The organism is Microbacterium sp. MYb62, assembly GCF_002979475.1.
Taxonomy (GTDB): Bacteria; Actinomycetota; Actinomycetes; order Actinomycetales; family Microbacteriaceae; genus Microbacterium.
Genome location: NZ_PCOY01000025.1, coordinates 1 through 56,577 on the forward strand (window position 1 = coordinate 1; position 56,577 = coordinate 56,577).

The window sequence follows — 56,577 nt, forward strand, 5'->3', positions numbered from 1 at the left end:
CGAAGGGGACGAGGGGACGAAGGGACGAGGATGTGGGAGGGGGCTGGCACAATGACGGTGTGAGTGAGAACCTGACGATCGACGCCGCCGCGACCAGATGGTCGTCCCCCGACCGCGATGGGAAGCCGCTGCTGGTGCTGCTGCACGGCTACGGGGCGGACGAGCACGACCTGTTCGGACTCATCCCCTATCTCCCCGAAGGCGTCGCCGTGGCATCCGTCGCCGCGCCCCTGGCACCGCCGTGGCCGATGCCCGGTCGCTCCTGGTACCCGATCGAGGGGCTCGAGGGACGCAGCCCCGAGGCCGTGACCGTCGCCGCAGGGGCGTTCCTGCGCTGGCTCGACATCGCCGCGGGCGACGCCCCCTCGATCGCACTTCTCGGCTTCTCGCAGGGCGCGGCCGTGTCACTGCAGGCTCTGCGACTCGCCCCCGACCGCATCGACGCGGTCGTCGCCCTGAGCGGCTACGCGGCACCCGGCGAGCTCCCCGACGACGAGGTTCTGGCCGAACGGCGCCCACCCGTCTTCTGGGGCCGCGGAACGCACGACGACGTCATCCCACCCGCTTTGATCGACCACACCGCGCAGTGGCTGCCCGGACATTCCGAGCTCTCCGGGAGGGTGTACACCGGCCTCACGCACAGCATCTCCGAAGAGGAGCTGACAGACGTGCACCGATTCCTGTCGAAGTGGATCGACGGGATCGCCGCGAGCTGATCAGCGCTCGGGGGGTTCCTCATCCGCACCAGGGGTTCCGTCGCGGTCTTCGCCGTCGGCCTCGCCCGCAGTGTCGGCCTCGCCCGCGATGTCATCCTCGTCCTCGTGCGCACCCTCGTGCTCACCTCGTGCGCGCCGGCCACCGCCCCCGGTGAAGGCGACGGAGAAGGCGACGCCGATCGCCACCCCGAGCCCGATACCGAGCGCCCAGTTCTGCAGAGCGGCGCCCAGCGAGGCGCCGACCGCCATCCCGAGGGCGAGGCCGATGCCCAGCCCCATGCGGGCCCGCGACTCCTGAGGGCTCGGGTTCTGATCTGCCATGCCTCCACGCTACGGACTCGTCGGCGCCACAGCATCCCCCACGCGACGGATGCTCAGGCGCGGATCAGGAAGGTCGCCTCGATCCCCCAGCCGAGCGGCTGCACCTGCTCGGTCGTCCAGCCTGCAGCGGCTGCCAGCTCTCCCAGCGCATCACTGGAGCGGATGGGCGCGCCGGTCATGGCGAACCCGAGGATCTGATGTTCCTCGGCCCCCGGGCTGAGCGCGTCCGGCCTGCTCGATTCCAGGAGGATCACGCGTGCCGCGTGCGGCGCGAGCTCGTCGAGGAGAGCGACGGCCTCGGCATCCGTCCGGTGCGCGAGAGCGAGCGCGAGCACGGCGACGTCGACCAGCCGGCCGGTCCACCCGGCGGACGGATCCTGCCCCACCGCCTCGACCACGGCGTCGCGCACCCGCCCGTGCTCGTGCAGGGCGACACCGATGCCGCCGTGCCCACCGTCCTCGAAGGCACCGAGGACCGCGGGGGCGCCGGGGCCGACGACGAGCAGGCTGGAGACCTCCTGCCACATCGGGTCGGCCACGAAGCCGTCGAGCAGGTAGGCCAATCGCCCCGCGTCCTCCACGAGTTCTTCGACGTGGGTGGCATCCGCCTGCGCCTGCATCGCGAGCGTCGCCCCGTGCGCGCGCTCCCAGGGAGAGACGCCGTCCCGCAGGGCATGGTCGAGATCACGCAGCGCCAGCACGGCCTCCGCCTCGAGTCCGTCGAACTCCTCGCGATGATGCTCCTCGAGGAGATCCTCGCCGAAGCGGCCGAGAGCGAGCGCGTCGGCATCCCCGACGACCACCTCTGCGGACGTGAGGATGCCGCGCAGCGCTTCGAGCGCCCTCGCGGCCACCCCGAGTCGTGCCGCGAGCTCCGGCAGCGCCAGGGGGCCGTCGGCGAGGGCGTCCACCATGCCGAGCCGGACGGCGGCTCGCACGACGAGCCATGGTACCGGCGACGCAGGCTCCACCACGGGCGGCAGCTCCGGCGTCGACGCGTCGTCGCCGTGGGCGGTCTCCGCGTGCCAGTAGCCGGTGACGTTGATGCGGTCCTTCGCGAATCCCCGCTCGCGTTGCAGGTACCGCCGCACCGGCAGCAGGGCGCGGCTCTCCGCCGCCGCCCACACATAGCCCTCGCCGTCTTCCGGAAGCGCGAGCGCCCGCACGGCCGCCTCCACGGCGGCGGCATCGGCACCGGCAGCCTGCACCCAGGCCGCCGTGTCGCCCTCCCGCAGGTGCAGCTCCTGCTGCGCGGCGTCGTCTTCGACCAGCAGCAGCACGTGCGCGGGAGCGTCGACCGGACGCTCGTCGAGGAACCGTCCGACCGCCGGCAGACCCGTCTCGTCGGCGATCAATGCGATCCAGTCGAGCTCGTCCGGCAGGCGCAGCGACGACTTCGGCCCGACGAAGCACAGCTCATCCCCGGGGGCGGCGGACTGCGCCCACGACGCCGCGGGCCCATCGCCGTGCAGCACGAAGTCGAGCGCCATCTCCCCGGCACCGACATCCACCCAGCGCGGCGTGTAGTCGCGGGCGACCCGGTTCTCCGCGGCGGTCCATTCGATGCCGTGCGGCAGTTGGATCGGCAGTGCCGACTCCAGATCGCCGTCCGCGGCGAAGATCAGCTTGATGTGGTCGTCGAAGCCCGGCGCCGCGAAGGCGCGATGCGTGTGCCCGTCGACGACGGTCTCCCCCAGTCCTTCTCCGCCGACGACGATGCGCCGCATGCGAGGAGTGATCTCCTCGATGCGGCGCACGGTCACACGGCGCACGACCAGCGGATGCGAGGTGAATGCGCGCTGTGCCATCTCAGCCGAACAGCTCCTCGATGATGTCGAGCAGGGCGAGGGCCTCGTCGTAGTCGCCGCGGGCGACCCAGTACGGCAGCACGTACGCGGCGTCGTTCTGGAACGCCGGGAGTGCGGCGAGGACGGGGTTCTCCGACAGCGTGTCGACGTCGCCGATGTCGGTGTTGAAGCCGGTGATGAACACGGTCGGCTGGGTGATGACCTGCCCCACCTGCTCGGTCGACAGCTCGAACGAGTCGCCGCCGGGCGTGTAGGGCTCGTAGTCGCCCTGGGCGAAGATCGGCGCCGCTTCGATGCCGACGGCGTCGAACACCACGGGAAGGCCCATGTCCTCCCGGGCGACATAGACCCTGCCGTCGGGGAGGATCGACAGGAACGCGGACGGTGCGGTCGGCACCGTGATGTTCGCGGCCACCTCGTCCACGCGGTCCTCGTAGGCGGCGAGCGCCTCGTCGTAGACCTCGCCCTTGCCGAAGACGTCGTCGGCGAGGAACGAGTACTGGTCCTGCCAGGTCGCCTTCTCGCCGCTGACGAGGACGGTCGGGGCGATGTCGCTGAGGTCGTCGTAGGCGTCGGTGGCCAGGAAGAGCGGGAAGCCGACGCCTCCGCCGACGATCAGGTCGGGCTCCAACGCGAGGATCGCCTCGAGGTCGAAGCCGTCGCCGCTCCAGGTGATGAACTCGGTGCCCTGCTTCTCGGCGTCCTCGGCCCAGAAGTCGGAGAACGACGCCTCGTAGCCGAAGTCCTCGGAGGTGAGCGCCGCGACCGGCACGTCGAGGTCGTAGAGGTACCCGGCGAGGGCGTAGTTCAGCACCACGACCTTCTGCGGGTCGGCCGGGATGGTGACGTCCCCCTGACCGGTGGCGACGACACGCGTGGTCGCCTCCTCGGACGCGCCGGCTCCCGATTCGGGGGCCGGTTCGGAGGCGCAGGACGCCAAGGCGAACAGGGCGACCACGGGAAGGGCGGCAAGGACACGGACGGATCTGGACATGGAGACCTCGGGATCGACGGATGCGGGCTGACCCGACGGGCACGCGGCGGACGGCGCAGCTCGGGTAAGGTAAGGCTATTCTCACTAACCGGTCGAATCGTGACGCATGCGACATCGACACGGACGGATACGACATGTCTCGGAGGGGAACAGCGTGCGATCCACCGCTCTCGCCGGCACCGTCCCGGAGAACTCGATCCGCTTCCTCGGACACGACACCCACGAGCACGATGAACCGCATGTCGTCTACGTGGTGACCGGCTCGGCCGTGCTGACGGTCGACGGGGTCGACATCCCGCTCCGTCGACATGAAGCCGTGTGGATGCAGCCGCACGTCCCGCACGCCGTCCGCGTCCGCGAAGGGGGGACGGTGCTCGGTCCCATCCTCGAGGACTCCGCGACGCCCTCGACGCGGGTTCGCGTGCTCGGCGTGGTGCCCGCCCTCGTCGACGTCATGACCACCGCCCTCGTGGCAGCCCCCAGCACCGACGAGCAGATCCTGCCGTTCCGCCGCGCGATCGCCCGGGTGCTGCTGACCGTGTCACGCCCGTACTTCCCCGTCGTGTACCCCGAGCACCCTGCCGCCCGCCGCCTCGCGAAAGACGCCCTGCGGCTGCCGGTCCCGCTCGACGAGCTGGCCACCCGCCACCGGATGAGCGCGCGCCAGGTGCAGCGCATCTTCGTCACCGAGACCGGCTGGTCGTTCTCGCGCTGGCGCGGCCGTGCACGCATGAACGCGGCCGTCGCGCACCTGATCGGCGGCGGCGACCTGACCGCGGCGGCGCGGCTCTCCGGCTTCGGCACCAGGGCCGGGCTCGTGAAGGCGCTCAGCCGGGAGACGGGAATCGCCGCCGATCGGCTCACCGCCGACCCCCGCGCCGCCCTCATCGACGACTGACCCGCAGGGTGCGGACGGATGCCGACGCACGGATCGACGGCCGGAAGCTGTTAGCGTTTCGGCGTTCAGAGGAGCCCCATGACCACCGCCACGCGCATCGAACCGGCCACCGGCGTCCGCGTTCGTCGGCACCGCACCCGGCGTCGCGTGCTCGGGCTCGGCGTCTCGCTGCTGCTCGTCGCCGCGCTGTGCGTGCTCAGCGTGGCCGTGGGCTCGGCCGCATTGTCTCTCGATGTGGTCTGGCAGGCCTTCGTGGCGCCGGACGGATCGGCGAGCCAGGTCACCGTCACCAGCGCGCGCGTGGACCGGACGGTGCTCGGGCTGCTCGTGGGCGCCGCACTCGGCGTCTCGGGAGCACTCATCCAGGCCCTCACCCGCAACCCGCTCGCCGATCCCGGCATCCTCGGAGTGAACGCCGGAGCCGGTTTCGCCGTGACCCTCGCGGTGGCCTTCCTCGGGATCACCCGCATCGACCAGTACCTGCCGTTCGCGTTCGTCGGGGCCATCGCCGCATCCGCCGTGGTCTACCTCGCCGCCGGTGCCGGTCGCGGCGCCGGGTCACCGGTGCGCCTGACCCTGGTCGGCGTGGCCTTCGCGGCCGTGCTCACCGGGTTCTCGCACACGCTCGCCCTGATCGACACGGAGACCTTCGACCGGATGCGGTTCTGGGGCGCAGGCACGCTCGCCGACCGCCCGGCCGGGACGATCGACGCGATCCTCGTGCCGATCGGCATCGGACTCCTGATCGCCGCCTTCTGCGTACGCCCGCTCAACGCCCTCGCTCTCGGCGAGGACACCGCCAGGGCAGTGGGCGTGCGGCTCGGCACGGCCAGGGTGGGGATCATCCTCGCCGTCGCCCTGCTGTGCGGAGCCGCGACGGCCGCCGTCGGCCCCCTGGTCTTCGTCGGACTGGTCGTCCCGCATGCCGTGCGCTGGATCACCGGCCCCGACTGGGTCTGGATCACGCTGTACTCCGCGGTGCTGGCACCGGCGCTGGTGCTCGGCGCCGACATCCTCGGCCGCATCGTGGCGATCCCCGCCGAGCTGCAGGTCGGAGTGATGCTGCCGCTGATCGGCGCGCCCGTGCTCATCGCCCTGGTGCGCGGCCGGAAGGCGAAGGCCCTGTGAGCGCGGCGCTCGTCCTCCGCGCAGGACCGCTCTCGGTGCGCACCACACGGCGGATGCTCCTGGTGTGCGCCGCGCTGGTGGCCGTCGCACTCGGACTGGCCGTATGGGCGATGACGCTCGGCAGTTACGGACTGAGCGCCGGAGAGGTGATCGGCGCGTTCCTCGGAACCACGGAGGGACCGGCGCGCAAGGTCGTGATCGAGTGGCGGGCTCCGCGCGTGGTCGCCGCGCTGCTGTTCGGCGCGGCGCTCGGCGTCTCGGGCAGCATCTTCCAGTCCCTCACCCGCAACCCTCTGGGGAGCCCGGACGTGATCGGGTTCAGCACCGGCTCGTACACCGGCGTGATCCTGATGATGCTGACCGGCGCGACCGGGTACGCGGCCTACGCCACGGGGGCGCTGATCGGCGGCGTGCTGACCGCCGTCGTGGTCTACGTGCTCGCGTTCCGCCGCGGGATGCAGGGCTTCCGTCTCATCATCGTCGGCATCGCGATGGGGGCGCTGCTGGGTTCGCTGAACACGTGGTTCAGCACCAGGGCCGACGTCGACCTCGCCCTGCGCGCGGCCGTCTGGGGGGCGGGCTCCCTCGCGGCCGTGGACGGGACCACGCTCGGCATCGCGGCGATAGCGATCGCCGCCGTGCTGCTGTGCGCGCCGGCGGCCCAGCGGCGGATGCGACGGCTCGAGCTCGGCGACGACGCCGCAGCCATGCTCGGCATCCCGTTGGAGCGCACCCGCGGGATGCTCATGCTGCTCGGGGTCGCCGCGATCGCCGCCGTGACGGCCGCCGCCGGGCCGATCGCCTTCGTCGCCCTCGCCGCCCCGCAGATCGGCCAGCGCCTGACCGGGCGGGGAACGTCGGTCGACCTGGTCGGCGCCGCACTGACCGGTTCGGTGCTGCTGCTCGTCGCCGATGTGATCGCGCAGCACGCGATCCCCGATGTGACGCTGCCGACCGGCGCCGTGACGATCTGCATCGGCGGCGTCTACCTGCTCGTGCTGCTCATGCGCGAGAGCCGGCGCTTCACCGGAGGAGGACGACGATGACACGACTGGCGGCGGAGGACCTGCGCGTCGGCTACGGCGGCAGGGGCGTGCTCGACGGCCTCGACGTGCGCATCCCCGATGGGGAGCTGACTGTGATCGTGGGCCCGAACGCCTGCGGCAAGTCGACCCTGCTGCGCGCGTTCGCCCGACTGCTCCCGGCGACCGGAGGGCGGGTGCTCCTGGACGGCGGAGACATCACACGACTGTCGACCAAGGAGGTCGCTCGGCGGATGGGCCTGCTGCCGCAGAGCCCGCTCGCGCCCGAGGGCATCACGGTCGCCGACCTCGTCGGACGCGGCCGCTACCCGCACCAGAGCGTGCTGTCGAGCTGGTCCGTCGAAGACGAGCGCGCGGTCGCCGAGGCCATGTCGGCGACGAACGTCACCGCTCTCGCCGAGAGGAACGTCGACGAGCTCTCGGGCGGCCAGCGGCAGCGCGCATGGATCGCGATGGCGTTGGCGCAGGAGACACCGATCCTGCTGCTGGACGAGCCGACCACGTTCCTCGACATCGGGCACCAGATCGAGGTGCTCGAACTCGTCACGCGCCTGCACCGCGAGGGGCGCACGGTCGTCGTGGTGCTGCACGACATCAACCAGGCCGCCCGTTACGCGTCGCACCTGATCGCGATGAAGGACGGCCGCATCGTCGCGGAAGGTCCTCCCCGTGACATCGTCGACGCCGCGCTGCTCACGGACCTGTTCGATCTCGAGGCCCGGGTGATCTCCGACCCGGACACGGGAGCTCCCGTGGTGCTGCCCGGACGCTGAGGGCAGAGCGACACGCCCGGGAGTTGCGGAACGCCGACACGCCCGGGTATCGTCGGGGAGTCCTGTCCGCCGTGTCTGGAAGTCCTTTGATCTGATCCGTCGCCTCCGCGCTCCCTCTTCCGCGCGCTGACCCGACGATCGCCGACTCCACGGCTGACCTCTCCCTCCCGTGACGCTCCCGCGTCCGGTCGAGACGCGGCAGAGGTCCGGTGTCAGTGCACCCTCGCACTCGACAGGAGACACCCATGTCACACCCCTCCCCTCTTCACGCGTCGGTCGTCCTCGACCGGCTCACGTTCGCCTGGCCCGACGGTTCGGTCGCGCTCGACGGCGTCTCCGGCGCCTTCGGCTCCGGCCGCACGGGCCTGGTCGGCCGCAACGGCGCCGGCAAATCCACGCTGCTGCGCCTGATGGCCGGCGCACTCGAGCCGACGTCGGGATTCGTCACCGCATCGGGCGAAGTCGCGTACCTGCCGCAGCAGCTGACGCTCGACGTCGATCGCCGGGTCTCCGAGCTGCTGGGCGTGTCCGCGGCGCTCGACGCGGTGCGTGCCATCACCGCCGGCGACGTCGATCCCGCGCACTTCGAGGCGGTGGGCGACGACTGGGACATCGAGGCGCGTGCCGAGGCCTCGCTGGCCGAAGCGGGTCTCGATCCCTCGTTCCTCGACCGCCGCGTCGGCGAGCTGTCCGGCGGGGAGGGCGTGCTCGTCGCGATCGCCGGCATCCGCCTGCGCCGCGCGCCGATCACGCTCCTCGACGAGCCGACCAACAACCTCGACCGTGAGGCCAGGGCGAAGCTCGCGGCGATGGTCCGCGCCTGGAAGGGCACGCTCATCGTCGTCAGCCACGACCTGTCGCTGCTCGAGCTGATGGACGACACCGCCGAGCTGTACGCCCAGAACCTGAGCGTGTTCGGCGGCCCGTATTCGCACTGGCGCGCCTGGTTGGATGCCGAGCAGGATGCGGCGAAGCAGGCCGAGGTCACCGCCGCGCAGGCGCTCCGTAAGGAGAAGCGCCAGCGGATCGAGGCGGAGGTGAAACTCGCGCACCGCGCCCGTACGGCCAAGAAGGCCGAGATCGAGAAGCGTGTGCCGAAGATCGTCGCGCACGGCAGGAAGATGGCCGCCGAGGTGTCGGCGGGCGGGCTCCGCACCGAGGTCGGCGCCAAGGAGGAGGCCGCGCACGCCGCGCGGGAGGAGGCGGGGCGACGCGTGCGCTCCGACGCCTCGATGAAGATCGAGCTGCCCGATCCGCAGGTCTCCCGCAGCCGCCGGATCGCGACGATTCGCGACGAGGAGCGGTCCTGGGTGATCCAGGGTCCGGAGCGCGTCGCCCTGATCGGTCGGAACGGCGCCGGGAAGACGACTCTGCTCGAGCGGTTGGTCACCGGGGGCGTGCACCACGCCGGAGAGGAGGCACCTCCCGCGCCGATCGCGCCGGACGGAGCCGAATCCGGCCCCGAGGTCCGGAGTCGTACACGACCGACGCTGCGCGCCGAGGCCCACACCGACCAGATCGGCTACCTGCCCCAGCGGGTCGACGGCCTGGACGAGCAGCGGTCGGTGTTCGAGAACATCGCCGCCGCCGCGCCGCACGTGCCGGAGAAGGAGCTGCGCAACCGGCTCGCGCGCTTCCTGATCCGCGGGGCGACGGCGGATCGTCCGGTCGCGGCGCTGTCCGGCGGTGAGCGCTTCCGCGTCGCGCTGGCGAAGCTGCTGCTCGCCGACCCCGCACCTCACCTCGTGGTACTGGACGAGCCGACGAACAACCTCGACCTCGACACGGTCGACCAGCTCGTGGAAGCTCTGCGGGCCTACCGCGGTGCGGTGCTGATCGTGAGCCACGACGACGCGTTCCTGCGCCGCCTCGATCTCGACCTCACGCTGGAGATCGACGACGAGGGGCTGCTGCAGGAGACGTCGCTCGATCAATGACGCGGTTCGTCCGACCACGTCGGGCGCCGGGGATCGACCACTCCGGCGTCCGACGCCGTCACACCAATCCGGCCTCGTACGCGAGGATCACGGCCTGCACCCGGTCGCGGAGGTCGAGCTTCAGCAGGATGCGCCCCACGTGCGTCTTCACGGTCGACTCCGAGACGAACAGGCTCTCGCCGATCTCGGTGTTGTTGTAGCCCTTCGCGATCGCGAGGAGCACCTCCCGCTCCCGCCCGGTGAGCGCGCTCAGCCGCGGATCGGCCGCCTCGGCCTGGCGGGGAAGCCGGGTCGCGAAGAGGTCGAGCATCGAGCGGGTGACCCGCGGCGAGACGAGGGCATCGCCGGCGGCGATCGCTCGGATCGCGGCGGTCAGCTGATCCGGGGGCGTGTTCTTCAACAGGAATCCGCTCGCCCCGGCACGGAGGCTCCCGAACGCGTACTCGTCGAGGTCGAACGTCGTGAGCACCAGGACGCGACTCGCCGGCGTCCCGCGGACGATGCGCCTGGTCGCCTCGATGCCGTCCATCTCGGGCATCCGGATGTCCATCAGGATCACGTCCGGCTGCAGTTCTCCCGCCAGATGCACGGCCTCGGCGCCGGACACGGCCTCTCCCACCACCTGCAGGTCGTCCTCGGCATCGAGCACCATGCGCATGCCGCGACGGATCAGCTCGTGGTCGTCGACGATGAGCACCCGGATGCGTGGCTCGGTCATCATTTCTCCTCCTCCTGCTCGGGGATCTCCACACGCACGCGCCAGCCGCCGTCGGGGGATGGACCCGCCTCGGCGGTTCCCCCGGCGAGCCGCGCCCGCTCTCGGACGCCGAGGAGTCCCCGGCCCGATCCCACCGATGCCGCCGGTGGTCCCTGCCGTCCGTCGTCGGTGACCTCGATCACGAGGACGTCCCTTCGGAAGTCGAGGGTCACGAGCACCTCGTGCGGGTCCTTCGCGTAGCGCAGCGCGTTCGTCAGGGCTTCCTGCACGATGCGGTGGATCGTGTTCTGCAGGGCGGGCGACGAGGGCTCCGCACCCTCGACGTGCACCGTGACCGGCAGGCCGGCGGTGCGGAAGGTCTCCACCAGCGCCGTGAGCTCGCTCAGCCCGGGATTGGGTCGCAGCGGAGTCTGCTCGTCCGCGTCGTCGCGGTCGTCTCCGAGGGCGCCGAGCAGTTGCCTCATCTCGACGAGCGACTGCCGTCCGACCTCGCCGATCTCCTGGATCGCACTCCGCGAGCGTTGCGGGTCCTTCTCCGCGAGGGCATTCGCCCCATCGGCGAGCGACACCATCACCGAGACGCTGTGCGCGACGACATCGTGGATCTCCCGGGTGATCCTGGCACGCTCCGCGAGGGTCGCGATGCGCGCCTGCTGATCGCGTTCGCGCGAGAGCTGGTCGGCGCGGTCCAGGATCGCTCCGATGTAGCGGCGCCGGTCACCCACGGTGACCCCGAGCACCGCCGCGATCAGCATGACGACGAGGAACAGCAGACTCACCGCCACCGAGAACGAGCCGCCGAGGTCGCCGCGCCGCAGTCCGTCCAGCAACGGGAACACGAGGACGCCGCCGAGGACGGTGATCCCGAAGGCGATCCAGCCACTGCGGTTCGAGCGATAGACGAACAGCGCGTACAGCGCCAGGGCGATCCCGATCGGCTCGCCGAGGGTGTCGGTGACGATCGTGACCGCCGCGACGGTCACGAAAACAGTGAAGGTGAGCCACGGCCGATGCCGACGCCAGAGCAGCGCGGCCGCGGAGATCGTGCCGAGGACCAGTGGGATGAGGATCGGGGCGATCGGTGTCCAGCTGCCCGATGACAGCGGTATGAGCAGCGCCCAGAGCGTGATGACGAGGAGATAGGCACCGGCGATCAGCGAATCGACGAGCCACGGGTGACTGCCCCAGAACCGCCGCACCACCCCGGGCGGCCGGGGCAGGTCCACCGCGCGCATCTCGTCCGCGGCGGCGGGTGCTGACTCTGGCATGGGACGACTCTACGCACCGCACCTCTCCGCCGGCCTCAGCCGGCCGTGGCGACGAGCGATCCGGTGACGGTGCGGACCGTGGCGGTGCGGGTGGAAGCCGTCGGACGGGCGTTCGTGCGCGCCGGGCGGCGGCGCTGGGCGAACGCCGTCTCCATGCCGAGGATCGCGAGCCACCCCATCCCGATCGTGGTGGCGACCAGTTCGAGGATGCTCCCGATGTCGGTGCGGAACTGCAGGAGCGAGAGGATCCCGCCCGCCGCGGCGATCACGGCGGTCGAGATGCCGGCGCCGAGGGAGAGGATCCGCAGCATCGCCCGATCCTCGACGAACGACACCTGGAGCATCGCGAACGCCGCCAGGGCGAAGGCGAGCACGGCGACCGTCGTGTGGATGAGGTCCTGCCAGGTGAAGGTGGGCCCGACCGGCAGCGGGCATCCGGTCGTGCAGGGGACCTGCGAGGCGACCAGGAACAGCGACGACGCGATCGCCACCGAGAGCGACGGCGACCCGATGCTCAGCCACGGCACCGTCGCGCGCAGTCCGCGCGCAGCCCACGCGACCGAGAAGCCCCCGGCGACGAGAAGGAGCAGCGCGAGCTCGAACCATCCCGCGGTCGGTTCACCTGCGGCTCCCAGACCGCTCACGTAGAGGACCCTGTCGATGCTCAGTCGCGCGATCCAGATGATCGTGAGCGCGATCCCGACGAGGATGCTCCCACCGATCGCGGCGAGGGTGCGGAGGGCGGTTCTGACGGGGGCGGCGGCGGTGATCTCGGCGGGCATACTCAGACGGTATGAGCGGACGCATCGCCGTCGCGTCGGCCCGAAGTGCCCACTCTGCAGCGGCGTCGTACCTCGGTACGACGCCGTTGCCGGGCTCTTCGCGCGTCCGTTTCCGCCCCGATGTCGCAGCCCTCGACGATGATGGAGGGATGAGCGACGTGCTCGACCGCTTCACCCCCGCGACGCAGGACTGGTTCCGGGGTGCGTTCCCCGCGCCCACCCCCGCGCAGGCAGGCGCCTGGGATGCGATCTCCGCGGGCAAGCACGCGCTCGTCGTCGCCCCGACGGGCTCCGGGAAGACGCTGTCGGCCTTCCTCTGGGCGATCGACAGCGTGTTCCGCGAGCGCATGATCGAGGCGGCCCCGCCCGCGAAGGGCGAGCCCCGCACGCGCATCCTCTACATCTCCCCGCTGAAGGCACTCGGCGTCGACGTCGAACGCAACCTGCGCTCCCCGCTGATCGGCATCGGACAGTCGGCCCGGCGGCTCGGAGTGCCCGCGCCCACGGTGACGGTCGGTGTGCGTTCGGGCGACACGACGTCGAGCGATCGGCGCAAGCTCGTGTCCGATCCGCCCGACATCCTCATCACGACTCCCGAGTCGCTGTACCTCATGCTCACGAGCCGCGCGGGCGAGACCCTGCGCGGCGTGCACACCGTCATCATCGACGAGGTGCACGCGGTCGCGGCGACCAAGCGCGGCGCGCATCTCGCCGTGAGCCTGGAGCGCCTCGACGCCCTGCGCCGACTCGACGGCATCGAGACCCCCGCGCAGCGCATCGGCCTCTCGGCCACGGTCCGGCCCATCGATGAGGTCGCTCGCTTCCTGGGCGGCTCGGCGCCGGTCGAGATCGTCGCGCCTCCGGCATCCAAGACCTTCGAGCTGGGCGTGGTCGTGCCGATGGACGACATGACCAATCCGCCGCCGCCTCCCGGTGTGCCGGGCGACGCGGCCGATGCCGAGTACACCGAGGTCACGGGCTCCGTCTGGCCCCATGTCGAAGAAGCGATCGTCGACCGCATCCTGCAGAACAACTCGACCATCGTGTTCGCCAACTCACGCCGCCTCGCGGAGCGGCTCACCGGCCGCTTGAACGAGATCTACTCCGAGCGGATCGGCGTCGAGCTGCCGGCGGCCACGGTGCCAGCAGCCATGATGGCGCAGGCCGGAGCCACCGCCGGCGCCGACCCCGTGCTCGCGAAGGCGCATCACGGCTCGGTCTCCAAAGAGCAGCGCGCCCAGGTCGAAGAGGAGCTCAAGTCGGGCGTCCTGCGTTGCGTCGTCGCGACGAGCAGCCTCGAGCTCGGCATCGACATGGGCGCGGTCGACCTCGTCATCCAGGTCGAGGCGCCGCCGTCCGCGGCATCCGGTCTGCAGCGCGTCGGCCGCGCGGGGCACCAGGTGGGCGAGATCAGTCGCGCCGCGCTCTTCCCCAAGCATCGCGGCGACGTGCTGCACACCGCGATCGTCACCGAGCGGATGCTGGCGGGCAAGATCGAGGCCATCCAGGTGCCGCGCAATCCGCTCGACATCCTCGCCCAGCAGACCGTCGCGGCGAGTGCACTCGGCGCCATCGGCGTCGAGGAGTGGTTCGAGACCGTTCGCCGATCGGCGCCGTTCCAAGCCCTTCCGCGCTCGGCCTACGAGGCGACCCTCGACCTACTGGCCGGACGATTCCCCTCCGACGAGTTCGCCGAACTGCGTCCGCGACTCGTGTGGGATCGCGACGCGGGCACGCTGACCGGGCGTCCGGGGGCGCAGCGCATCGCGGTGACCAGCGGCGGCACGATCCCCGATCGGGGTCTGTTCGGCGTCTTCGTCGCGGGTGAGACGACCGGCGCGCGAGTGGGCGAGCTCGACGAGGAGATGGTCTACGAGTCGCGGGTGGGCGACGTCTTCACGCTCGGTACCACGAGCTGGCGGATCGCCGAGATCACCCACGACCGCGTCAACGTGATCCCCGCCTACGGGCAGCCGGGCAAGGTGCCGTTCTGGCACGGCGACGGCATCGGTCGACCCTTCGAACTCGGCGAGGCGCTGGGCGCATTCTCCCGTGAGGTGTCGGCGGCCACGCCCGAGAAGGCGGCGCAGCGGCTCATCGATGCCGGGCTCGACGAGCAGGCACGGGCGAACCTCATGGCGCACCTGACCGAGCAGCGCGAGGCGACCGGCACGCTCCCCACCGACCGCACGCTCACCGTCGAGCGCGGCCGCGACGAGGTCGGAGACTGGCGGGTGATCTTGCATTCCCCGTACGGCATGAAGGTGCATGCTCCGTGGGCGCTGGCCATCAACGCCCGGGTGCGCGAGCGCCTCGGCGTCGAGGGATCCGCGGTCGCGAGCGACGACGGCATCATCGTGCGCATCCCCGATGCCGAGGCCGAGCCTCCGGGTGCCGAGCTGTTCGTGTTCGAACCCGATGAGCTGGAGCACGTGGTCACCGAGGAGGTGGGCGGCTCCGCGCTGTTCGCCTCCCGGTTCCGCGAATGCGCGGCACGGGCGCTGCTCATGCCCCGCATGAACCCGAACAAGCGCACCCCGCTGTGGCAGCAGCGGCAGCGCTCCGCGCAGCTGCTCGAGGTCGCGAGGCGCCACCCGACGTTCCCGGTGATCCTGGAGACGCTGCGCGAGGTGCTGCAGGACGTCTACGACCTCCCCTCGCTGCGCACGCTCGCGACCTCGATCGCCGACCGCCACATCCGGCTGGTCGAGACCGAGCCCGGCCAGCCGTCGCCGTATGCCCGCGACCTGCTGTTCGGCTATGTGGGCGCGTTCATGTATGAGGGCGACTCCCCGCTCGCCGAGCGCCGCGCGGCCGCGCTGTCGGTCGACCCGGCGCTGCTGGGCGAGCTGCTGGGCACGGTCGAGCTGCGCGAACTGCTCGACCCCGACGTGATCGCCCAGTTCGAGCGCGAGGCCCAGCGTCTCGACCCCGACCGCCGAGCGCGGGGGCTCGAGGGCGTCGCCGATCTGCTGCGGATGCTCGGCCCCCTCGACGCCGATGAGGTCGCGCTGCGCCTCGACCCCGAGTCGATCGGCGACTCCTCGGCCACCGCCCTGCTCGACGACCTGGTCACTGCGCGCCGGGCGATCCCCGTCACGATCGCCGGCGCGAGCCGTGTCGCCGCGATCGAGGATGCCGGGCGGCTGCGCGATGCCCTGGGGGCGGCACTGCCGACCGGCATCCCCGTCGCCTTCCTCGAACCCGTCGCCGACCCGCTCGGCGACCTCGTCGCCCGCCACGCTCGCACGCACGGTCCCTTCACGACGGATGCCGTCGCCACCCGGTTCGGTCTCGGCGCCGCGGTCGCCCGACATACGCTGCAACGGCTCGAGACCGCGGGACGGATCACGAGCGGCTACTTCCTGCCCGAGGCCGCCGGGAGCGGCGACGCCGTCGAATGGTGCGACACCGAGGTGCTGCGCCGGCTCCGGATGCGTTCGCTCGCGGCGATCCGCGGATCCGTCGAGCCCGTCGCCCCCGAGGCCTACGCGCGATTCCTGCCCGATTGGCAGCACATCGGTCGACCACTGGAAGGCGTCGACGGCGTTCTCACCGTGATCGAGCAGTTCGCCGGCGTACCGATCCCCGCGAGTGCGTGGGAGTCGCTGATCCTGCCATCGCGGGTGCGCGACTACTCCCCCGCGATGCTCGACGAGCTGACGGCCGCCGGCGAGGTCATCTGGTCAGGGCACGGCACCCTTCCGGGGCGCGACGGATGGGTGTCGCTGCATCCGGCCGAGCTCGCACCCTTCACCCTCCCCGAACGCGGCACCGAGATCGCCTCGGACTCCCTCGAGTCGCGCATCCTCATCGCCCTCGACGTCGGCGGTGCCTACTTCGCCGCACAGCTCAAGGACATGGCGGCGGCCGAGAACGAGCAGTCCGTGCTCGAGGCGCTGTGGTCGCTGACCTGGTCGGGCTATGTCACCAACGACACCTTCGCGCCGATCCGCTCTCTCCTGGCGGGCGGCTCCCAGGCGCACAAGGTCAAGCGCCGCGCTCCCCGTGCCCGCACCTACCGCGGCGTGTCCTTCACCGGATCCGCGGCTCCTCGACCGCCGTCGATCGGCGGTCGCTGGTCGCTGCTGCCGGCGCTCGAGACCGATCCCGCCCGCCGCGCGACCGTCACCGCCGGGCTCCTGCTCGACCGCTACGGGGTCGTCACCCGTGGCGCCGTGCAGGCGGAGGGGGTTCCCGGCGGGTTCGCCCAGACCTACCGGGTGCTCGCGGGCTTCGAAGAGGCCGGCCACTGCCGCCGCGGCTACGTGATCGAGAAACTCGGGGCTGCGCAGTTCGCCGCCTCGGGCACGGTCGACCGGCTGCGCACCTACGCCGGTCTCGCCGATCCTCCGCCGCGCAAGGCGGTGACCCTCGCCGCCACCGATCCCGCGAACCCGTACGGCGCCGCACTCGGGTGGCCTAAGCTCGACGGCGTCTCCCATCGCCCCGGGCGCAAAGCGGGCGGTCTGGTCGTGCTGGTCGACGGAGTCCTCGTGCTCTCGCTCGAACGGGGCGGCCGCACGGTGTTGTCGTTCAGCGACGACGGCGACGTGCTGCGGGCCGCAGCGTCCGACCTCGCCGACACCGCACGCGCCCGTCGCCTCGACACCCTGACCGTCGAGAAGATCAACGGCGAGGGCGTCTACGGCACCGAGCTGGCCCTCGCCCTGCAGGAAGCGGGCTTCGTGGCGACCCCACGGGGCTACACCCTCCGCAAGGCGGTCTGACGATGCGCCTACGCTGGAAGCCATGATCCGAGAGTTCGCCACCGGCATCCGCACGCTGCTGCGCGGGTTCGGGCTGTGGCGCACCCGCCCCGGTCTCATGGTCCTGGGACTGATCCCGGCCGTCATCGCCCTCCTCGTGCTCGCCGCAGCCGTCGTCCCCCTGGTCATCGGCATGCCGTCGGTGTCGGCCTGGCTGACCCCGTTCGCCGAGGGATGGATCGAACCCTGGAAGGGGCTCCTGCGCGCCGCGGTGGGATTCGTGGTCGTGGCCGCCGCGCTCGCGCTCGCGAGCGTGGTCTTCAGCGCCCTCACCCTGACGATCGGCGACCCGTTCTACCAGCGCATCTGGCATGCGGTCGAGGTCGACCTCGGCCACGCCCCTCCCGCCGACGGGGGCAGCTTCTGGACCACGCTCGGCGAGGGATTGCGGCTGGTCCTGCTCGGCATCCTGATCGCGATCCTCGTGCTCCTGATCGGACTCGTCCCGGCCGTGGGCGGATTCCTCGGCCCGATCGCCGGTGTCGTGCTCACCGGTCGGCTGCTCGCCCGCGAACTCACGGGGCGCGCCTTCGATGCACGCGACCTCAGCCCGGCCGACCGTGCCGCCCTCTTCTCGGGGAGCCGCGCGCGCGTGCTCGGCTTCGGGGTCGCGACCCAGCTGTGCTTCCTGATTCCCGGTGGAGCGGTCGCGATCATGCCGGCGGCGGTCGCCGGCAGCACGATGCTCGCGCGCGACATGCTCGCGCGCACCGCATCGACGACCGTCACGGCCAGGCCGACGGACTCCGGTCCGCAGGTCTCCCCGCCGGTATCCGCGACGCCGCCTCCGCCGCCCCCCGCATCGCACCAGGCCTCCTGATGCCCGAGGGCGACACCGTCTTCCGCACGGCACGGCGCCTCGACGAGGCCCTGGCCGGTGCCGACGTCACGCGCTTCGACCTCCGCGTCCCCCGCTTCGCGACGCTCGATCTGACCGGCCAGCGCGTGCTGGGGGTGCTCCCCCGTGGCAAGCATCTGCTCATCCGGATCGGCGACAGCACACTGCATTCGCATCTGCGCATGGACGGTGCCTGGTTCGTGTACCGATCCGGAGAGAAGTGGCGACACCCTGCTTTCAAGGTGCGCGCGATCGTCGGCACGGCGCAGCGCGAAGCCGTCGGCGTCGACATCGCCGACATCGAGGTCGTGCCCACCCGTGACGAAGACCAGCTCGTCGGGTATCTGGGTCCGGATCCGCTCGCCGACGACTGGGACGCGATCGAGGCCGTCCGACGGCTCGAGGCTGATACGCGCAGCATCCATGTCGCGCTCCTCGATCAGCGCAACGTCGCAGGGTTCGGCAACGAGTACGCCGCAGAACTCCTGTTCCTGCGCGGAATCCTGCCGACCACGCCGACACCCGACGTCGATGCCGCCGCCCTCATCGAACTCGGAGTCCGCACGATCCGCGCCAACCGCGACCGCCGCAATCGCACCTTCACGGGCATCGATCGCGCGGGTCAGGGCACCTGGGTGTACGGTCGTGCCGGACGCCCGTGTCGGCGCTGCGGCACTCTCATCCGACGTGGCGAGCAAGGTGCCGATCCGACCCGCGAACGCGTCACTTTCTGGTGCCCGTCCTGTCAACGCTGACCACATCCATCCGAGGGAATGAATCCGACGCTGTCGTGGTTGTTGATATATCCGGAGAACTCCGGAGCACGGGAGGAATCGTGGGTAAGAACTACGTCGACATCGAGAACGACCAGGGCGCGACGCTGCGGTACCGCAAGCACGCGAACGGCCGGGGTCTCGTCGCGCATGGCGCGAAGGTGCACCCGAAGGCGCACATCGAGGCGGGTGCCTATATCGAACCGGGAGCGCGCGTCGGCGCCGGGGCGACCATCGCCCGCGGTGCCTGGATCGACGAGGACGCCGTGATCGGCGAGGGCGCATTCGTCGACGCGCACGCGCACGTCGGCCACGGCGCAGCGATCGGCGACCACGCCTACGTGGGCGTCCGCACCGACATCGGCGCCGGAGCGCGCATCGTTCGCGGCGCCAGGATCGGCGACGACGAGACGGTCGCCGCCGGGCTCACCATCGCGACGGATCAGAAGGGCCTGTGGCTCGCGGCCTGACCGCCCGCCGCACCCGACTGCCGAGCTACAGCAGTCGGCGCTCCGACGCCCAGGCGGTGAGTTCATGCCGCGACGACAGCTGCAGCTTCCGCAGCACGGATGACACGTGCGTCTCGACCGTCTTGATCGAGATGAACAGCTCGGACGCGACCTCCTTGTAGGCGTAGCCGCGGGCGATGAGGCGCATCACCTCCTGCTCGCGCGCCGAGAGCCGATCGAGCTCGTCGGTGGCGGTCGCGGTCTCTCCGGCGACGGCACCGAATGCATCCAGCACGAAACCGGCGAGCCGCGGCGAGAACACCGCGTCCCCGTCGGCCACCGCGTGCACCGCCCTGCTCACCTCGATGCCGGACGACCCCTTGGTGATGTACCCCCGCGCGCCGGCGCGGATCACCCGCACGACATCGGCCGCGGCATCCGACACGCTCAACGCGAGGAATCGCGCCGGCGTCGGCACCGAGCCGCGGATCACGGCTTCTCCCCCGGTCGCGTCGTCGCCGGGGCCGCCCGGCAGGTGCACGTCGAGCAGCACCACATCGGGCTGCGTCTCGCCGATCACGGCGATCGCGGACGGCACGTCGGCGGCCTCCCCCACCACGTCCACGCTCGCATCGAGATCGGCGCGCAGGCCGGAGCGGAAGATCGAGTGGTCGTCGACGATCACGACGCGGATGCTGTCAGCCACGGTTCTCCTCCCTGGTGGGCGCGGGTCGCGCGGACGGCCGGTCCTGGTGCGCGCCCGACGTGATGCTCAGATGGACCTCGGTGCCGTTCTCGTCGCTGCGGACGCCGCCAGAGCCGCCGGCGCGGCGCATCCGGCCGATGATCGACTCCCGCACCCCGAGGCGGTCGCTCGGCACGTCGTCGAGGGAGAACCCGGTACCGCGGTCGCGGATGAACACGTCGACGCCTGTCGCGCTGCCCTCGATGTACACCGAGATCTCGCCCCCCGCGTGCCGAGCCGCGTTCAGGATCGCTTCCCTGGCCGCCGCCGCGAGCTCGCCGCTCGCGCGCTCGGCGGAGAGGCCGGCCGAGACCACGTCGATGCGCACCGGGTAGTCGAGCTCGAGCGCCCCCGCATAGTCACGCAGATCCGTCGGCAGGTCGCTGTCGGCCGGGGCGTCGCCGTCGTACAGCCACGCCCGCAGCTCGCGCTCCTGTGCCCTGGCGAGCCGCGCGGCCTCGCTGGAGGCACCGGCCCTGTTCTGGATCAGGGCGAGCGTCTGCAGCACGGAATCGTGCAGATGCGCGGCCATCTGGCTGCGCTGCTCCTCCCGGATGCGGCGCACCCGCTCGCCGGAGAGCTCGCGCCAGCGGGGGATCAGGGTCGACGACACCACGGCCGCGAGCCCCGCCAACGGGAGGAGCACGAGCGCCACCCCCGACCGGGCGACGGGCCAGGAGAGCAGCACGGTGAACAGCAGCGCCAGCAGCAGGATCGAGACGACCCGCACGGTCATCGTATGCCGGGGCCCGCGCGCGGTGTCGGTCCGGTCGATGAGGGTGGCCCACAGCCCGGCGCCGGTCGCGAACGCCGCCGCGCCGCCCACCACGACGGCGGCGAGATCGGGCGGGATCGACCCGCTCAGCCAGTCGCTGCCCCCACGCCAGACCAGGACGACGAGCATTCCGACGGCCGCGGGAGCGAGCAGCAGCCACGCGACCGGTACCCGCCTCGTCGGCGCGCTCTCGCCCTCGGCCCACGGCGTGAAGACCCAGCACCAGGCGTAGAGGAGGATGCCGGCGCCCCCGCACAGGGTGAGCGCGATGAACAGCGTCCGCACCAGCCCCACGCGCACGCCGAGGTGAAGGGCGAGACCTGCGCTCACGCCGGCCACCAGGCAGTCGCGGTCGCGGGTCAACGGCGGGCGCGGCGGGGCAGCGACGCGCGGAGGTCGCGCAGAAGCGTGCGCCGAAGAGGACATGACGCCCATCCAATCATCCGCGTGCCCGCTCCGGGTCCTCCCCGGCGCAGAATCAGGGGTCGCTCAGGGGTTCCCCCCATGGCAGGGAGCCGACCGCTGCCGCCAGGATCGAAGCATGACGATTCCGACTGCGCCGCCGCCCCCCGCCGACCACGCCACTCCGGCCGCCGGCACACCGGGCACCGGCATCCCCCGCGGGGCCGAGCGCTTCCTCCTCTGGGTCGCCGGACTCGGCATCGCCCGGTCCGAGGGCTGGTTGGGCGGTGTCTCGGCGGGCATCGCCGCCCGCCTGCGCATCGATCCCCTGATCGTCCGGGGCGTCCTCGTGGTCGCGGCCCTCTTCGGCCTGCCGGTCATCTTCCTCTACGCGGCGGCCTGGGCACTGCTGCCGGATGTCGACGGACGGGTCCACGTCCGCGATCTGCTCCGTCGCGACTACCAGCCGGTGCAGTGGGGCATCCTCGCGATGGCCGTCATCGGCCTGTTCCCGACCGCGCCGCTCGCCGGCCGTCTCTTCGGACTCGGCTACGACGGATGGTCGGCCCTGTCCCTCATGAGCTGGATCATCGGCCTCGTCCTCGTCGCCGTCCTGCTCGTCCTGATCGTGCGTGCTGCGAGCCGCACCCCGGGTGCTTCCGCGCCGGATCTGCCGATGGCTTCCGCAGATCAGGCGGCCCCGGCCGCGTCCGTCTCCCTCGGTGGTTCGGGTACCGCCGGGGGGACGGACGCCACACTCTCGGACAGCGCAGACGCTGCAGCGGATGCCGACACCGTGGTCGCGGACACCGTGGCCGCGGCGGATGCCGCGGCATCCGACGCGCCGCCCCTCGACCCGGTGGCGACGGCGGCGATGCCGCCGGCACCACCGGTCCCCCTTCCTCCCGGTTCGCAGGACCCTGCCGCCCTCGAGGCCTGGCGCGCCCAGCACGCCGCGTGGAAGGAACAGGACCAGGCGTGGCGACGTCAGCAGCAGGACATCGAGCGCGCTGCCCGCGATCAGCTGCGCCGTGAGCGCCAGGCCGAGGCCGCCGTGTTCGCGGCCGAGGCGGCGGAGCGCCGACGCATCCGTCGGCAGTCGAACCCGCGCGCGGGCTTCGCGTTCGCGGCGACCATCATCGGCCTCGCGACCATCACGGGCGCGGCTGTCGGTCTCGTCGCGGGTGGCGAAGTGGTCGGCACAGCCCTCGGGCTGCTCGCCGCAGCCCTCATCCTGGCGCTCGGCATGGTCGTCGCCGGAGCGTTCCGTCGACGCAGCGGCTTCCTGGCATTCGTCACCGTGCTCACACTCGTCGGCGGGCTCGTCGTCGGCGGGTTCTCCACACTGCAGGGCTTCTCGCTCGGCTGGGCGTCGGTCACCAACTACCGTGCGGAGCACATCCGCCAGCCGTTCGGCGAGCTCAACGTGTCGTTGAATCAGCACGACGACGCGCCCCGACCGATCGTGATCGAGAAGGGTTCCGGCACGACCTTCATCCATGTGGATCCGGGAGTGCAGCTGCAGCTGCGCGCGACCGTCGACACGGCGAACATCACCTGGACCCGCGTCGACGCCGAGTACTACAACATCATCGATTCCGGCACCTGGGCGGGCACGCAGCGCGACGGGGAGTCGGTCGTCGTCGAGAGCATCTCCGCGGAGAACGTCTCGACGACCACCATCCAGCCCGTCACCATCGATCAGGACAGCGGCGAGATCTCCATCACCGTCGTCGAGCCGAAGAAGGAAGACCAGTGATGAGCACTCCCACGGCCACCGAACCGACCACCGCGCCGCGCACCCGCTGGGCGGCCATCATCTGGGGACTGCTGTTCGCGGCCATCGCGGCCCTGGCGCTCGGCCAGCTCGCCGACGCCACCCGTCGTGAGACGATCGCCGACGCGCTGCTGACCACGACGCCGACGACGATCACCGCGATCATCCTGCTCACCGCCGGGGTGCTGCTGCTCGTCGGCGGGGCCGCCGGACTCATCCGCCGTGCACAGCGCAAGCTGGCTGCCGCGTCGGATGACGGACGAGAGGTGCCGGGCCCACTCGCCGAGTAGCCTTGTCCGCATGGCGAATCAGGGAAGACGGCCCGCGAAGGGCGCGAGCAGGGGAACGCCGGTGCGCCGGAACAAGGCCGCCCCTGCCGAGCGGTTCCCGCCGCAGAAGCCCAAGAAGAAGACCGCGAAGGTCGTCTTCGACGCCCCGCAGCCCGAGCCGGAGGCCCCGCGCACCTTCCGTCTGGGCGCGGTGCCCGGTGCGACTCCGGGCAAGTGGATCGATGCGTGGAAGCGGCGGATGCCGGGTGTGCCGCTGGAGCTCGTGCCGGTCGAGGCCGCCACCCAGCGCACCGCGCTCGACGAGGTGGATGCGGCTCTGGTGCGACTGCCGCTCGCGGACGAGTCACTGCACATCATCCCCCTGTACGACGAGGTCCCTGTCATCGTCGCCGCGTCGGACTCGCACCTGATGGCGGCCGAAGAGCTCACCTTCGCGGACCTCGAAGGCGAGGTCGTGATCGGCCTGACCGACGACGTGCTCGGACGGCTCGAGCTTCCCGGCACCCTCCCCGCGGCCTTCGCCGCGCTGCCGACCGATCAGGCGGTCGCGACGGCCGCGACCGGCGTCGGCATCATGATCGTCCCGATGTCCCTCGCCCGCCTGCACCACCGCAAGGATGTCGATCACCGTGTCCTCGTGGACGGACCGGTCTCGACCGTCGCCCTGGTCTGGCCGCGCGATCGGACGACGACCGATGTCGAGACGTTCGTGGGCATCGTCCGCGGCCGCACGGCCAACTCCTCGCGGTGACCGGCGACGTTCGCCGCGCTCGTTAGAATCTCCTGATGGCCTCGCTTCTCTACGTCTGCGTGCGGCCCGAGATCGGGGCGGCGGATGCCGAGCACGCCTCGTTCCGGCGGGCGCTCGGCGTCGACGTGGTCGATCGGCTCGATCTGCTGCAGACGCCCCTGCACATCGACCGCGTGCGGGGATACCGCGGCGTCGTCGTCGGGGGTTCGCCGTTCAACGTCTCCGACACGGTGAAGTCCTCGGAGCAGCTGCGGGTCGAAGCCGACCTCCGCTCGCTGGCCGAGGCGGCGATCGCCTCCGAGATCGCCGTGTTCTTCACCTGCTTCAGCATCGGCGTCGTGACGCGCATGCTCGGCGGCGAGGTCGTGACCGACACCCCGGAGCCCGCGAGCGCCACCGTCATCGACACGACCGAAGCCGGTGCGACCGACCCCGTGTTCGGCCCCAGCGGCTCCGCCCTGACGGTGTTCACGGCCCACAAGGAGAGTGCGGCGAGCACCCCTCCCGGGGCCGTGCTGCTGGCCACGAACGAGATCTGCCCGGTGCAGGCCTACCGCGTGGGCACGCATCTGTACGCGGCGCAGTTCCACCCCGAGCCCACTCCGCGCGACTTCGCCGACCGGATGACGTTCTATCGCACCACCGGCTACTTCGACCCGGACGAGTTCGATGCGGTGCAGCAGCAGGTGCTCGCGGCATCCGTCACCGAGGGCGCAGCGCTCCTCCGCCGGTTCGCGGAGACCTTCGCCTGAGCCGGCGGGACGGCATCCGGCGGTTCTGATCCAGCGGGTCTGCGTCAGCTCGACGCCGAGTCCCGCAGCAGAGCCACCCGCTCGCGCAGGTATGCCTCCAGCGGCATGTAGCCACCCGCGGTGCTCCACCGCACGGACGGCACCCCGCCGACCAGGGCGAGCGGACCGGACGAGCCACCGGCATCCACCGCGTCCACGTCGATCGCACTCCACCCCACGTGCACGACCGCGCCCTCGTCGAAGCCGCCACGCAGTGCCTCGGCCCGTCGCTCCGCCCGCTCCCTCGCCGACTCTGCGGTGTACCCGCGCCGCCCGGGATCCGCCGCGCGCAGCACCTCGGCCGTGGCCAGCGCGTGCGTCTCCGTCAGCAGCAGCACGCCCAGATGCCAGGCCTCGCCCACCCGTACGATCCGGCGACCGCGCCACCGGGAGTTCCGCTCCTCGCCGAGCCCCTCCTTCGCGACGCCGGCGAGATCCTGCACGGCACGTGTCAAGAGCGCGGATGCGGTGGTCACAGCTCCCCCTGCACGGCCTCGCCGGCGCGCGCGGGCCCGACGACCTCGGCGCGATCCCCGCGAAGGGTCATGCCGATCAACGGATACAGGAGCACCGACAGCATCCCGGCGCCGACCAGGGCGGCCGCCGTGCCCGTGTCGAGCATGTCCTGATCCACCCCGATCGCGGTGACCGCGACGATGATCGGCAAGCCGGTCGCAGCGAGCAGGCCCAACGCCGCACGATCGCGGATGCTCGCTCCCGCCGGCGCGGACAGCTGCGCAGCGGACCCGCGGATCACGAGCAGCGCGATCAGGAAGATGGGGACGAGGACCAGCGCCCCCGACGAGGTGAGCAGCGCCTGGAGGTCGAACGTGACACCGGTGTACAGGAAGAAGATCGGCACCAGGAAGCCGAACGCGATCGCCTCGATCTTGCTCTCGACCTGTTCCGCGGACTCCTTCGGCGCACGCGTCATGATGATGCGCCACACCGCTCCCGCCACGAACGCGCCGAGCAGCATGTCGAGGTCGAGCATCACGCTGAGTCCGACCAGGGCCGCGATGAGCAGGATCACGAAGCGCACCCCGAACTGGTCGGAGGTGTGCAGCGTGGCGAGCACGATGCGGTGCAGGCGGCCGTGCGGCACGCGGTGCGCCAGCAGGACCGCGAGGCCGGCCAGCACGACGAACGTCAACAGGATCGCAGTGGCGAGCGGGGTCGTGCGGGTGCTGAGGAAGATCGAGATCGCGATGAGGGGAAGGAACTCGCCGACCGCTCCGACGGCGCTGATCGCCCGACCGAAAGGCGTGTCCAGCTCGCGGGCGTCACGCAGGATCGGCATCAGCGTGCCCAGTGCGGTCGAGCTGAGCGCGATCCCGATCACGACCATCCCCTCGCCGGGGGCGAAGAAGAAGCCCAGCCCGATGCCCAGCACGACGCTGAGGAGCCACCCGAGGGAGGCGCGGGCGAGCGGCTTGCCCGCCACCGTCTTGAAGTCGATCTCGGTGCCGGCGACGAAGAACAGCAGCGCCAGGCCGAAGTCGCTGAGCTTCTCGAGCAGCTCGCCCGGCTCGACCCAGCCGAGCACCGCGGGACCCACCAGGATGCCGAGCACGAGCTCGAACACCACGATCGGCACCCGCACCACCGGGCGCACGCCGCGCGCCAGCAGAGGTGCGGCGACAGCCAGCAGGGGGATCAGCACCAGACCGAGGTCGCTCGCTTCCATGCTCTCAGGGTAGGTGAGACCGCACTTCCGCGGCCGGAGGGAAGCGGGTGATCTTCCGCGATTCGCCCGCTCGGCGCATCCACGGCAGAATCGATGCACACCCTCGAGGAGCTCCCATGTCTCAGCCCGATACCGCCCGCCTGCTCATCGCCTGCGACGATCAGCCCGGCATCGTCGCCGCCGTGGCCGGCGTGCTCGCGCAGCACGGAGCGAACATCATCTCGCTCGACCAGCACTCGACGGACTCCGAGGGCGGACGGTTCTTCCAGCGCACCGTGATCCACCTCGACGGGCTCTCGGCCGCGCGGCCCGCGCTCGAAGCCGACATCGCGGCCGTCGCCGAGCGCTTCGGCATGGAGTGGTCGCTGCACGACGTCGCCCGCCGCAAGCGCGTCGCGATCTTCGTGTCGAAGTACGACCACTGCCTGATGGAGCTGCTGTGGCGCACGCAGCGCGGTCAGCTCGACATCGACATCACGATGGTCGTCTCCAACCACCCCGATCTGGCAGAGGCCGTCCGCTCGTTCGGCGTGCCGTTCGTGCACATCCCCTCCGGCGACAAGACGGCCATGGAGCAGCGGCAGCTCGAACTGCTGCACGGCAACGTCGATCTGGTCGTGCTCGCCCGGTACATGCAGATCCTCACCGACGACTTCATCACCCGCCTCGAAGCCCCGGTGATCAACATCCATCACTCGTTCCTGCCCGCGTTCATCGGTGCGAACCCGTATGCGCGCGCCAAGGACCGCGGCGTCAAGCTGATCGGCGCGACCGCGCACTACGCGACGGCCGACCTCGACGAGGGTCCGATCATCGAGCAGGACGTCACGCGCGTGACCCACTCCGAGTCCGCGGCCGAGCTGCAGAGCCGCGGCGCCGACGTCGAGCGTCTGGTCCTCGCCCGCGCTGTGCAGTGGCACGCCGAGGATCGCGTGATCGTGCACGGCAAGTCCACCGTCATCCTGTAGCGAGCCCGTCCGACTCCCGCCCATCCTTCCGGCTCCTGTCCCCATTCCGAGCTGCGCAGCAGGAGGTGCGACCGGATCACGGCAGAGCGAGCGTCAGGGAGCGGCCGGAACCCCCGCGACCAGCTCGGCGAACACCTCGGCGGCGGTGTCGTACTGCACGAGCGGGGCGGCCTGACCCATCCACAGCGACTGCAGTGCGCCGAGGTTCTGCTCCCCGGCTGCCGTGCGGAAGCGTCCGGTGAGCCAGTTCTGCATCGGGAACGGGGCGATCGTGCCGCTCGCCTCGATCGCCCGCACCGCCCGGTTGCGCGCACCGCGGGCCAGCCGTCCGCTCATCGCGCGCGTGAGCACGGTCTCGTCGGCGGCGGTCGAGCGGATCGCGTCGCGGTGCGCAGCAGTCGCCGCCGACTCCTCGGTCGCGAGGAATGCCGTGCCGACCTGCACGCCTGCGGCCCCCAGCGCGAATGCGGCGGCCACTCCGCGCCGGTCGGCGATCCCCCCTGCCGCGATCACCGGCACGTCGACGGCGTCCACGACCTGCGGAACCAGGGCGAACGTCCCGACGAGCGATTCCTCGGACGGACGCAGGAACGACACCCGATGCCCTGCCGCCTCCGCCCCCGAGGCGACCACGGCGTCCACACCGCCCTCGGCGAGCGCGACAGCCTCCGCCACGGTGGTCGCCGTGCCGACGATCCGGATGCCGCGGCGGTGCGCCTCATCGACCACGGCGGCCGACGGCACGCCGAACACCACGCTGAGCACGGCGGGCTCGATCTCCCAGATCGCGTCGAGCTGCTCCTCGAGCGAGGGGCCGTACCGTTCGGGCCGGGCGGGCACGTCGACACCCACCGCCTCATAGAACGGCTGCAGCGCCTGGGCGAACACGAAATGCTGCGGGTTCGGCTCGACCTCGTCCCCCGTCGGGAGCCAGATGTTCACGGCGTACGGGCGATCGGTCAGGGCACGCAGTTCGGCGCCGGTCGCACGGATGCGGTCGCCGTCATAGCCGTACAGGCCGAACGAGCCGAGCCCGCCCGCATCGCTCACCGCGGCGGTGAGCGTCGGGGAGGAGAGCCCGCCGAACGGGCCGAGGATGATCGGATGCTCGATCCCGAGCAGGGCGCGAAGGTCACTCATGCTTCGACGTTACGCCCGCGGCGGAGGCACCCTCCCCTTTTCGAATCGCGCACATGGTTGCATTCGAGCCGCCGATGCAGCGATCCGCGCGATTCGAAGCCGGGGCGAGGCCCAGACCCCGGTGCTACCCTCGCTGCAGGAGGGAGTGCGCACATGAGCGAGTGGTTCGGGCAGATGCTGAGCTTCGTCGCGACCGCGCTCGGCCTCGTGTCGATGCCGGATGCCGCGGCTCTCGGCCTCGCGATCGCGCTGCTCGCCGTGACCGCGCTCACTCTCGCCATCGTGCTGAGCGTGCGCCCCGGGGCCACGGCCGATGCCCCGCATCCGCTGCGCGCCATCGACGTCGGCACCCTCCTCACGCAGAGCGATCCTGATGCCCCAGGGCACCCGCGCCCTCGGGCGCCGGGAGTCGCGACCGCCGCGTAGTCCGTTCACCCGACGGGATCACGCGGCCTTCGCCGACCCTTCCCGACGCCACGAACGGACACTTCCATGGACCCCTTTGCCTTCCCCCCACTCGCCGCCCTCCTCGATGCCGCCTACGGCGCCCTGACCGGGCTCTCCGACCTCCTCACCCCCCTCGCCGGCGCCTCGGCCGCCGCCCTCGCCGTGGTGCTGGTCACACTGCTCGTGCGAGCGCTGCTGATCCCCGTCGGCATCTCGCAGGCCAAGGCCGAACAGACACGGGCGCGCCTCGCGCCGAAGCTGCGCGAGCTGCAGCGTCGACACAAGAAGAATCCCGAGCGCCTGCAGAAGGAGACGATGGCGCTGTACAAAGCCGAGAACACGTCGCCCTTCGCCGGGATGCTCCCGGTGCTGGCGCAGGCGCCCGTCGTCGGCATCCTGTACACGCTGTTCCTCCGTCCGGAGATCGCCGGACATCCGAACGGGCTGCTCGCGCATGATCTGTTCGGCGCCCCGTTGGGCACGAGCCTGGTGTCGGCGCTCTTCGGCGGTACGGCGACTCCTGCCACGTTCCTGGTGTTCGGGGTGCTGCTCGCCGTGATGATCGCGGTCGCCGAGGTCACCCGTCGGGTGTTCCGTCCGACCCCGGTCGAGGGCGACGACTCTCCGCTGAACTCCCCCACCATGCTGCGCGTCGTCTCGGCGATGCACTACCTGACCGCGGTGTTCGCCGCGTTCGTGCCCCTCGCCGCCGCGCTGTACCTCACGGTCACGGTGGTGTGGACGCTCGTGCAGCGCGTCATCCTGCGCCGACGGTTCCCGCTGCCGTCCCCGGCAGTCAGTCGGGCAGCGGTATCGGCGCGGTGAAGGGGCCGGAGGGGCCGCCGTCGCGGCGGTCCTTCCGCACGCCGAGCGTGGTTCCGACACTGGCCGCGATCACGAGGGCGATGGCCAGCAGACGCAGCGGCGTCGCATCCTGACCGAGGATGAGCCACCCGGCGAGGGTCGCGAACGCGGGCTCCAGGCTCAGGAGCACGCCGAACACCCGCTGCGGCAGGCGGCGCAGCGCCGCGAGCTCGAAGCTGTAGGGGATCACGGACGACAGCACCGCGGTGATCGCAGCGAGCAGCAGCAGCTGCGGATCCATCGCCACCGTCGATGCTGCCGGGATGCCGACGGGGATGAGCAGCACGGCCGCGACGAGGAGTCCCATCGCCAGACCGCTGCTGCCGGGGATGAGGGCGCCGACGCGGGCGCTCATCCGGATGTACATGACCCAGAAGCCGGCCGCGATGAGGATGAACACCACCCCGAGCGGGTCGAGCGGCTCGGCCCCGATCAGCCCGTCGATGCCGAGGACGACCATCCCGAGCAGGGCCACGCCGACCCAGGCGAAGTCCGCGGCCTTCCGGGTGAGCACCGCGGCGAGCACGAGCGGCCCGAGGAACTCGATCGCGACAGCGGGCCCCAGCGGGATGCGATCGATCGCGGCGTAGAAGAAGCCGTTCATCGCGGCCAGCGACACCCCGAACAGCACGGCCGCGAGCCACTGCGGGCGCGTCCATTTCGCCGGCCGCGGTCGCACGATGACGACGAGCAGGATCGCGGCGATCGCGACACGCAGCGAGGTCACCCCCCACGGCCCCAGCACCGGGAACAGCTGCGCCGCGACCGCCGCGCCGAACGGAAGCGAGAGGCAGGAGCCGATGACGAGCGCGACCCCCACGAGGGGACTGGACGCGGCGGGCTTCTGCACCAGACAAGCTTAGGCGGCCCGCATCCCCCGCCCGTCGTGACCCCTCATCCCCGACGAGACCCACCGGGGATGCGCTGCTGCGTGTGGGTGTCGGCGACGAGGATGGGTCTCGAGGACGATTCGGGGCGGCGGCCCGGGCGGCGCCGCGGTCGAGTCAGAGGGCTTTGCCGCCCGTGACCGCGATCACCGACCCGGAGGTGTACGACGACTCCGTCGATGCCAGGTACACGTAGGCCCCGGCGAGCTCCGCCGGCTGGCCGGCGCGCTGCAGCGGCGTGTCGGCGCCGAAGGTGGCCAGGCGCTCGGCGTCCCAGCCGGTCGCGGGGATGAGCGGCGTCCAGATCGGGCCGGGCGCGACGGCGTTAACGCGGATGCCCCGGGGTCCGGCCTCCTCGGCGAGCGCCTTGACGAACGCCACCTGGGCGGCCTTGGTCATGGCGTAGTCGATCAGCCCCGGCGAGGGGTTGTAGGCCTGGATGGACGCCGTCACGATGATGCTGGCCCCGGGCTCGAGGTCGGGGTAGGCCGCGCGGGCGGAGAACAGCAGGCCGGCCAGGTTCGTGTCGAACACCCGACGCATCCGCTCGGTCTCCAGGTTCTCGAAGCCGTCGATGTCGTGCTGGTAGCCCGCGTTCAGCACGAGCACATCGAGACCGCCGAGTTCGCTCCGCGTCTTCGCGACGATGTCCGTCGCGAAGGCCTCGTCGCGAAGGTCGCCGGCGAACCCCACTCCCGTGCGTCCGGTCTCGCGGACCAGGGCGAGCGTGTCCTCCGCGTCATCCTGCTCCTCGGGCATGTGCGCGATCGCGACGTCGGCGCCCTCGCGCGCGAACGCGATCGCCACGGCTCGGCCGATCCCGGAGTCGCCGCCCGTGATGAGCGCACGACGCCCTTCCAGGCGGCCGTGGCCGACGTAGGTCCGCTCGCCGTGGTCCGGTTCCGGGCGGGTGTCCTCGGTCAGCCCCGGCTGATCCTGGTGCTGTGCGGGGAACCCCTCTTCGCGGTGCGCGTGCCGGGGGTCGGTGGTGTCGTCGGTCATGGCCGATCCTCCTCATCTCGTCGGACTCGTCGTCGAGTGACCTCCACACTCCCCGATCGCCTCGTCTTTCCGTCAGGGGGTTGACACGCCGAGTCCGCCATCCGGGCCCACGCCGAGACCCCCACGCGACGACGAGACTCCCACGAGACGACGAGACCCACGGGCGGATGCGTGTCCGCCCGTGGGTCTCGATGATGACGATGTCCCGATGATGACGATGGGGTCTCGCGGAGAACCCCGCGCGTCAGAGCGGAGGGGTGACCGGGACCTCTCCGGCGCCGGGCTCGTCGCCCGCCTCGGCCGGCTCGGGAACGAGGTAGAGGCCGCTCGGAGCGTTCGCCGTGAACGCCAGCGCCTCGATCCAGGCGCGATTGATGGAGGGCTGACGGCTGCCGAAGTATTTGAACACGAGGGAGCTGCCGGGCTGGATCCACACGGTGGTGCGCCCGCCGCCCACGCTCGCGTCTTCACGCCAGCTGAACGGGAAGGGCTCTCCGCGCCGCAGCTTCGCGGTGATGACGAGCTGCAGGTGGGTGAGGGCGCGGTCCTCGATCTCGGTCTTCACGCCGCCTTCGTAGACGAACTTTCCCATTGGTGGTGCTCCTTGGTCGCTGCCTGGCCGAGACGACGGCTTCGCCCCATTCTCGCGCACTCTGCCGGCGGATACCGCCTCGACCGTGCGGCGATGCCCGATGCCGACTCGGCGTGCCGAAGTCAACCCCCTCGGCGGGACATCGGCCGGAGCCTAGCCTCGGAGTCACTCGAACTCGAGAAGGGCAGTGCCATGAACGACCGACACATCGACGACCGTCCCGACGAGGGCTACACGCCGACGACCACGCATGCCCAATGGGGCGCGGGCAACCCCCGACTGCGCATCACGAGGGACGACGAACGCACCGAGTTCGCGTTGGAGGACGACGTGGTGCGGATCGGCTCGGCGGAAGGCAACGAGCTGCGCCTCGCCGACACCGACCCCGTCCACGCCACGATCACGCACGACGACCGTGACGAGTACGTGCTGACGCTGCACGGCGAGGGCGAGACGAACGCGAGCCTCGGAGTGGATGCGACCCACGCCGACGAGAACTCCGAGACTCTGCGCACGGGCGCGCACTTCACGGCAGGCCCGTGGACTCTGGTGTTCGCCCGCGACGAGTTCGCCGACCACGGACGACCGTACGGAGGCCGCGCGGGTGGCGAGTACTCCGATCAGCCGTTGCAGCCCCCGCGGCCGGACTACGACGAGGGGGAAGAGCGATGACCACCACCCGCGACCTCATGACGCCGAGTCCGCGCTGCATCGGGGTGAACGATTCCCTGCGCATCGCCGCCTCCGTCATGGCCGACCTGGATGTCGGTGCCCTGCCGATCTGCGGCGAGGACAGCAAGCTGAAGGGGATGCTCACCGACCGGGACATCGTCGTCGGCGCGATCGCCCTGGGGATGGACCCGGAGACGACGCCGGCGGCCGCGCTCGCGAAGGGCAAGCCCGTCACCGTGGATGCCGACGACGACATCCGCGTCGCCCTCGACCGGATGCAGGAGAACCAGGTGCGACGCCTGCCCGTGATCGCCGATCACCGCCTCGTCGGCATCGTCAGTCAAGCCGACATCGCCCGCTCGCTCTCCGCGGCGACGACCGGCAAGACGGTGGAGAGCATCTCCCGGTGACCGTGGACGACGAGACCCTCGATGCCGATCGATCCCGCGACGCCGATGCGACGACCGGCGCCGATGCACGCCGCCACATCGCACGATTGAGCGAACTCGCCACCGAACGGCACCTGCGGGTCGGAGTGGCGGAGTCCCTCACCTCCGGCTTGCTCGCGAACACGGTCGGCGCCGGCGACGATGCCTCGGAGTGGTTCGCCGGGGGCGTCGTCGCATACCTGACCGATGTGAAGGAGCGCGTGCTCGGCATGATCCCCGGCACCGATCCCTGTTCCGCGGCCTGCGCCGAGCAGCTCGCCGCCGGAGCGCGCCGCCTGTTCGACGCCGACCTCGCCGTGTCGACCACGGGAGTCGGCGGACCCGACCCTCAGGGCGGTCATCCCGCGGGGACCGTCTATCTGGGCTGGGCCACGGCCGACGACGTCGGCCATCGTCGGCTCGCGCTGGTCGGCGGTCCCGAGGAGGTCCTGGTCGCCGCGGTCGAGGCCGCCGTGCGCCTGCTCGCCTTCCATGCCGAGAGCCGACGCACGGTCGGTCCTCGACGGGGACGGGGTGGCGAGGGATAGGGAGGCAGGTGCGTCCCGCCATACGACCCGGGATGCGACCCGGGGATGCAACCCGTCAGTGGCCGGGGACCAGCCCGATCCGCAGCGGCGCGCCAGGAGAGGCCGCCTCCACGAGCGCCGCGTCGATCTCGAACAGTCCGCGCACCGCACCGACCGCATCCGCGAACGGGTAGGCGCGCCCCCGACCGGCGAGGAACGCCACCGCTTCGGCAAGCTCGTCCCCCGTGTAGTTGTGGATGCCGGTGACCGTGACCAGGCGACGCACGATGCTCTCGGCGTCGAAGGGCACGGGATCGGCGGGGAACACGCTGCCGACGAGGACGACGGTCCCGCCCACGGCGACGCCGGCGAGAGCGTCGTTCACCGCATGTCCCGAAGCCTCGATCACGACGTCGGGTTCGCGGTCGAAGCTCGTCGCGCCGAAACGCGCCGCGAGCGCGCGACGGTCGGCGTCGGGGTCGAGCACCTCGACCGTCGCACCGAACTCGGCGGCGATGGCTGCGGCGGACAGCCCGACCAGCCCCGCGCCGTGGATCCGCACGGCGGCCCCGTCGAGGTCGCGATCCTTCGCGGCCCTGGCCACTGCGGCCCAGGCTGTCGCCGTGGCGCACGAGGCGGGGGCGAGCACGGACGCGGGCAGTGCCTCGGGAACGCGCACGATGGCCGTCCCCTCCCGCAGCTGCACGTGACTGGCGAACGCACCGGTGAGATCTCCGTGTGCGCCCACCCGGTCATGGCCGTACTTGCCGAGATCGCGGCACTTCTGCGGCATCCCCTGCAGGCAGCGGTCACAGCTCGCGCACGAGATCGTCACCGACCACACCACCCGGTCGCCGATGCGCAGCGGGGTGCCGTCGACCGTGTGCGCACCGGCGTCACCGGTGGCGATCACCCGGCCGACGCTCTCGTGTCCGAGCACGAGCGGGGTCGGTGCGGCGCGTCGGCCACGCACGGTGTGCACGTCGGAGCCGCAGATGGTCGACATCTCGACGGCCACGAGCACGTCGCCGTCGGCGAGCGCGACCCCCGGCACGGCGATCGTCTCGTGTGCGTGCCCTTCGCCGACCCAGACCATCGCGGTCGCCGCCGGTCGCAGCGCGACGTCTCTCCGGTGTCCGGGGGGACGGATCAGCAGCGTACCCATGTCGAGCTGTCTCAGGAGGTCGCGACGAGCGGAAGCAGCTCGCGCTGGGCGAGCACACCCCGCAGCGCGGTCACATCGCTCAGCACGGCGTCCGCCCCTGCGGCGCTCAGCGCGGGACGATCATGCGCACCGGTGAGCACGCCGGCGACGAAACCGGCTCCGGCACGACGACCGGACTCGACATCGCTGACGGTGTCTCCGGCGACCGCGACCGCCCGGACGGAGGAGGTCCGCGTGCGCAGCAGCGCCGTGAGCACGAGGTCGGGTGCGGGGCGTCCGCGGCCGGCATCGATCGGCGACAGGGCGAGGTCGACGAGGTCGTGCCAGCCGAGTCCGTCGATCAGGGCCTCGCGGGTCACCGGCGCGAAGCCCGTGGTGAGCACGACCTTCAGCCCGGCATCCTTCAACCCCTGGATCGCGTCGGCCGCCCCCGGGATCTCGGAGACCCCGTGCTCCGCGACGATCTCGGCGTAGGCGCCCTCGAAGGCGGCCGTGGCGCGCTCGGCGGCGGCGATGTCACCGCCGGCGAGATGCGTGAAGACGTCGATCTTCGACTGCCCCATGGTCACGCGCACGTGCTCCAGCGCCTCGGCCCACGGCATCCGATCCGCGACACCGGTGCGCTCGGCGGCGCGCTGGAATGCCTGCTCGACGACGCCGTCGTCGAGCACTGTGGTTCCCGCCATGTCGAGGACGACGAGTTCGAGAGGAGTGGTCATGATGTTCCTTCCATTGCTGCCGCCCACCCGAAGGCGGCGGCGAGGTTCTCTTCGGCAAGGCCCAGGCCCGTGGTCATCCCGATGCCGGTCGTCGCGGCGAGCACCAGGACGCCGTCGTCGCCCCGGTCGATCAGGAACTCCTGCTGCCCCTTCGCATACACGCCCTGCCAGCGCTCGATCACTCGGGGCGCCGGTGCATCGAACAGCGCCTCCGCCTCGGTGAGGAACGCGGTGAACGCGGCTTCGGGCTGGAACGGCACCGGGGCGATCGCGGTGGCGTGCGAGTCGCCGATGATGAGCGTGCCGTCGGGGAGCTGCGTGTACATCTGGTTGAGGTCGATCGCGGCGAGGTCGGGACGCTCGGCGTGCAGGCGCTCCCGCAGCGCGGTGGCCTCCGGACGGTCCGCGAACCGGCCGTACCGCACGAGCGACCACCCGGTGAGCAGGGGAGCTGCGAGCGGATGCCGGAACGACACCGCCGCCCGCATCATGTCGAGAGCGCAGCGGACGATCCCGTGGCGTTCGGCGACCTCGGGCAGAAGCTGGTCGATGTCGTGATTCACCGCGACGACGACGCTCCCGCTGCTGATCGAGCCGCGGGTGGTCTCCACCCGCCCCTCCCCCACCCCGGTGACGGCGGTGCGGAAGCGGAACTCGACGCCCAGGCCCGCCAGGTGACGCACGATCGCATCGGCCGCGGTGCGCGGATCGGTCTGCAGGTCGCTCTCGATGTGCGCTCCGCCGACGAGGCCCTCGGCACGCAACGGCGCAAGGCGCAGGAGTTCGGTGGCCTCCAGCATCCGGATCCCGCCGTCGCGGGAAGCGGCTTCCAGCACGGCGATCTCGTCGTCGTGCCGGGCGGCGACCAGCGTTCCCGATTCGCGCAGCCAGAAGCCCGCGTCCTGCGAGAGGCGCAGCCAGAGTTCGCGAGAGACGTCGGCGTAGCGACGGGCCTCTCCGCCCTGGGCGCCGATGCAGAGGTGTCCGAAGTTGCGGATCGTGGCGCCGACCGGCGATTCGGTGCGGTCGACGACGATCACGCGCAGCCCGCGCCGGACCGCAGCGTATGCCGCGCCGAGGCCGACGATCCCTGAGCCGACGACGACCACGTCCGCCGTGTCGTGAGCGCGATTCATCGGAACACCTTCCGCATCCACATGGCGAGCCCTTCGACCACGAGCACGGTGGCGAGGATCATCAGCACGATCGCCGTCACGGTCTCGTAGCGCGACCCCTGGCTGGCGTTGAGCAGGTAGTACCCGACGCCACCGCCACCGACGATGCCGAGGATCGTCGCCGCGCGGATGTTCGTGTCGAGCATGTAGAAGCTGTGGCCGATGAGCGCCTGCATGCCCTGCGGCACGGTGGCCGAGGTGTAGGTCTGCAGACGCGTCGCGCCCACCGCGCGCAGTGCCCGCTCCGGTCCGCGGTCCACCTCTTCGAACGAGTCGGCGATGAGCTTTCCGAGCAGTCCGATGCCGCCGATCGCGAGGGCGATGACGCCGGCCTGCGCACCGAGACCCGTGATGACCACGAGCACGATCGCGAGGATCAGCTCCGGGATGCCGCGGATGCCGACGAGCAGCAGTCGCGCGGTCCCCCGGGCTCCCGAGCTCGGGGCGACGTTGCGCGCCGCGAGCGAGCCCAGCAGCAGCGACGGGAGCAGGGTGAGCACGGTGGCGGCCAGGGCGATGGCGACCGTCTCGCGCATCGCCTGGAACATGGCACTCGCGTCGTAGTTGCCGAACGAGGGCGGCCAGAACTTCGCGGCGACCTCGGGCAGCTTCGCCCAGAAGGTGAGGAGGTCCATCCAGTTGATCTGGCTGACCACGATGCTTGCGACCACCACGAGCACGGCGATGACACCGGCGATGGTGTGACGCACGCGCTGCGCGGTCCAGGGACGGCGCACGGCCGTCTGCGGGTTCGCTGCCCAGGCCGGTCGACCGACGGGTGCCGATGCGGCGTTCGCTCCGAGGCGCGGATGCAGAATCCTGTCGATCCACGAGCGGGTGTGCTTCTGTTCGCCCAGCATCGCGCCGCGGACCATGCTGGAGACGATCTCCATCGCGACGCAGAGGAGGAAGATCACCAGTGCGATGCCGAGGCCCTTGCTGTAGTTGAGCGACTTGAACGCGTACGACATCTCGAGACCGAGGCCGGCGACGCCGACGTAGCCGAGCACCACGCTGCCGCGCAGGTTGATGTCGTTGCGGTGCAGCACGGTGGCCACCCAGCTCGGCAGCACCTGCGGCAGGATGCCGGATGCGAACTCCTGCATCTTCGAGCCGCCGGCGGCGCGGATGGCGAGGCGGGGACCTTCGTCGATCTGCTCGATCGCGTCGGCGAACATCTTCGAGATCATGCCGATCGAGTGGATGCCGATGGCCAGGATGCCGGGAAGCGTGCCGAGCGAGAACATCAGCACGAACGCCATCGCGAGCACGACATCGGGAAGTGCCCGGGTGAGCACGCCGATGAACCGTGCGGCGGCGCGCCATCCGTTCCCCGGAGTGGTGTTGGAGGCGGCGAGGTAGGCGATCGGCACCGACAGCACGGCGGCGAGCAGCGTGCCGACGAGCACGAGTCCCACGGTGAGGGCGATCAGCCAGGCGAGGTCGCCGGGAGCCGGGAAGGTGAGGCCGCCGACGCGGGCCATGAAGTTCTCGGCGTTGCCCCAGCTCTGCACCATCGCCGGGATCGAGATGTCGACGTCGCGGACGGCGAGGATGCCGAGCACCACGAGGGCGACGAGCGTGAGCGATGCCGCGATCCGCTCGGGCGAGATCGGACGCTTCGGCGCCCGTTCCGAGACGCTCGGTCCGCCGCCGCGGGGTGCGGAGCCCCCGCCACGGGTCGCCGCGTCGGTCGAGGAGTCGAGGGCCGTCATGATGCGGCCACCTGCGCAGCAGCCTCCACGAGCTCTTCGGCCACGGCACGGATCTCGGCGGTCGTGGTGGCGACGCGGCCGTAGATCTCCATGACCTCGGCTTTGGTGAGGTCGCCGGTCGGGGTGTCCAGCACCACTTCGCCGTGACGCAGGCCGACGATGCGGTCGGCCCACGAGATCGCGAGGTCGACCTGGTGCAGGCTGCACACGACGGTGAGCCCCTCGTCGGCGGCGATCTCGCGGATCAGCGCCATGACCTGTTCGCTCGACTCGGGGTCGAGCGAGGCGACCGGCTCATCGGCGAGCAGGATCGCGGGCTTCTGCATGAGGGCGCGGGCGATGGCCACCCGCTGCTGCTGTCCACCCGAGAGGGTGTCGCTGCGCTGATAGGCACGGTCGAGCAGCCCGACGCGGTCCAGGTGCTCGAGGGCGGTGAGCTTCGATGCCCGCGAGTAGCCCCAGAGCCCGAGCCGCGGCCCGCGCACACCCGACAGCGAGCCGGTGAGCACGTTCTCGAGCACGGTGAGGGAGGGGACGAGCTCGAATTGCTGGAAGATGAATCCCACGCGGCTGCGGAGGTCGCGCAGCGCCCTCCCCTTCAAGGTCGGCACCTGCGATCCGAGCACCTCCACCGAGCCCGCGGTGGGGATCTCGAGGCCGTCGAGGTGGCGCAGCAGGGTCGACTTCCCCGAGCCGGAGAGGCCGAGGAGCACGACGATCTCGCCGCGGGAGACCTCGAGCGAGGCGTTCTTCAGCGCGGTGGTCGTCCCGAAGGTCTTCGTCACGCCGTCGAGGCGGATGAGGGCGTCGGATGCCGAGGCGGTCATGTCGTAGCTCCTGTGGTGTCGTGAGTGTTGCGGTGGTGCCCTCCGTCTCGTCCGCCTGAGGCGGAGAGACGGAGGGCGCCGGGCGAGGCGAAGGGATCAGGCCGGGCTCAGGCCTGGCACTGCTCCGCTTCGGTCTCCTTGCAGATGTCGCGGATCAGGTCGTAGTACGCGTCGTCGACCGGCTTCGTGGCGTAGAACACGCTGCGGAAGGCGTCGGTGTCGGCGCCGTCGATGCCCGCGGCGATGATGTCGTCGATCGTGATCTCGGAGAGACCGTCGATGAGCTTCTTCGAGACGTCGTCAGGGAGCGTCGACGAGTAGACCAGCGGCGCACCGGGGACCATCGTCTCGTCGATGACCTTCACCTTGTCCGACTTCTCGACCTCGGAGTCCTCGGCGAAGCCCGCCTCGCACTCGACGCCCTCGCCGACCTTGGTGACGCTCACGTCGTGCTTGCCCGCGAAGACCGGCGTGATGTCGGTCTTGGGGTCGATGCCGGCCTCGAGCAGGTTGTACGACGGGAACAGGTAGCCCGAGGTCGAGGACGGGTCGACGAAGCAGACCTTCTTGCCCTTGAAGTCCTCGAGGCTCTTGATGTCGCTGCCCGCGGGGACGATCGCCTGCGAGAAGTAGCCGGGCTCCTGGCCCTCTTCCGTCACGATCGACGAGATCGGGGTCAGCTTGGCGCCGTTGTTGGTGGCGGTCACGTAGGTGAAGCCGGAGAACGACGCGACGTCGACCTTGCCGGCGACCGCAGCCTCGATGAGCGCCGCGTAGTCGGTCGACTCGTGGTACTCGACCGTCTTGCCCGTGATCTCGGCGATGTAGTCCATGAGCGGCTGGTAGTTCGTCTCGGTGTCGACCGAGTCGGGGACGACGCCGAAGACGAGGGTGTTCTCGTCGACCGCGAATCCGCTGGCGGACGATGACCCGTCGGCGCCCGGGGTGCCGGCGGCATCTGCCGAGCCGGAACAGGCGGCGAGGCCGAGGGCGAGGAGCGCGACGCCGGCGAGGGCGGGGAGAGCGCGAAGCTTCATGAGGACCTTTCAGGGTGTGAGGGGTGATCCACGGAAGACTCTCGCAGGTGCCGAGCTGAGATATGTACCTAACTCGCAAGAGTTCAGGGCTCGTTTACCCAGCATTCGCTTGGATGAACACTCCCCGAACGCACTCGCGTTGTTCGAGATGACCAAGTAATGTACCTATGTGGCAGAAGCTGTGTACACCCAGATCGCCGACGACCTTCGCGCGCAGATCGCTGCGGGCGCGCTGCGTCCTGGTGACGACGTTCCGACCGAGGCCGAACTCGCCGAGAGATGGCGCACGTCCCGGGGTCCGATCCGCAATGCCCTGGCCGCACTGCGCGGCGAGGGCCTGATCGAGACGAGTCGCGGGCGTCCCGCCCGCGTCGTCGCCCGCAAAGCGAATCAGGCCGTCGACGTCTCGGTGCCGTTCACCCGCTGGGCGCGGGAGCTGGGGGTCTCCCCGGGTGCACAGACTCAGGAGCTGAGCCTGCGCCGCGCCGGCGATCTGGGGGCGGCGCTCGGTGTCGACCCCGGCGACACGATCGTGAGCGTGGTGCGACTGCGCCTGCTCGACGGACGTCCGACCATGCTCGAGCGCCTCAACTACACCGAGGTCGCGGGACGGCGACTGTTCGAGGTGAACCTCGACGAGGTCTCGATCACGGAGTACCTGTCTTCGGTCGGACACCCGATCGTCACCCTGCAGCATGTGATCGACGCGGTGGCCGCCGATGATCAGGATGCCGCGCTGCTGCGGGTGCCCCGAGGCACGCCCATCCTGAGGCTCACCCGCACGTCGCGTGACGCGGAGGGGCGGATCTTCGAGGCGTCGGAGGATCGATACCTGAGTGAGGTCGTGCGCTTCACCGTCGCCGCATCCGGGATCTCCACCGACGGCCACTACATGCGGGCGGTCGGCGGGTAGCGGCGCTCGGGAGCGCCCGCACGGAGACCGGCGAACCGGCCGTTAACGCAGAAGGCGATCGCGAGCGCGCAAAGTGTTTCAGAAGCCAGAAAGACCGCGCCCGCGATCGCAGCGCTGGGGACGCTTTATCTGGGGAGCCTTCAGATTACGGGGGAACGCAAGCCGTTCCACAGGGTCGAACGTCGAGACTTTTCTAGACTTTCGTCTAGGGTCGCGCGGAACATGAAAAGGCGTGCTCACACACTCTAGAGCATCAGACGACCGGAAGTCGGGCCGACACGACCCAGAATCCGTCGACTTCGCCGGCACTGAACTCTCCACTCGCCCCCATGACGCGCTCCGCCATGCGGCCGAGGCCCGTGCGGCTGGAGGAGAGCTCGCGGCGCGGTGTCGTCGGAAGCGGGCTGCGCAGGATGAGGTGCGCGACCTCGTCGTCGATCGCCAGGTCGATCTCCACCTCGCCGGGACCTGCGTACTTGAGGATGTTGGTGGCCGACTCCCGCACGATTCGTGCGAGGACGATCTCGACAGCCCGCGGGATCCGTTCGTCCTGAGGGTCGCCGTCGCGGACCACGGAATGGCCGGCGGCTTCGAACTCTCCCGCCGCCTCGTCGATCGCCGCGGCGAGGTCGCCCGTCTGCACGCTGGACGACTGCGGCCCATCGTCGGCGAGCTCGATCACGAAACGGAGATCGGTCATGGCCTTGCGGGCGGCGATGCGGATCGCCTCCCGCGAATCGGTGCTGGTCTGCGGGTCTTCGAGCATCTGCACGTGCAGCGCGACGACCGTGAGGTGGTGCGCGATGCTGTCGTGCAGTTCGCCGGCGATCCATCGTCGCTCGGCGAGCACCGCTTGACGTTCCTGTTCGACCGCTGCTTCGAGTTCGCCTTCGAGTCGGCGTCCGCGAGCGAACGCCAAGCGCAATGCGAGTCCGACCGCACCTGCAGCGGTGGCGAAGATGAGATAGATGCCGACGTTCACGGGAACCTCGGAGTCGCCGTAGGCGATGATGCCGGTCGCGACGAGGAACCCTGCGGTGTACGACAGGATCAGTGAGGTCCACCCGAGCCGCATGATCAGCGCGGCGGCGAACGCCGCCGTGATCAGAACCTGGGTCTCGGTTCCCGTGAGGAAAGAGAGTCCCAGAGCCGCCCCCAGCGCGCAGGTCGCGATGAGAGGGGACCACAGGTAGAGAGCGAAGACCGCGGTGGATGCGATGCTCACCGCTGAGGTGAGCGGATCGATCTCCGGGTCGGTGATGAGTCCGAGGACGTCGATGGCGATCATCACGCCGATGATCGCGAGGATGACGATGCGTTCCACGCGGCTGAGCCGTTCGCCTCGAGCGAGTCGGAAGATTTCGGGCGTTGCCCGGGTCGACTGGTCGAAGGCCATGGTGCACTATCTCCTATACGCCAGGTAGTCTAGCGGTAGAGACCAAAAAGCTTGCCAACCTGCTGCCAGAAAGACATAACGTTCACCTCCGTTTTGTAGTCGTTTGTCGATGTCTGTATTCATCTTCTCGGCGATCCTCGCAGCGCACATCACCTTCAAGTCCAGACCTTTTTGGCCAAAGGTCTACATGCCGTCGACGAGGCGCTCGCGCCGTTAGGCTTCCCCCATGCAGGAAATCCGTGTCGTGATCGTCGACGACGATCCATTGGTCCGATCGGCGTTGTCGCACTTCGTCTCCCGCGACCCGGAGATCACCGTGATCGCCCAGGCGGAGGACGGCGTGGAGGCGATCGCCACGGTCGAGCGCGAGCAGCCGGACGTGGTCATGATGGACGTCCAGATGCCCGAGATGGACGGCATCGAGGCGACCGGCGTGATCGCGGAGCGCTGGCCGCATGTGCGCGTCCTCGCGGTCACCACGCTCGACGGGAGCGACACCGTGCTCCCGATGCTGAGCGCCGGCGCCTCCGGCTACCTGCTCAAGGACTCGAGCGCCGAGGACATCGTCACCGGCGTGCGCGAGGTGCACAGCGGTGCGAGTTCGCTCTCTCCGCGCATCGCATCGATGCTGATCAAGCACGTCCGCGACTCGACCCCGGTCGCAGCGGATGCCGCTGCCCTCGAGACACTCACCGAGCGGGAGATGGAAGTCCTCCACTGCCTCGCGCAGGGCATGTCGAACGCGGAGATCGCCAAGGCGCTGATCGTGTCCGAGGGCACGGTGAAGGCGCACCTCGGCCGGATGATGTCCAAGTGGCACCTGCGCGACCGCGTGCAGATCCTCGTGACGGCCGCGCACGCCGGCCTCGTCAGCTTCCGCTGATCAGAGCGCGAGCAGCACGATCCCCGCGACGACCACGAGCGACGCCGCGATCCGCCACCCCGGTCGCGACTCCCGCAGCACGAACACCCCGAACAGGCTCACCAGCACGACGCTCACCTCGCGCAGCGGCGCCACGAGTGCGACCGGTGCGATCTGGATCGCCGTCAGCACCAGGATGTACGACAGCGGCGACAGGATGCCGAAGACGAGGATGCGCCGCCACTGGGCACGCCCGAGCGCCCGGACCGCTCCCCAGCGGCGGCGCACCGCGATCGAGTAGAACGGCACCTGCAGCAGCGTCGTGCCGACCATGAACGCGACGGGCGACATGTTCCAGGTGCGCACCGCATGCGCGTCCCAGATCGTGTAGACGGCGATCGCGACGCCGGTGAGCAGACCGAAGAGGATGCCGGGATCGATGCGACCGGGCCGGCCTGTGCTGCCGCGATCGACGAGGCCGATCGCCACCACGCCGACGATCACCGCCGCCACACCGATCAGGGCGATCGCCGACGGACGCTCCCCCAGCAGCACCACGGCGACGATGACCGACAGGAAGGGGCCGGTGCCACGGGCCGTCGCGTACACCGTGGAGAGGTTCCCCTCCCGATACCCGCGCTGCAGCACGGTCATGTAGGCGACGTGCAGCACGGCCGACACCGCGACCCCGAGAGCGAAGGATCCGAGGTCGTCCGCACCGATCCCGCCGGTGAAGGGCACGGCCCCGATCCAGACCACCGTGCTGGCGACGGCACCCCACCAGAGGAACGGCGTGCCGGCCCTGCTGATGCCGTGGGCGATGATGTTCCACGCGGCGTGGGCGATGGCCGCCCCGAAGACGAGGACGAACGCGAGGGGAGACACGACGAGACCCTTCCGTCCGACGCGCGGCGCGACGAACAGGGTCCTCCGGGCTTTTGTCCTGTCAGATGACGGCTCTCCTGCGGAGGAGGGCCGTGGCGCCGCTCGGACCAGACGGGCGCGAACCCCGGAACCCTAGGCGCTATCGAGATCACCCTAGCCCTCCCGGATGAACGGCAGGGAAACGACGAGGCGCCCCGCTCGACGATCGAGCGGGGCGCCTCGTCCGAATGCGCCGGCGTCAGGCCGTGACGTCGCGACGTCGCACGCGGGCGATCAGCAGCACCAGGGCGCCGATCGCGAGCAGCGCGAGCGCCCAGCCGATCCCGGTGATCACACCGCCGGTGGCCGCGAGCCCGTCGAGGTCGACCGTGGCCGTCGCGGCCGCCGTGACCGTGACGGTCCCGCCGATCGCACTCACCGTGGCGACGTTCACGACCGCGGACGCGGCGACGTCCGCCGTGGTGAGGGCGTAGGTCACCGGACCGCAGTCCGCGGTGGCGCCGGGAGCGAGGTCGGGGATCGTGCAGTCGACGGAGCCGCCCAGTTTCGGGTCGTCGATCTTCACGTCGGTCAGCGTCACCGCTCCCGTGTTGGTCACCGTGAAGCGGAAGGCGATCGTGTCGCCCGCGTTCGTCTTCCCGTTGCGATCGACGTCGACGTAGTCGCCACCGGTCTTGTTCAGGGCGACGGCGGGCTGTGACACGAGGGGCGTCACCACGGTGTCGGTCGCGACCGGCGGGATCTCCGAGGTCCCCGTCCCTGTCGCGGTGGCGGTGTTCTCGATCTCGCCCGCGTCGATCTCGGCCTGGGTGAGCACCGCGGGGGCTGCTGTGCAGACGATCGAGTCGCCCGGGGCGAGCTCGGTGGTCTCGCACGTGACGGCGGCCCCCAGACGCGGGTCGCTGACGGTGATGCCCGTGAGGGTCGTCGTACCCGAGTTCGTCACCGTGAACGTGTAGGCGATCGTGTCGTCGGCATCGGTGCGCCCGTTGTCGTTCGCGTCGACCACGGCCGCCGCAGACTTCAGCAGCGAGATGTCGTCGATGCCCGCGACCCGGACATCGGCATCGTCCTCGGCCTCGGCGCTGCCGTTGCGCGACTGCCCCTCGACGGTCGCCACGTTGTGCACGTTCCCGTCGTCCACGTTCTGCTGCGTGAGCACGTAGTCGACCGGGCCGCAGACGACGTCGTCGCCCGGGCTCAGCTCGAGACCGGCGAGCGCCGGGCAATCGACGGCGCCACCCAGCAGCGGGTCGTCCAGCACGATGTCGCGCAGCACGGTCGTGCCCGCGTTGCGGATCGTGAAGGTGTAGCCGACGGTGTCACCGGCGCCGACCCTCCCGTCCGCTCCGAGCACGATCGCCCCGGCCGTCTTGGTGAGCTCGATCGCGGCGGTGCCCGTGATCACGACATCCGCCGAGGCGTCATCGGTGACCGGTCCGAGCGGGCTGGTGCCGTTCGTCGTCGCGGTGTTGCGGACGATCTCGGCCTCCACGTCGTCCTGCGTCAGCGTGTAGTTGTACGAGCCGCACATCGACGATCCGCCGGGTGCGAGGGTGCCGACAGAGCACAGCCTGCCTGCCGCGAGCAGCGGGTCGGAGATCTCCACCCCGCTGAGCGTCGTCGTTCCGCGGTTGTACACCGTGAAGCTGTAGGTGATCGTGTCGCCGGCGCCGATGTTTCCGTCGCCGGTGGTGTCGAGCACGCGGCCGACGTTCTTGCGCAGCTCGATCGCGGCGGTGCCGGTGATGTCGACGTCCGCCTCCGCGGTGTCGGTCACGGTGCCGATCGGGGCCTCGGCCGTGACGGAGGCCTCGTTGTGCACGAGTCCACCGTCGACGTCCTCCTGTGTGAGCGTGTACGTGATCGTCGTGCACGACACCGACTGGCCGGGTGCGAGCGCGACGCCGTCCAGTTCGGGACAGACCACCACGCCTCCGAGCATCGGGTCGGTGATCACGGCGTCGCGCAGCGTCGTCGTGCCGTTGTTCGTCACCGTGAACGCGTAGTCCACGGTGTCACCGGCGCCGACGGCCGAGTCGCCGTTCACGTCCACGACCGTCGACGGGACCTTGGCGAGGCTGATGCTGTTGGTCGCGGCGATCGTGACGTTCTCCTCCGCGTCGTCCGTCGCGGGACCCTGCGCGGACTGGGCGGTCACCGACGCGGTGTTGTGCACCGTTCCGGCATCCACGTCCGCCTGCGTGAGCGTGTACGTGACCGGAATGCAGAAGACCTCGCCGCCGGGGGCGAGCGGCGCGGAGAACGCCGCGCATGCCACCGCGCCACCCAGGAGCGGATCGGTGATCTCCGCGCTGGTCAGCGTGACGTCACCCGTGTTGCGGATCGTGAACCGGTAGTCGACCGCGTCGCCCGCGCCGAGCCGTCCGTCGGCGTTCCGATCGGTCGGCACCCCGGCCGTCTTCACGAGCTCGACCTGCGGGGTCCCGACCACCGGGACGGTCACGGTCGACGTGTTGTCGCCGGGATCGGGATCGGGTGTCGTCGAGGTCACGGTGGCCGTGTTCGACAGGGTCGTCCCCGCGAACGACGGATCGACCGTCCCGCTCACGGTCGCGGTGAAGCTCGCACCGACGGCGAGGGTCGGCTGCGTGCACTCGAGCTGAGACCCGGTGATCGCACACCCGGCGGTGCCGGTGGACGGGTTCAGCAGACCGGCGGGGAGAGCGTCCGACACCTGGACGGCGGAGGCGATGCTCGGTCCGGCGTTGGTGACGACCACCGTGTAGGTCACGGCACCGTTCAGCGGAGCCGGGTTCGCGGAGATCGTCTTCACGATCGACAGATCGGCGGAGGGCGTCACCGTCACGGCCGCCGTCCCGGTGTTGTTGGTCGTGTCGGGATCCGGCGTCTGCGAGCTCGCCGTCGCGGTGTTCACCAGCGGCCCTTCGGCGTGCACGGTTGCGGTCACCGTGATCGACGCGGATTCGCCCGGCAGGAGGGTGCCCACCGTCCAGCGCGCGTCCTCCATCGACCAGGATCCGACCGACGGAGTGGCGCCGGTGAGCATGAACCCGGCAGGCATGAGCTCGGCGACCACGACACCGGCAGCCGCCGAGGGGCCGACGTTGCTCACGGTCACCTCGAACGTGGCCTCGCCGCCCAGGGGAACCGTCGGCGTGGATGTGGTCTTGGCCAGGCGGACATCGGCGCTCGGAGCGAGCGTCACGGTCACGGTCGACGTGTTGTCGTCCGTGTCCGGGTCGGGCGTCGTCGAGGTGGTCGTCGCGGTGTTCGAGACGACGCCGGTGGCCGTCGTGCTCCACGTGCCCATGACCCGGACGACCACCACGCCTCCCGGAGCGATGTCGCCGAGGTCGCAGCCGACGGTACCGGCCACGATCGCGCAGCCGGGGCCGTCGACCGAGGCACCCACGAAATCGGTCGGGAGCGTGTCGGAGAGGGAGGCGCCGCGGGCGACCGACGGCCCCGCATTCGTGACCGTCAGCGTGTAGGTGAAGGGACTGCCGGGTTCACCGGTCGTCGGAGCCGTCTTCACGATGCTCAGATCGGCGCTCTGGACGACCTCGACGTCGACGGAGCTGGCGTTGTTCGTGGTGTCGCGGTCGGCTGCGGGAGCCGCGACGGCCGCGGTGTTGGTCACGGTGCCGACAGGGGCATCCGCCGCGACGATCGCGTGCACGACGACGGTCGCCGCGGTGTTCGCCGGGAACGACGCCCAGTTGCATCGGATGCCGGTGCCCGCGAGAGGGGTTCCTTCGAAAGCGGTGCACGTCGCACCGGGCGGACCGTCGACGCCGGTCACCGTGAAGCCCTCCGGCATGGTGTCGGACAGTGAGACGTTGACGGCGTCCGACGAACCCCCGTTGCTCACGTCGAGGGTGAAATCGAGCGTCTCTCCGGCGGAGACCTGCGTCTTGGAGGTCCTTTTGACGACGGCCATGTCCGCGATGATGTCCGGCTCGAAGCTGGTCGACGACGCGTTGTTGGCGGGGTTGGTGTCCGTCGTGCTCGTGGTCACGGTCGCCGTGTTCTGCAGGACTGCGGTGGTGCCGGGGTTGATGTCCACCACGACGAGCGTCTGAACAGCGGTCGCACCAGGCGCGAGCGTACCCAATTCACAGACGAGGACCGACGCCTCCAACCTGCATTCCCCCTGCCCGGGGGTCGCGCTGACGAAGCTCATGTCGGGGTCGAGGGGATCGGTCACCACGACGTCGCGCGCCTCGGACGGACCGGCATTCGAGACCGAGAGGGTGTAGGTCACCTGCTCTCCGGCGACGGGCGTCGTCGGCGAGAACGTCTTGATGATCGAGACGTCGGTGGTCGTGGTCCTCGCGCCCGACACGGACGCCGTGTTGTTCCTGAGGTCGGGGTCGGTGCGGGTGCCGGAGACCGTCGCGGTGTTCGACAGCGACGAACCGGGATCGCTGGAGGGGTCCAGGGTGCCGGTCATCTGGATCTGCACGCTCTGGCCGACGGGCATGTCCGGCACGGTGCAGACGACGACCGTGGTGACGGTGCAGGACTCACCGGCCGACGACGCGGTGACGTCGGTCATCCCCGCAGGCACCGGGTCTGTGACGGTCACTCCGGTGGCGGTCTGCGGACCGTTGTTCGTCACGCCGATCGTGAAGGTGACGGGGCTTCCCGCGACGAGGGGGGCGGTGTCGAGCGTCTTGGTGATGGCGAGGTCGGCGGCGGCGTTCACCGGCGTCTGCGTCTCCTGGCTGATCGAGGTGCGATCCTGGCCCACGACGTTGTCACGGAAGGCGACCCTCGCCTCGTTCACGATCACCCCCGCTGCGGCCGAGAGATTCACTTTCGCATCGAAGGTGTAGGTGGTGCTGGTACCGACGCCGATGGATCCACCCGCGGTCGCCGTCCCGCCGTCGCCGAGGCGCACCTGCACCGTGCGGCTGCCCGAGATGTAGGTGCCCCGGTCGTCGCCGTTCACGTCGGTGAGGGCACCGGTGCCCGCACCGCTGATGATCTTGAGGGAGCCGGGGACGAAGTCGAGCCCGCTCGGGAGAACATCGGAACCCACCGACTGCAGCGAGGGGTTTCCGCCGCCGTTGTTGGTCGTGACGGTGTAGCGCAGCGTGTCGCCGACCTCGGCAGTGGTGCCGCTGCGGTTCAGGTTGGCCACCGACTTGGTGGTGATGAGGCACGGCCCGGTTCCGAAGGTGATGTCGTCGAGGAAGTTGCCGACCGAGGCGTTGCCGCCCGCGGAGCTGACCGCCTCGAAGCCGAAACGCGTCACGGTCTGGCCCGCCGGGACGACATAGGTGCCGGTGTGCGATCCCCACGCGCCGGTGCCGTCGGAGAGGTTGGGCCCGCTCTGGACGAGGGTCCCGGTGGGCGTGCCGATCACGACACGCATGACGTCGGTGCCCGCGCGTCCGCGATGCTTCAGCGACCACGAGAGCGTCTGTCCCGGCGTCGTCGCCACGTCTTGGAAGAGCCTGCTCGGGCTGTAGGCGTTGAGCTCCGCGAACTGTCGACCGGCGGCGGCGGTGACCCCGTTGAACCCGCTGCTCCAGAGCTCGATAGCACTCTGGGTGTCCGTCGTGAACCACGCCGGAACCTGGGACTGGTTGAGCAGGGAGACCGAGGCATTCGGAATCACCGGAGCTTCGAAGCCGCCGTTCTGGAGTGCGACAGAGCCTTGGCAGGTCGTCGGATTCTGCGCGGCCGATGCCGATGTCGGTGCGACCACTTCGGTCACGACCGTGAGCCCTGCCGCCAGCAACAATGCTGAGGTGACTCCCGCGACCGCACGACGGATGGACAGACGTGTGTTCGCACGCATGTGAAAAGACTCCCCGGTTCCCGGAAGGCCCGAACCGGAACCTCCCCCGCTGGCAGGTTATCCCGGGTGAGGGCGAAATCGGAGAACCCGTTGCCGAATGGTGACCGCGACTACGCTCGAAGGACCGCCGCTGTTCAGGAAGGTCACGTCATGCCCGCCACCCCGGTCGCCCTCGCCCACGCCGAGGACCTCGCCGACTTCGTCGCCGCTTCGCCCTCGAGCTACCACGCCGCCGCCGAGGTCGCCCGCCGCCTGGAAGAGGTCGGGTTCACACGGCTCCGCGAGGAGGAGGCGTGGCCCGCGCAGGCCGGCGGACGGTATGTGGTGGTGCGCGACGGTGCCACGATCGCCTGGACGGTGCCGGCGGATGCCGCGGCGACGACCCCGGTACAGGTCTTCGGCGCGCACACCGACTCCCCCGGCTTCAAGCTCAAGCCGCAACCCACCACCGGATCCCGCGGCTGGCTGCAGGCCGCCGTCGAGGTGTACGGCGGACCGCTGCTGAATTCGTGGCTCGATCGCGAGCTGCGCCTCGCCGGACGACTCGCTCTCGCCGACGGCCGCGTCGTGCTGGCGGACACCGGGCCTCTCCTGCGTCTGCCGCAGCTGGCGATCCATCTCGATCGAGGCGCCAACAACGGTCTCGCCCTCGACAAGCAGACCGAGACGCAGCCGGTGTGGGGTCTCGGGGATCCGACAGAGGCCGACATCCTCGCCGAGCTCGCCGCATCCGCCGACGTCGCGGCGCCCGACATCCGCGGCTACGACGTGGTCGTCGCCGATACCGCACGGGGTGCGGTGTTCGGCAAGGACGACGCGTTCTTCGCCTCCGGTCGCCTCGACGACCTCGCCTCGGTGCATGCCGGCGTGGTCGCGCTCTCTGCGCACGAGCCGAAGCCCGGAGCGCCGATCGCCGTGCTCGCCGCCTTCGACCATGAGGAGCTCGGCTCCGAGTCGCGGTCCGGCGCCGCCGGACCGTTCCTGGAGGACGTGCTCGAGCGCCTGTACGCCGGGCTCGGCGCCGACGCCTCCGAACGCCGCCAGGCCTACGCATCGTCGTGGTGCCTGTCGAGCGACGTCGGTCATTCGGTGCACCCCAACTACGCCGCGAAGCACGACCCCGTGGTGCAGCCGGTACTGGGCTCCGGGCCGATCCTGAAGATCAACGCCAACCAGCGCTACGCGACGGATGCCATCGGCACGGCCTCCTGGCTGGCCTGGTGCGAGCGCGCCGGGGTGCAGACGCAGGAGTTCGTGTCGAACAACAGTGTGCCGTGCGGCTCGACGATCGGCCCGATCACCGCGACCCGGCTCGGCATCCGCACGGTGGACGTGGGCATCCCCATCCTCTCGATGCACTCCGCCCGCGAGCTCGCCGGGGTCTCCGACCTGCACGACCTCGCCCGCACCGCGCAATCCTTCTTCGCCGGCTGACACCCGCGAAGGCCCTGTGCCCCACGAAGTCCGCCCCGTGGGGCCCTGGCAGTGCCAGGATGTCAGCATGACGGACATCAAGCCGGCTCTCATCGAGCGTGCGGGCATCGAGATCATCCCCGAGTCCGAACGCACCGCGAAGCCCCGCGACCTGTTCTGGCCGTGGTTCGCGGCGAACGTGTCGGTGTTCGGGATGTCGTACGGGTCGTTCGTGCTCGGCTTCGGGATCTCGTTCTGGCAGGCGACCGTGGTGTCGGTCATCGGCATCGTGGTGTCGTTCCTGCTCTGCGGGCTCATCGCGATCGCCGGCAAGCGCGGCTCGGCCCCGACCATGGTGCTCTCGCGGGCGGCCTTCGGCGTGCAGGGTCAGAAGGTACCGGGCATCGTCTCGTGGCTGACCTCGATCGGGTGGGAGACATTCCTCGCGATCATGGCCGTGCTCGCCACCGCCACGGTGATCACGCAGCTCGGAGGTGACGGCGACAGCATCGCCCTCAAGATCATCGCGACCGTGATCGTCGCGGCCCTGATCGTCACGGCGTCCGTTCTCGGCTATCACACCATCATGAAGCTGCAGTCGGTCCTCACATGGCTCACCGGTGTGGTGACCGTGCTCTACATCATCCTCGCGGCACCGGCGATCGACTTCGCTGCCGTGCTGGCGCGCCCGGACGGCGGCATCGGCCAGGTGATCGGTGCGCTCGTCATGGTGATGACGGGCTTCGGACTCGGCTGGATCAACATCGCCGCCGACTGGTCCCGCTACCAGAAGCGCACGGCATCCGATGGGGCGATCGTGGGCTGGAACACCATCGGCGGATCCATTGCTCCGGTGATCCTGGTGGTGTTCGGCCTGCTGCTCGGCGGCTCCGACGAAGACCTCATGAACGCGATCGCCGCGGATCCGATCGGCGCCCTCGCGTCGATCCTGCCGGTCTGGGTGCTCGTGCCGTTCCTGCTCACCGCGGTGCTCGCGCTCGTCTCGGGCGCGGTGCTGGGCATCTACTCCTCCGGGCTGACGCTGCTCAGCCTCGGGATCCGCATCCCGCGCCCCTCGGCGGCCGCGATCGACGGGGTGATCCTCACGATCGGCACGATCTTCGTGGTGTTCTTCGCGACCGACTTCCTCGGACCGTTCCAGAGCTTCCTGATCACGCTCGGCGTGCCGCTGGCCTCGTGGGCCGGCATCCTGATCGCCGACATCCTGCGCCGACGGAAGGACTACGACGAAGACGCGCTGTTCGACGGCCGTAGTCGCTACGGCGCCTGGGACTGGACCTCGATCGGCACCATGATCGTGACGAGCGTGATCGGCTGGGGACTGGTCGTGAACAACTTCGCCGAGGATGCCGCGTGGAACAACTGGCAGGGATACCTGCTGTTCCTCATCGGCGGACGGGACGGCGAGTGGGCGTACGCGAACCTCGGGGTGTTCTTCGCCCTGGTGCTCTCGTTCCTCGTGACGTACTTCGCGCGGGCGGGGAAGATCCGCCGGCAGGAGGCCGGGTGAACACGTCGCCAGGCTCGGACACGGCCGTGCCGACGGGCTCGGAGACCCGGAGACCCTGGCTCGTCGTGATCGATCCTCAGGCGATCTTCGCCGCTCCCGACTCCGCATGGGGCTCGCCCTTCTTCGCCGAAGCGATGCCGCGCATCCGCGCGCTCGCCGATGCCTTCGGCGAGCGCGTCCTGGTGACCCGGTGGGTGCCGACCGCCGATCGCTCCACGTCCTGGGGCGCCTATTTCGCCGCCTGGCCGTTCGCCGATCAGCCGCCGAGCGATCCGCTCTTCGCTCTCGTCCCCGCCGCGACCGGCCTCTCGGCGCATCCGACCGTCGACCTGCCGACCTTCGGCAAGTGGGGTCCGCAGATCGAGGCCGTCGTCGGACAGGGGGCGCACGTCGTGCTCGCCGGGGTGTCGACCGACTGCTGCGTGATCTCGACGGCCCTGGCCGCCGCCGATGCCGGCGCGCACGTGACGATCGCCGCCGATGCCTGCGCGGGTTCGACAGCCGAGAACCATGTGGCGGCGGTGCAGGTGATGGGGCTCTATCCCCCGCAGATCACGATCAGCAACACGGCCACGATCCTCGCGGATGCGATCGCCACGGACCGCTGAGTCCCCCGGTGCGGTGCGCGCGGCCCGTCCCACGGCTGCTTCCTGCCCGCCGACACGCCAGATGTCGGACCGATCGCCCTCCGTCGTCCGACATCTGGCGTGTCGGCCGACGAGTGAAGCGCGCCGACCCAGCCACCACAGGCCGCACCGCGGGCCGCACCACGGCCGCGCCACAGGCCGCACCACACGCCGTACGCTCAGGCCGCGGCCCGCACCGCCGCTGCGATGTCCGCCGGAGAGCCGTGCCAGGGCGCGCCATGACCCGGCAGCACCCACCCGGCCGATACCGCGGCAAGACGGTCGAGTGAGGCGCGCGCCTCCTCCGGCTCATCGGTGAACGGCGCGGGCTGCGCACCCGTGCGGCCCGTGAGCACGTGCCGTGTGGTCAGCGCGTCTCCCACGAACACGGCGTCCGCCACCGGAACATGCACCGCGATGCTCCCGGGCGAGTGCCCCGGCATCCCGATCACGACCGGGGCACCCGGCAGGTCGAGCACCTCGCCGTCCGCCACCTCGATCACCTCGGAGACGTGTGGCGTGCGCAGGGCGTTCTTGCGGAGACCATAGGCGAAGAACCCCAGCGTCGGGCCGAACTTCGCCGGCCCCATCGCGGTCTTGGGCTTCTCCCCCGTGCGCACCCGGTGGCTGTCGGCGGCGTGGATGAACACCGGCACCCCGGCCTCCGTCCGCAGCCGCTCCGCGAAGCCGATGTGATCGCTGTCGCCATGCGTCAGGACCAGGCCCCGGATGTCGGACAGGGGGCGGCCGATCCCCTCGAGCTCGCGCTGCAGATCGTGCCAGTGACCGGGGAGCCCGGCATCGACCAGCGTGATCCCCTCGGGTAGATCGATCAGGTAGGAGGCGACGATGTCGTTGCCGATGCGGTGCAGGTGCGGTGCGAGCTTCATGGCGGATCCTCTCGGAATGATTGCGATGGCTACGTTACGTAGCTATCATGGCTATTGTCAATAGCCATCGAGGAGGGCTCCATGCCGACACCCGAACGCACATCCGTCGAGCAGATCGTCACGGCAGGGCGGGAGATCCTCGAGATCGCCGGACCCGCCGGCCTCACGATGCAAGCGGTGGCGGGACGCGTCGGGGTCCGCGCACCCTCGCTCTACAAGCGGGTCCGCGATCGCGACGCCCTGCACACCGCGGTGGCTGCCGCGTCGATCGACGCGCTCACCGCCCGACTCGACGCCGCGGGCGACGACATCGGCGCGCTCGCACACGCCTACCGCGCGTTCGCGCACCAGCATCCCGAAGGCTTCCGGATCATGTTCACGATCGCCGCCCCCCACGACGCGCTGGAGCGATCGGCCGCACCGCTCATCCGCGCCGCATCCGCCCTCGTCGGCCAAGAGGACGCGCTCGACGCCGCCCGCCTGTTCACGGCATGGGCGACCGGCTTCCTGCAGATGGAGCTCTCCGGCGCCTTCCGACTCGGCGGCGACGTCGACGGCGCCTTCGAATACGGCCTGGCCCGACTCACCGCCGGGTTGGCCGGCTGACGCCGGAGTGCGGGCCGCACCGACGCGTCACCACGCGGTCCAGGCTGCCCACAGCGCGGCGTACGGGCCGGGGGCAGCGACCAGCTCGGCATGCGTGCCGGACTGCACCACGCGTCCGTCGTGCATCACGAGGATCCGATCCGCGCTCACCGCCTGACTCAGCCGATGCGCGATGACGATGCCCGTCCTGCCCCCGATCGCGGCGAGCGCTGCCCCGTCGAGCATCTCCGCATCAGCGGATCCCGCCTCGGCCGTGGCCTCGTCGAGGATCACGACGGAGGCGTCGGTCAGCGCGACCCGCACGAGCGCGAGGTGCTGCGACTGCCCGGGAGTGAGCGGATGGCCTGCTTCGCCGATCGCGGTGTCGAGGCCCTCCGGCAGCGCCAGGATCCAGTCGGCTCCGAGTCGCGCGATCACCGTGCGCATCCGCTCCTCGTCGGCATCGGTGAACAGGGCGAGGTCGTCGCGCACCGAACCCGCGAACACGTGCGGCTCCTGGCTGAGCATCACCACGGCCTCGCGCAGATCGTGCGGGTGCCAGTCCTCGATCGCCGCCTCGTCGTGCCGCACCGCGCCGGTGCCGATCGGCAGCGCGCCCGCCAGCACTCGCGCAAGCGTCGTCTTGCCCGCTCCGCTCGCGCCCACGACCGCGATGACCTCACCGGGCATCGCGGTCAGCGAGACGGTATCGAGGTCGCGCTGCCCCTGCCCCTCCCGGTGCCCGAATCCGAGCCGGTCGACCTCGATCGCGCCTCGTCTCGGCGGGGCGACGACATCCCGCGGCCGAGGCGACGGGAGCTGGATCACCCCGAACAGACGCGCCAGGCTCGCCCCCGCATCCTGCAGCTCGTCGATGCGGTACAGCAGGGCTCCCATCGGGCCGAACAGCGCGAGGAAGTACAGCGCGGCCGCGGTCGCGGCGCCGAGCTCGACCTCTCCACCCGTGACCAGCAGGTAGCCGACCACGAGCACGGCCGACAGCCCGACGAGCTCGGCGAGGTTCAGGAACACGTTGAAGTCGTTGCGCACGCTCGTCGCCTGCACCTCGAGATCGATCCCCTGA

General features: G+C 70.6%; 51 protein-coding genes. 26 read left to right on the forward strand and 25 right to left on the reverse strand.

Going from position 1 to position 56,577, the window contains the following annotated elements:
- The first annotated feature begins 59 nt into the window (after positions 1-59).
- Positions 60-716: an alpha/beta hydrolase gene (locus CQ042_RS17545; protein ID WP_181157611.1), complete on the forward strand. Its 657-nt coding sequence runs from the start codon at positions 60-62 to the stop codon at positions 714-716.
- Here the strand turns inward: CQ042_RS17545 and CQ042_RS20550 are convergent, their stop codons facing one another.
- From CQ042_RS20550 to CQ042_RS17560, 3 genes are read right to left on the reverse strand one after another with little or no spacing between them, the layout of a single operon-like run.
- Positions 717-1,037 carry a hypothetical protein gene (locus CQ042_RS20550; protein ID WP_181157614.1) on the reverse strand — a complete coding sequence of 107 codons (321 nt, stop codon included), beginning with the start codon at positions 1,035-1,037 and terminating at the stop codon, positions 717-719. It abuts the gene before it with no gap.
- Between the two features lie 53 nt (positions 1,038-1,090).
- The gene (locus CQ042_RS17555) at positions 1,091-2,845 is read right to left on the reverse strand and encodes a siderophore-interacting protein (RefSeq protein ID WP_105671743.1); all 1,755 of its coding nucleotides are present in this window, start codon (positions 2,843-2,845) and stop codon (positions 1,091-1,093) included.
- Between the two features lies 1 nt (position 2,846).
- Positions 2,847-3,839, reverse strand: a complete 993-nt coding sequence (locus CQ042_RS17560) for an ABC transporter substrate-binding protein (RefSeq protein ID WP_105671744.1) — start codon at positions 3,837-3,839, stop codon at positions 2,847-2,849.
- Positions 3,840-3,993: 154 nt separating this feature from the next.
- Between CQ042_RS17560 and CQ042_RS17565 the strand changes: the two genes are divergently transcribed.
- From CQ042_RS17565 to CQ042_RS17585, 5 genes are all read left to right on the forward strand, one after another.
- Positions 3,994-4,737: an AraC family transcriptional regulator gene (locus CQ042_RS17565; protein ID WP_219844872.1), complete on the forward strand. Its 744-nt coding sequence runs from the start codon at positions 3,994-3,996 to the stop codon at positions 4,735-4,737.
- Positions 4,738-4,815: 78 nt separating this feature from the next.
- Complete coding sequence (locus CQ042_RS17570) at positions 4,816-5,865, forward strand: iron chelate uptake ABC transporter family permease subunit (RefSeq protein ID WP_105671746.1); 1,050 nt, start codon at positions 4,816-4,818, stop codon at positions 5,863-5,865.
- Positions 5,862-6,911, forward strand: coding sequence for an iron chelate uptake ABC transporter family permease subunit (locus tag CQ042_RS17575; protein WP_105671747.1), 1,050 nt, complete (start codon positions 5,862-5,864; stop codon positions 6,909-6,911). The genes CQ042_RS17570 and CQ042_RS17575 overlap by 4 nt, the downstream gene beginning before the upstream one ends.
- A complete protein-coding gene (locus CQ042_RS17580) occupies positions 6,908-7,681 on the forward strand; it encodes an ABC transporter ATP-binding protein (RefSeq protein WP_105671748.1) in 774 nt (257 codons plus the stop codon). The genes CQ042_RS17575 and CQ042_RS17580 overlap by 4 nt, the downstream gene beginning before the upstream one ends.
- A 245-nt stretch (positions 7,682-7,926) precedes the next feature.
- A complete protein-coding gene (locus CQ042_RS17585; protein WP_105671749.1) occupies positions 7,927-9,618 on the forward strand; it encodes an ABC-F family ATP-binding cassette domain-containing protein in 1,692 nt (563 codons plus the stop codon).
- Positions 9,619-9,676: 58 nt separating this feature from the next.
- On the opposite strand, the gene CQ042_RS17590 is transcribed toward CQ042_RS17585, so the two are convergent.
- From CQ042_RS17590 to CQ042_RS20555, 3 genes are read right to left on the reverse strand one after another with little or no spacing between them, the layout of a single operon-like run.
- The gene (locus CQ042_RS17590) at positions 9,677-10,336 is read right to left on the reverse strand and encodes a response regulator transcription factor (RefSeq protein ID WP_105671750.1); all 660 of its coding nucleotides are present in this window, start codon (positions 10,334-10,336) and stop codon (positions 9,677-9,679) included.
- Positions 10,336-11,604: a sensor histidine kinase gene (locus CQ042_RS17595; RefSeq protein WP_105671751.1), complete on the reverse strand. Its 1,269-nt coding sequence runs from the start codon at positions 11,602-11,604 to the stop codon at positions 10,336-10,338. Before CQ042_RS17595 ends, CQ042_RS17590 begins: the two co-directional genes overlap by 1 nt.
- A gap of 35 nt (positions 11,605-11,639) precedes the next feature.
- Positions 11,640-12,386, reverse strand: coding sequence for a DUF998 domain-containing protein (locus tag CQ042_RS20555; RefSeq protein WP_181157612.1), 747 nt, complete (start codon positions 12,384-12,386; stop codon positions 11,640-11,642).
- A gap of 149 nt (positions 12,387-12,535) precedes the next feature.
- Here CQ042_RS20555 and CQ042_RS17605 point away from each other — a divergent pair, with 149 nt between their 5' ends.
- From CQ042_RS17605 to CQ042_RS17620, 4 genes are all read left to right on the forward strand, one after another.
- Positions 12,536-17,116, forward strand: coding sequence for an ATP-dependent helicase (locus tag CQ042_RS17605; protein WP_105671752.1), 4,581 nt, complete (start codon positions 12,536-12,538; stop codon positions 17,114-17,116).
- Positions 17,117-17,138: 22 nt separating this feature from the next.
- Entirely contained in the window at positions 17,139-17,975 is an 837-nt protein-coding gene (locus CQ042_RS17610; protein ID WP_258132313.1) for an EI24 domain-containing protein, read from the forward strand.
- The gene (locus tag CQ042_RS17615; protein ID WP_105671753.1) at positions 17,975-18,748 is read left to right on the forward strand and encodes a DNA-formamidopyrimidine glycosylase family protein; all 774 of its coding nucleotides are present in this window, start codon (positions 17,975-17,977) and stop codon (positions 18,746-18,748) included. The genes CQ042_RS17610 and CQ042_RS17615 overlap by 1 nt, the downstream gene beginning before the upstream one ends.
- 80 nt (positions 18,749-18,828) lie before the next feature.
- Entirely contained in the window at positions 18,829-19,236 is a 408-nt protein-coding gene (locus CQ042_RS17620; RefSeq protein WP_017829277.1) for a DapH/DapD/GlmU-related protein, read from the forward strand.
- A 25-nt stretch (positions 19,237-19,261) separates the two neighbouring features.
- Here CQ042_RS17620 and CQ042_RS17625 read toward each other — a convergent pair whose 3' ends face one another.
- Together CQ042_RS17625 and CQ042_RS17630 are read right to left on the reverse strand one after the other, a co-directional pair.
- Positions 19,262-19,921 carry a response regulator transcription factor gene (locus CQ042_RS17625; protein WP_105671754.1) on the reverse strand — a complete coding sequence of 220 codons (660 nt, stop codon included), beginning with the start codon at positions 19,919-19,921 and terminating at the stop codon, positions 19,262-19,264.
- Positions 19,914-21,170 (reverse strand): PspC domain-containing protein, encoded by a 1,257-nt coding sequence (locus CQ042_RS17630; protein ID WP_308736988.1) that lies wholly within the window; start codon positions 21,168-21,170, stop codon positions 19,914-19,916. Before CQ042_RS17630 ends, CQ042_RS17625 begins: the two co-directional genes overlap by 8 nt.
- Before the next feature lie 106 nt (positions 21,171-21,276).
- Between CQ042_RS17630 and CQ042_RS17635 the strand changes: the two genes are divergently transcribed.
- From CQ042_RS17635 to CQ042_RS17650, 4 genes are read left to right on the forward strand one after another with little or no spacing between them, the layout of a single operon-like run.
- Positions 21,277-22,896, forward strand: coding sequence for a PspC domain-containing protein (locus tag CQ042_RS17635; protein WP_181157613.1), 1,620 nt, complete (start codon positions 21,277-21,279; stop codon positions 22,894-22,896).
- The gene (locus tag CQ042_RS17640) at positions 22,896-23,204 is read left to right on the forward strand and encodes a hypothetical protein (protein WP_105671756.1); all 309 of its coding nucleotides are present in this window, start codon (positions 22,896-22,898) and stop codon (positions 23,202-23,204) included. Before CQ042_RS17635 ends, CQ042_RS17640 begins: the two co-directional genes overlap by 1 nt.
- Positions 23,205-23,214: 10 nt before the next feature.
- Entirely contained in the window at positions 23,215-23,955 is a 741-nt protein-coding gene (locus tag CQ042_RS17645; protein ID WP_258132315.1) for a LysR family transcriptional regulator substrate-binding protein, read from the forward strand.
- Positions 23,956-23,990: 35 nt separating this feature from the next.
- The gene (locus tag CQ042_RS17650; RefSeq protein WP_105671758.1) at positions 23,991-24,707 is read left to right on the forward strand and encodes a GMP synthase; all 717 of its coding nucleotides are present in this window, start codon (positions 23,991-23,993) and stop codon (positions 24,705-24,707) included.
- A 44-nt stretch (positions 24,708-24,751) separates the two neighbouring features.
- Here the strand turns inward: CQ042_RS17650 and CQ042_RS17655 are convergent, their stop codons facing one another.
- Both CQ042_RS17655 and CQ042_RS17660 read right to left on the reverse strand, forming a co-directional pair.
- The gene (locus tag CQ042_RS17655; protein ID WP_105671759.1) at positions 24,752-25,222 is read right to left on the reverse strand and encodes a glutaminase; all 471 of its coding nucleotides are present in this window, start codon (positions 25,220-25,222) and stop codon (positions 24,752-24,754) included.
- Positions 25,219-26,433, reverse strand: a complete 1,215-nt coding sequence (locus CQ042_RS17660; RefSeq protein WP_105671760.1) for a cation:proton antiporter — start codon at positions 26,431-26,433, stop codon at positions 25,219-25,221. The genes CQ042_RS17655 and CQ042_RS17660 overlap by 4 nt, the downstream gene beginning before the upstream one ends.
- A gap of 116 nt (positions 26,434-26,549) precedes the next feature.
- Here CQ042_RS17660 and purU point away from each other — a divergent pair, with 116 nt between their 5' ends.
- Positions 26,550-27,401, forward strand: coding sequence for a formyltetrahydrofolate deformylase (gene purU / locus CQ042_RS17665; protein WP_105671761.1), 852 nt, complete (start codon positions 26,550-26,552; stop codon positions 27,399-27,401).
- Between the two features lie 93 nt (positions 27,402-27,494).
- Here the strand turns inward: purU and CQ042_RS17670 are convergent, their stop codons facing one another.
- Entirely contained in the window at positions 27,495-28,541 is a 1,047-nt protein-coding gene (locus CQ042_RS17670; RefSeq protein WP_105671762.1) for a nitronate monooxygenase family protein, read from the reverse strand.
- Positions 28,542-28,694: 153 nt separating this feature from the next.
- Between CQ042_RS17670 and CQ042_RS17675 the strand changes: the two genes are divergently transcribed.
- Together CQ042_RS17675 and CQ042_RS17680 are read left to right on the forward strand one after the other, a co-directional pair.
- Positions 28,695-28,967, forward strand: coding sequence for a DUF6412 domain-containing protein (locus tag CQ042_RS17675; RefSeq protein WP_105671763.1), 273 nt, complete (start codon positions 28,695-28,697; stop codon positions 28,965-28,967).
- 66 nt (positions 28,968-29,033) lie between these two features.
- Complete coding sequence (locus tag CQ042_RS17680; protein WP_105671764.1) at positions 29,034-29,813, forward strand: membrane protein insertase YidC; 780 nt, start codon at positions 29,034-29,036, stop codon at positions 29,811-29,813.
- Here the strand turns inward: CQ042_RS17680 and CQ042_RS17685 are convergent.
- From CQ042_RS17685 to CQ042_RS17695, 3 genes are all read right to left on the reverse strand, one after another.
- Positions 29,785-30,702, reverse strand: coding sequence for a DMT family transporter (locus tag CQ042_RS17685; RefSeq protein ID WP_105671765.1), 918 nt, complete (start codon positions 30,700-30,702; stop codon positions 29,785-29,787). The two genes, CQ042_RS17680 and CQ042_RS17685, sit on opposite strands and share 29 nt — an antisense overlap.
- A gap of 154 nt (positions 30,703-30,856) precedes the next feature.
- Positions 30,857-31,741 (reverse strand): SDR family oxidoreductase, encoded by an 885-nt coding sequence (locus CQ042_RS17690; RefSeq protein WP_105671766.1) that lies wholly within the window; start codon positions 31,739-31,741, stop codon positions 30,857-30,859.
- Positions 31,742-31,985: 244 nt separating this feature from the next.
- Positions 31,986-32,333, reverse strand: a complete 348-nt coding sequence (locus CQ042_RS17695; protein ID WP_021201203.1) for a hypothetical protein — start codon at positions 32,331-32,333, stop codon at positions 31,986-31,988.
- 192 nt (positions 32,334-32,525) lie between these two features.
- Here CQ042_RS17695 and CQ042_RS17700 point away from each other — a divergent pair, with 192 nt between their 5' ends.
- The 3 genes from CQ042_RS17700 to CQ042_RS17710 are packed head-to-tail and all read left to right on the forward strand — an operon-like array spanning position 32,526 to position 33,981.
- The gene (locus tag CQ042_RS17700; protein WP_105671767.1) at positions 32,526-33,005 is read left to right on the forward strand and encodes an FHA domain-containing protein; all 480 of its coding nucleotides are present in this window, start codon (positions 32,526-32,528) and stop codon (positions 33,003-33,005) included.
- Positions 33,002-33,415 carry a CBS domain-containing protein gene (locus CQ042_RS17705; RefSeq protein WP_105671768.1) on the forward strand — a complete coding sequence of 138 codons (414 nt, stop codon included), beginning with the start codon at positions 33,002-33,004 and terminating at the stop codon, positions 33,413-33,415. Before CQ042_RS17700 ends, CQ042_RS17705 begins: the two co-directional genes overlap by 4 nt.
- Positions 33,412-33,981, forward strand: coding sequence for a CinA family protein (locus tag CQ042_RS17710; protein ID WP_105671769.1), 570 nt, complete (start codon positions 33,412-33,414; stop codon positions 33,979-33,981). The genes CQ042_RS17705 and CQ042_RS17710 overlap by 4 nt, the downstream gene beginning before the upstream one ends.
- Positions 33,982-34,036: 55 nt before the next feature.
- Here CQ042_RS17710 and CQ042_RS17715 read toward each other — a convergent pair whose 3' ends face one another.
- The 6 genes from CQ042_RS17715 to CQ042_RS17740 all read right to left on the reverse strand — a co-directional run bounded on the left by CQ042_RS17715 (position 34,037) and on the right by CQ042_RS17740 (position 40,598).
- Complete coding sequence (locus tag CQ042_RS17715; RefSeq protein WP_105671770.1) at positions 34,037-35,125, reverse strand: alcohol dehydrogenase catalytic domain-containing protein; 1,089 nt, start codon at positions 35,123-35,125, stop codon at positions 34,037-34,039.
- 11 nt (positions 35,126-35,136) lie between these two features.
- On the reverse strand, positions 35,137-35,844 hold the full coding sequence (locus CQ042_RS17720) for a phosphonatase-like hydrolase (protein ID WP_105671771.1): 708 nt from the start codon (positions 35,842-35,844) through the stop codon (positions 35,137-35,139).
- Positions 35,841-36,980 carry a TIGR03364 family FAD-dependent oxidoreductase gene (locus CQ042_RS17725; RefSeq protein WP_105671772.1) on the reverse strand — a complete coding sequence of 380 codons (1,140 nt, stop codon included), beginning with the start codon at positions 36,978-36,980 and terminating at the stop codon, positions 35,841-35,843. Before CQ042_RS17725 ends, CQ042_RS17720 begins: the two co-directional genes overlap by 4 nt.
- Positions 36,977-38,734, reverse strand: a complete 1,758-nt coding sequence (gene phnE / locus CQ042_RS17730; RefSeq protein WP_105671773.1) for a phosphonate ABC transporter, permease protein PhnE — start codon at positions 38,732-38,734, stop codon at positions 36,977-36,979. The genes CQ042_RS17725 and phnE overlap by 4 nt, the downstream gene beginning before the upstream one ends.
- On the reverse strand, positions 38,731-39,561 hold the full coding sequence (phnC, locus tag CQ042_RS17735; protein ID WP_105671774.1) for a phosphonate ABC transporter ATP-binding protein: 831 nt from the start codon (positions 39,559-39,561) through the stop codon (positions 38,731-38,733). Before phnC ends, phnE begins: the two co-directional genes overlap by 4 nt.
- A gap of 107 nt (positions 39,562-39,668) precedes the next feature.
- Entirely contained in the window at positions 39,669-40,598 is a 930-nt protein-coding gene (locus CQ042_RS17740) for a phosphate/phosphite/phosphonate ABC transporter substrate-binding protein (RefSeq protein WP_105671775.1), read from the reverse strand.
- Positions 40,599-40,767: 169 nt separating this feature from the next.
- On the opposite strand from CQ042_RS17740, the gene CQ042_RS17745 reads away from it, so the two are divergent.
- On the forward strand, positions 40,768-41,511 hold the full coding sequence (locus CQ042_RS17745; protein ID WP_258132317.1) for a GntR family transcriptional regulator: 744 nt from the start codon (positions 40,768-40,770) through the stop codon (positions 41,509-41,511).
- Between the two features lie 253 nt (positions 41,512-41,764).
- On the opposite strand, the gene CQ042_RS17750 is transcribed toward CQ042_RS17745, so the two are convergent.
- Entirely contained in the window at positions 41,765-42,835 is a 1,071-nt protein-coding gene (locus CQ042_RS17750) for a sensor histidine kinase (protein ID WP_258132318.1), read from the reverse strand.
- Positions 42,836-43,133: 298 nt separating this feature from the next.
- Between CQ042_RS17750 and CQ042_RS17755 the strand changes: the two genes are divergently transcribed.
- Positions 43,134-43,790 carry a response regulator transcription factor gene (locus CQ042_RS17755; protein ID WP_258132319.1) on the forward strand — a complete coding sequence of 219 codons (657 nt, stop codon included), beginning with the start codon at positions 43,134-43,136 and terminating at the stop codon, positions 43,788-43,790.
- Here the strand turns inward: CQ042_RS17755 and CQ042_RS17760 are convergent, their stop codons facing one another.
- Together CQ042_RS17760 and CQ042_RS17765 are read right to left on the reverse strand one after the other, a co-directional pair.
- Positions 43,791-44,654: an EamA family transporter gene (locus CQ042_RS17760; protein WP_105671778.1), complete on the reverse strand. Its 864-nt coding sequence runs from the start codon at positions 44,652-44,654 to the stop codon at positions 43,791-43,793. It lies immediately after the preceding gene.
- A gap of 238 nt (positions 44,655-44,892) precedes the next feature.
- Positions 44,893-50,448 (reverse strand): DUF11 domain-containing protein, encoded by a 5,556-nt coding sequence (locus CQ042_RS17765; RefSeq protein ID WP_105671779.1) that lies wholly within the window; start codon positions 50,446-50,448, stop codon positions 44,893-44,895.
- A 150-nt stretch (positions 50,449-50,598) separates the two neighbouring features.
- On the opposite strand from CQ042_RS17765, the gene CQ042_RS17770 reads away from it, so the two are divergent.
- The 3 genes from CQ042_RS17770 (at position 50,599) to CQ042_RS17780 (ending at position 54,000) form a co-directional block, all read left to right on the forward strand.
- A complete protein-coding gene (locus CQ042_RS17770) occupies positions 50,599-51,882 on the forward strand; it encodes a M18 family aminopeptidase (protein WP_105671780.1) in 1,284 nt (427 codons plus the stop codon).
- Positions 51,883-51,949: 67 nt separating this feature from the next.
- The gene (locus CQ042_RS17775) at positions 51,950-53,392 is read left to right on the forward strand and encodes a cytosine permease (protein WP_105671781.1); all 1,443 of its coding nucleotides are present in this window, start codon (positions 51,950-51,952) and stop codon (positions 53,390-53,392) included.
- Positions 53,389-54,000, forward strand: a complete 612-nt coding sequence (locus CQ042_RS17780; RefSeq protein ID WP_258132320.1) for a cysteine hydrolase family protein — start codon at positions 53,389-53,391, stop codon at positions 53,998-54,000. The genes CQ042_RS17775 and CQ042_RS17780 overlap by 4 nt, the downstream gene beginning before the upstream one ends.
- A 197-nt stretch (positions 54,001-54,197) precedes the next feature.
- Here the strand turns inward: CQ042_RS17780 and CQ042_RS17785 are convergent, their stop codons facing one another.
- On the reverse strand, positions 54,198-54,908 hold the full coding sequence (locus tag CQ042_RS17785) for an MBL fold metallo-hydrolase (protein ID WP_105671782.1): 711 nt from the start codon (positions 54,906-54,908) through the stop codon (positions 54,198-54,200).
- Between the two features lie 81 nt (positions 54,909-54,989).
- On the opposite strand from CQ042_RS17785, the gene CQ042_RS17790 reads away from it, so the two are divergent.
- Positions 54,990-55,514, forward strand: a complete 525-nt coding sequence (locus CQ042_RS17790) for a TetR/AcrR family transcriptional regulator (RefSeq protein ID WP_105671783.1) — start codon at positions 54,990-54,992, stop codon at positions 55,512-55,514.
- 27 nt (positions 55,515-55,541) lie between these two features.
- Here the strand turns inward: CQ042_RS17790 and CQ042_RS17795 are convergent.
- A partial coding sequence (locus tag CQ042_RS17795) for an ABC transporter ATP-binding protein (RefSeq protein WP_146115424.1) occupies positions 55,542-56,577 on the reverse strand: 1,036 nt, incomplete at its 5' end.

Coding starts and splice junctions, on each gene's coding strand:
- CQ042_RS17705 (WP_105671768.1), top strand. CDS start 33,002: ATGACCACCACCCGCGACCTCATGACGCCGAGTCCGCGCTGCATCGGG.
- CQ042_RS20550 (WP_181157614.1), bottom strand. CDS start 1,037: ATGGCAGATCAGAACCCGAGCCCTCAGGAGTCGCGGGCCCGCATGGGG.
- CQ042_RS17585 (WP_105671749.1), top strand. CDS start 7,927: ATGTCACACCCCTCCCCTCTTCACGCGTCGGTCGTCCTCGACCGGCTC.
- CQ042_RS17675 (WP_105671763.1), top strand. CDS start 28,695: ATGAGCGAGTGGTTCGGGCAGATGCTGAGCTTCGTCGCGACCGCGCTC.
- CQ042_RS17635 (WP_181157613.1), top strand. CDS start 21,277: ATGACGATTCCGACTGCGCCGCCGCCCCCCGCCGACCACGCCACTCCG.
- CQ042_RS17580 (WP_105671748.1), top strand. CDS start 6,908: ATGACACGACTGGCGGCGGAGGACCTGCGCGTCGGCTACGGCGGCAGG.
- CQ042_RS17785 (WP_105671782.1), bottom strand. CDS start 54,908: ATGAAGCTCGCACCGCACCTGCACCGCATCGGCAACGACATCGTCGCC.
- CQ042_RS17690 (WP_105671766.1), bottom strand. CDS start 31,741: ATGACCGACGACACCACCGACCCCCGGCACGCGCACCGCGAAGAGGGG.
- CQ042_RS17595 (WP_105671751.1), bottom strand. CDS start 11,604: ATGCCAGAGTCAGCACCCGCCGCCGCGGACGAGATGCGCGCGGTGGAC.
- CQ042_RS17605 (WP_105671752.1), top strand. CDS start 12,536: ATGAGCGACGTGCTCGACCGCTTCACCCCCGCGACGCAGGACTGGTTC.
- CQ042_RS17720 (WP_105671771.1), bottom strand. CDS start 35,844: ATGACCACTCCTCTCGAACTCGTCGTCCTCGACATGGCGGGAACCACA.
- purU (WP_105671761.1), top strand. CDS start 26,550: ATGTCTCAGCCCGATACCGCCCGCCTGCTCATCGCCTGCGACGATCAG.
- CQ042_RS17715 (WP_105671770.1), bottom strand. CDS start 35,125: ATGGGTACGCTGCTGATCCGTCCCCCCGGACACCGGAGAGACGTCGCG.
- CQ042_RS17695 (WP_021201203.1), bottom strand. CDS start 32,333: ATGGGAAAGTTCGTCTACGAAGGCGGCGTGAAGACCGAGATCGAGGAC.
- CQ042_RS17680 (WP_105671764.1), top strand. CDS start 29,034: ATGGACCCCTTTGCCTTCCCCCCACTCGCCGCCCTCCTCGATGCCGCC.
- CQ042_RS17670 (WP_105671762.1), bottom strand. CDS start 28,541: ATGAGTGACCTTCGCGCCCTGCTCGGGATCGAGCATCCGATCATCCTC.
- CQ042_RS17560 (WP_105671744.1), bottom strand. CDS start 3,839: ATGTCCAGATCCGTCCGTGTCCTTGCCGCCCTTCCCGTGGTCGCCCTG.
- CQ042_RS17640 (WP_105671756.1), top strand. CDS start 22,896: ATGAGCACTCCCACGGCCACCGAACCGACCACCGCGCCGCGCACCCGC.
- CQ042_RS17740 (WP_105671775.1), bottom strand. CDS start 40,598: ATGAAGCTTCGCGCTCTCCCCGCCCTCGCCGGCGTCGCGCTCCTCGCC.
- CQ042_RS17570 (WP_105671746.1), top strand. CDS start 4,816: ATGACCACCGCCACGCGCATCGAACCGGCCACCGGCGTCCGCGTTCGT.
- CQ042_RS17770 (WP_105671780.1), top strand. CDS start 50,599: ATGCCCGCCACCCCGGTCGCCCTCGCCCACGCCGAGGACCTCGCCGAC.
- CQ042_RS17775 (WP_105671781.1), top strand. CDS start 51,950: ATGACGGACATCAAGCCGGCTCTCATCGAGCGTGCGGGCATCGAGATC.
- CQ042_RS17765 (WP_105671779.1), bottom strand. CDS start 50,448: ATGCGTGCGAACACACGTCTGTCCATCCGTCGTGCGGTCGCGGGAGTC.
- CQ042_RS17590 (WP_105671750.1), bottom strand. CDS start 10,336: ATGACCGAGCCACGCATCCGGGTGCTCATCGTCGACGACCACGAGCTG.
- CQ042_RS17700 (WP_105671767.1), top strand. CDS start 32,526: ATGAACGACCGACACATCGACGACCGTCCCGACGAGGGCTACACGCCG.
- CQ042_RS17645 (WP_258132315.1), top strand. CDS start 23,215: ATGGCGAATCAGGGAAGACGGCCCGCGAAGGGCGCGAGCAGGGGAACG.
- CQ042_RS17790 (WP_105671783.1), top strand. CDS start 54,990: ATGCCGACACCCGAACGCACATCCGTCGAGCAGATCGTCACGGCAGGG.
- CQ042_RS17725 (WP_105671772.1), bottom strand. CDS start 36,980: ATGAATCGCGCTCACGACACGGCGGACGTGGTCGTCGTCGGCTCAGGG.
- CQ042_RS17660 (WP_105671760.1), bottom strand. CDS start 26,433: ATGGAAGCGAGCGACCTCGGTCTGGTGCTGATCCCCCTGCTGGCTGTC.
- CQ042_RS20555 (WP_181157612.1), bottom strand. CDS start 12,386: ATGCCCGCCGAGATCACCGCCGCCGCCCCCGTCAGAACCGCCCTCCGC.
- CQ042_RS17610 (WP_258132313.1), top strand. CDS start 17,139: ATGATCCGAGAGTTCGCCACCGGCATCCGCACGCTGCTGCGCGGGTTC.
- CQ042_RS17555 (WP_105671743.1), bottom strand. CDS start 2,845: ATGGCACAGCGCGCATTCACCTCGCATCCGCTGGTCGTGCGCCGTGTG.
- phnC (WP_105671774.1), bottom strand. CDS start 39,561: ATGACCGCCTCGGCATCCGACGCCCTCATCCGCCTCGACGGCGTGACG.
- CQ042_RS17630 (WP_308736988.1), bottom strand. CDS start 21,170: ATGGGCGTCATGTCCTCTTCGGCGCACGCTTCTGCGCGACCTCCGCGC.
- CQ042_RS17755 (WP_258132319.1), top strand. CDS start 43,134: ATGCAGGAAATCCGTGTCGTGATCGTCGACGACGATCCATTGGTCCGA.
- CQ042_RS17615 (WP_105671753.1), top strand. CDS start 17,975: ATGCCCGAGGGCGACACCGTCTTCCGCACGGCACGGCGCCTCGACGAG.
- phnE (WP_105671773.1), bottom strand. CDS start 38,734: ATGACGGCCCTCGACTCCTCGACCGACGCGGCGACCCGTGGCGGGGGC.
- CQ042_RS17650 (WP_105671758.1), top strand. CDS start 23,991: ATGGCCTCGCTTCTCTACGTCTGCGTGCGGCCCGAGATCGGGGCGGCG.